This is a genomic window from Plantactinospora sp. BC1, from assembly GCF_003030345.1.
Lineage (GTDB): Bacteria > Actinomycetota > Actinomycetes > Mycobacteriales > Micromonosporaceae > Plantactinospora.
On sequence record NZ_CP028158.1, the window covers coordinates 1,435,211 to 1,492,066 of the forward strand.

General features: G+C 70.2%; 56 protein-coding genes (1 of these 56 running past the window's edge). 30 read left to right on the forward strand and 26 right to left on the reverse strand.

The features are described 5' to 3' along the window. Positions 1 to 391, forward strand: partial view of a hypothetical protein gene (locus tag C6361_RS36875; RefSeq protein WP_159079199.1) — the 3' portion only. The gene continues 2 nt to the left of window position 1, outside the view; only the last 391 of its 393 coding nucleotides appear in the window; only part of the start codon is in view: it crosses the left edge, with 1 base visible at position 1; its stop codon occupies positions 389 to 391. Then, on the forward strand, positions 388 to 1,578 hold the full coding sequence (locus tag C6361_RS06015; RefSeq protein WP_107267051.1) for an acyltransferase: 1,191 nt from the start codon (positions 388 to 390) through the stop codon (positions 1,576 to 1,578). The genes C6361_RS36875 and C6361_RS06015 overlap by 4 nt, the downstream gene beginning before the upstream one ends. Positions 1,579 to 1,646: 68 nt before the next feature. On the opposite strand, the gene C6361_RS06020 is transcribed toward C6361_RS06015, so the two are convergent. Together C6361_RS06020 and C6361_RS06025 are read right to left on the reverse strand one after the other, a co-directional pair. Further along, a complete protein-coding gene (locus C6361_RS06020) occupies positions 1,647 to 2,972 on the reverse strand; it encodes a cytochrome P450 (protein ID WP_107267052.1) in 1,326 nt (441 codons plus the stop codon). 334 nt (positions 2,973 to 3,306) lie between these two features. Further along, a complete protein-coding gene (locus C6361_RS06025) occupies positions 3,307 to 4,548 on the reverse strand; it encodes a sorbosone dehydrogenase family protein (RefSeq protein ID WP_107256181.1) in 1,242 nt (413 codons plus the stop codon). 190 nt (positions 4,549 to 4,738) lie between these two features. On the opposite strand from C6361_RS06025, the gene C6361_RS06030 reads away from it, so the two are divergent. From C6361_RS06030 to C6361_RS36880, 3 genes are read left to right on the forward strand one after another with little or no spacing between them, the layout of a single operon-like run. Then, on the forward strand, positions 4,739 to 5,260 hold the full coding sequence (locus C6361_RS06030; protein WP_234359356.1) for a GNAT family N-acetyltransferase: 522 nt from the start codon (positions 4,739 to 4,741) through the stop codon (positions 5,258 to 5,260). 33 nt (positions 5,261 to 5,293) lie between these two features. Continuing rightward, positions 5,294 to 7,444 (forward strand): acyltransferase family protein, encoded by a 2,151-nt coding sequence (locus C6361_RS06035; protein WP_159079200.1) that lies wholly within the window; start codon positions 5,294 to 5,296, stop codon positions 7,442 to 7,444. A 6-nt stretch (positions 7,445 to 7,450) separates the two neighbouring features. After that, positions 7,451 to 7,609 (forward strand): hypothetical protein, encoded by a 159-nt coding sequence (locus C6361_RS36880; protein ID WP_159079201.1) that lies wholly within the window; start codon positions 7,451 to 7,453, stop codon positions 7,607 to 7,609. 14 nt (positions 7,610 to 7,623) lie between these two features. On the opposite strand, the gene C6361_RS06040 is transcribed toward C6361_RS36880, so the two are convergent. Then, positions 7,624 to 8,586, reverse strand: a complete 963-nt coding sequence (locus tag C6361_RS06040) for a hypothetical protein (protein WP_159079202.1) — start codon at positions 8,584 to 8,586, stop codon at positions 7,624 to 7,626. Between the two features lie 8 nt (positions 8,587 to 8,594). After that, entirely contained in the window at positions 8,595 to 8,942 is a 348-nt protein-coding gene (locus tag C6361_RS06045) for a PadR family transcriptional regulator (RefSeq protein ID WP_107267055.1), read from the reverse strand. Between the two features lie 130 nt (positions 8,943 to 9,072). On the opposite strand from C6361_RS06045, the gene C6361_RS06050 reads away from it, so the two are divergent. The 6 genes from C6361_RS06050 to C6361_RS06070 all read left to right on the forward strand — a co-directional run bounded on the left by C6361_RS06050 (position 9,073) and on the right by C6361_RS06070 (position 13,292). After that, positions 9,073 to 10,074 (forward strand): RNA polymerase subunit sigma-70, encoded by a 1,002-nt coding sequence (locus C6361_RS06050; protein WP_369931361.1) that lies wholly within the window; start codon positions 9,073 to 9,075, stop codon positions 10,072 to 10,074. A gap of 5 nt (positions 10,075 to 10,079) precedes the next feature. Further along, on the forward strand, positions 10,080 to 10,376 hold the full coding sequence (locus C6361_RS37515) for a hypothetical protein (RefSeq protein WP_199853264.1): 297 nt from the start codon (positions 10,080 to 10,082) through the stop codon (positions 10,374 to 10,376). Further along, positions 10,373 to 10,828, forward strand: a complete 456-nt coding sequence (locus C6361_RS37520; RefSeq protein WP_199853265.1) for a DUF6069 family protein — start codon at positions 10,373 to 10,375, stop codon at positions 10,826 to 10,828. Before C6361_RS37515 ends, C6361_RS37520 begins: the two co-directional genes overlap by 4 nt. A gap of 502 nt (positions 10,829 to 11,330) precedes the next feature. Next, a complete protein-coding gene (locus C6361_RS06060) occupies positions 11,331 to 12,128 on the forward strand; it encodes a hypothetical protein (protein ID WP_159079203.1) in 798 nt (265 codons plus the stop codon). A 215-nt stretch (positions 12,129 to 12,343) separates the two neighbouring features. Then, positions 12,344 to 13,066: a methyltransferase gene (locus C6361_RS06065; RefSeq protein WP_107267058.1), complete on the forward strand. Its 723-nt coding sequence runs from the start codon at positions 12,344 to 12,346 to the stop codon at positions 13,064 to 13,066. Beyond that, the gene (locus C6361_RS06070; protein WP_107267059.1) at positions 13,050 to 13,292 is read left to right on the forward strand and encodes a CDGSH iron-sulfur domain-containing protein; all 243 of its coding nucleotides are present in this window, start codon (positions 13,050 to 13,052) and stop codon (positions 13,290 to 13,292) included. The genes C6361_RS06065 and C6361_RS06070 overlap by 17 nt, the downstream gene beginning before the upstream one ends. A gap of 24 nt (positions 13,293 to 13,316) precedes the next feature. Here C6361_RS06070 and C6361_RS06075 read toward each other — a convergent pair whose 3' ends face one another. Next, a complete protein-coding gene (locus C6361_RS06075; RefSeq protein WP_234359357.1) occupies positions 13,317 to 14,228 on the reverse strand; it encodes an iron-containing redox enzyme family protein in 912 nt (303 codons plus the stop codon). Positions 14,229 to 14,277: 49 nt separating this feature from the next. After that, positions 14,278 to 15,426 (reverse strand): glutamate--cysteine ligase, encoded by a 1,149-nt coding sequence (locus C6361_RS06080; RefSeq protein ID WP_107267061.1) that lies wholly within the window; start codon positions 15,424 to 15,426, stop codon positions 14,278 to 14,280. 783 nt (positions 15,427 to 16,209) lie between these two features. On the opposite strand from C6361_RS06080, the gene C6361_RS06090 reads away from it, so the two are divergent. Next, on the forward strand, positions 16,210 to 16,875 hold the full coding sequence (locus C6361_RS06090) for a response regulator transcription factor (RefSeq protein WP_107267063.1): 666 nt from the start codon (positions 16,210 to 16,212) through the stop codon (positions 16,873 to 16,875). Positions 16,876 to 17,166: 291 nt separating this feature from the next. Here the strand turns inward: C6361_RS06090 and C6361_RS06095 are convergent, their stop codons facing one another. Next, complete coding sequence (locus tag C6361_RS06095) at positions 17,167 to 18,372, reverse strand: monooxygenase (protein ID WP_234359358.1); 1,206 nt, start codon at positions 18,370 to 18,372, stop codon at positions 17,167 to 17,169. A 344-nt stretch (positions 18,373 to 18,716) separates the two neighbouring features. Here C6361_RS06095 and C6361_RS06100 point away from each other — a divergent pair, with 344 nt between their 5' ends. Next, positions 18,717 to 20,864, forward strand: coding sequence for an MMPL family transporter (locus C6361_RS06100; RefSeq protein WP_107267064.1), 2,148 nt, complete (start codon positions 18,717 to 18,719; stop codon positions 20,862 to 20,864). A gap of 207 nt (positions 20,865 to 21,071) precedes the next feature. On the opposite strand, the gene C6361_RS06105 is transcribed toward C6361_RS06100, so the two are convergent. The 7 genes from C6361_RS06105 to C6361_RS06135 form a co-directional block, all read right to left on the reverse strand. Beyond that, positions 21,072 to 22,523: a HAMP domain-containing sensor histidine kinase gene (locus tag C6361_RS06105; RefSeq protein ID WP_107267065.1), complete on the reverse strand. Its 1,452-nt coding sequence runs from the start codon at positions 22,521 to 22,523 to the stop codon at positions 21,072 to 21,074. Next, positions 22,520 to 23,194 carry a response regulator transcription factor gene (locus tag C6361_RS06110; RefSeq protein WP_304598409.1) on the reverse strand — a complete coding sequence of 225 codons (675 nt, stop codon included), beginning with the start codon at positions 23,192 to 23,194 and terminating at the stop codon, positions 22,520 to 22,522. Before C6361_RS06110 ends, C6361_RS06105 begins: the two co-directional genes overlap by 4 nt. 101 nt (positions 23,195 to 23,295) lie before the next feature. Beyond that, positions 23,296 to 23,553 carry a transposase gene (locus C6361_RS39155; protein WP_107267066.1) on the reverse strand — a complete coding sequence of 86 codons (258 nt, stop codon included), beginning with the start codon at positions 23,551 to 23,553 and terminating at the stop codon, positions 23,296 to 23,298. Between the two features lie 138 nt (positions 23,554 to 23,691). Further along, positions 23,692 to 24,171 (reverse strand): SRPBCC family protein, encoded by a 480-nt coding sequence (locus C6361_RS06120; RefSeq protein WP_107267067.1) that lies wholly within the window; start codon positions 24,169 to 24,171, stop codon positions 23,692 to 23,694. Then, a complete protein-coding gene (locus C6361_RS06125; protein ID WP_107256216.1) occupies positions 24,168 to 24,530 on the reverse strand; it encodes a metalloregulator ArsR/SmtB family transcription factor in 363 nt (120 codons plus the stop codon). The genes C6361_RS06120 and C6361_RS06125 overlap by 4 nt, the downstream gene beginning before the upstream one ends. 423 nt (positions 24,531 to 24,953) lie before the next feature. Then, the gene (locus tag C6361_RS06130) at positions 24,954 to 25,964 is read right to left on the reverse strand and encodes a hypothetical protein (protein ID WP_159079205.1); all 1,011 of its coding nucleotides are present in this window, start codon (positions 25,962 to 25,964) and stop codon (positions 24,954 to 24,956) included. A 32-nt stretch (positions 25,965 to 25,996) separates the two neighbouring features. After that, entirely contained in the window at positions 25,997 to 26,779 is a 783-nt protein-coding gene (locus C6361_RS06135) for a transposase family protein (protein WP_107267069.1), read from the reverse strand. Between the two features lie 382 nt (positions 26,780 to 27,161). Here C6361_RS06135 and C6361_RS06140 point away from each other — a divergent pair, with 382 nt between their 5' ends. The 3 genes from C6361_RS06140 to C6361_RS06150 are packed head-to-tail and all read left to right on the forward strand — an operon-like array spanning position 27,162 to position 31,187. Then, positions 27,162 to 28,148, forward strand: coding sequence for a 2-phosphosulfolactate phosphatase (locus C6361_RS06140; RefSeq protein ID WP_159079206.1), 987 nt, complete (start codon positions 27,162 to 27,164; stop codon positions 28,146 to 28,148). Between the two features lie 26 nt (positions 28,149 to 28,174). After that, entirely contained in the window at positions 28,175 to 28,735 is a 561-nt protein-coding gene (locus C6361_RS06145) for a PadR family transcriptional regulator (RefSeq protein ID WP_159079207.1), read from the forward strand. After that, entirely contained in the window at positions 28,725 to 31,187 is a 2,463-nt protein-coding gene (locus C6361_RS06150) for an excinuclease ABC subunit A (RefSeq protein WP_107267072.1), read from the forward strand. Before C6361_RS06145 ends, C6361_RS06150 begins: the two co-directional genes overlap by 11 nt. 390 nt (positions 31,188 to 31,577) lie before the next feature. Here the strand turns inward: C6361_RS06150 and C6361_RS06155 are convergent, their stop codons facing one another. From C6361_RS06155 to C6361_RS06165, 3 genes are all read right to left on the reverse strand, one after another. After that, positions 31,578 to 32,117 carry an alpha/beta hydrolase gene (locus C6361_RS06155; protein WP_107267073.1) on the reverse strand — a complete coding sequence of 180 codons (540 nt, stop codon included), beginning with the start codon at positions 32,115 to 32,117 and terminating at the stop codon, positions 31,578 to 31,580. 171 nt (positions 32,118 to 32,288) lie between these two features. Beyond that, positions 32,289 to 32,894 carry a hypothetical protein gene (locus tag C6361_RS06160; RefSeq protein ID WP_159079208.1) on the reverse strand — a complete coding sequence of 202 codons (606 nt, stop codon included), beginning with the start codon at positions 32,892 to 32,894 and terminating at the stop codon, positions 32,289 to 32,291. 199 nt (positions 32,895 to 33,093) lie between these two features. After that, positions 33,094 to 33,342 carry a zinc-ribbon domain-containing protein gene (locus tag C6361_RS06165; RefSeq protein ID WP_107256227.1) on the reverse strand — a complete coding sequence of 83 codons (249 nt, stop codon included), beginning with the start codon at positions 33,340 to 33,342 and terminating at the stop codon, positions 33,094 to 33,096. Between the two features lie 218 nt (positions 33,343 to 33,560). On the opposite strand from C6361_RS06165, the gene C6361_RS06170 reads away from it, so the two are divergent. After that, positions 33,561 to 34,094, forward strand: coding sequence for a hypothetical protein (locus C6361_RS06170; protein ID WP_369931364.1), 534 nt, complete (start codon positions 33,561 to 33,563; stop codon positions 34,092 to 34,094). A 139-nt stretch (positions 34,095 to 34,233) separates the two neighbouring features. Here the strand turns inward: C6361_RS06170 and C6361_RS06175 are convergent, their stop codons facing one another. Continuing rightward, complete coding sequence (locus C6361_RS06175; protein WP_234359360.1) at positions 34,234 to 34,599, reverse strand: hypothetical protein; 366 nt, start codon at positions 34,597 to 34,599, stop codon at positions 34,234 to 34,236. Between the two features lie 229 nt (positions 34,600 to 34,828). On the opposite strand from C6361_RS06175, the gene C6361_RS06180 reads away from it, so the two are divergent. Then, complete coding sequence (locus C6361_RS06180; protein WP_159079209.1) at positions 34,829 to 35,425, forward strand: tetratricopeptide repeat protein; 597 nt, start codon at positions 34,829 to 34,831, stop codon at positions 35,423 to 35,425. A 181-nt stretch (positions 35,426 to 35,606) separates the two neighbouring features. Here C6361_RS06180 and C6361_RS06185 read toward each other — a convergent pair whose 3' ends face one another. Then, entirely contained in the window at positions 35,607 to 36,869 is a 1,263-nt protein-coding gene (locus C6361_RS06185) for an RNA polymerase sigma factor (RefSeq protein ID WP_107267077.1), read from the reverse strand. Next, a complete protein-coding gene (locus tag C6361_RS06190) occupies positions 36,857 to 37,228 on the reverse strand; it encodes a YciI family protein (protein ID WP_107256235.1) in 372 nt (123 codons plus the stop codon). Before C6361_RS06190 ends, C6361_RS06185 begins: the two co-directional genes overlap by 13 nt. Before the next feature lie 87 nt (positions 37,229 to 37,315). Here C6361_RS06190 and C6361_RS06195 point away from each other — a divergent pair, with 87 nt between their 5' ends. Together C6361_RS06195 and C6361_RS06200 are read left to right on the forward strand one after the other, a co-directional pair. Beyond that, complete coding sequence (locus C6361_RS06195; protein WP_107267078.1) at positions 37,316 to 37,744, forward strand: nuclear transport factor 2 family protein; 429 nt, start codon at positions 37,316 to 37,318, stop codon at positions 37,742 to 37,744. 596 nt (positions 37,745 to 38,340) lie between these two features. Next, positions 38,341 to 38,832, forward strand: coding sequence for an SRPBCC family protein (locus tag C6361_RS06200; protein ID WP_107267079.1), 492 nt, complete (start codon positions 38,341 to 38,343; stop codon positions 38,830 to 38,832). Between the two features lie 98 nt (positions 38,833 to 38,930). Here the strand turns inward: C6361_RS06200 and C6361_RS06205 are convergent, their stop codons facing one another. The 4 genes from C6361_RS06205 to C6361_RS06225 form a co-directional block, all read right to left on the reverse strand. After that, on the reverse strand, positions 38,931 to 39,350 hold the full coding sequence (locus tag C6361_RS06205) for a hypothetical protein (protein WP_234359361.1): 420 nt from the start codon (positions 39,348 to 39,350) through the stop codon (positions 38,931 to 38,933). Between the two features lie 448 nt (positions 39,351 to 39,798). Then, a complete protein-coding gene (locus C6361_RS06215; RefSeq protein ID WP_107267082.1) occupies positions 39,799 to 40,302 on the reverse strand; it encodes a hypothetical protein in 504 nt (167 codons plus the stop codon). A gap of 250 nt (positions 40,303 to 40,552) precedes the next feature. Further along, positions 40,553 to 41,290 (reverse strand): uridylate kinase, encoded by a 738-nt coding sequence (locus C6361_RS06220; RefSeq protein ID WP_234359362.1) that lies wholly within the window; start codon positions 41,288 to 41,290, stop codon positions 40,553 to 40,555. Positions 41,291 to 41,414: 124 nt separating this feature from the next. Beyond that, entirely contained in the window at positions 41,415 to 42,308 is an 894-nt protein-coding gene (locus C6361_RS06225; protein ID WP_107267083.1) for a hypothetical protein, read from the reverse strand. Between the two features lie 467 nt (positions 42,309 to 42,775). On the opposite strand from C6361_RS06225, the gene C6361_RS06230 reads away from it, so the two are divergent. Then, a complete protein-coding gene (locus tag C6361_RS06230) occupies positions 42,776 to 43,135 on the forward strand; it encodes a hypothetical protein (RefSeq protein WP_159079210.1) in 360 nt (119 codons plus the stop codon). A 159-nt stretch (positions 43,136 to 43,294) separates the two neighbouring features. Here the strand turns inward: C6361_RS06230 and C6361_RS06235 are convergent, their stop codons facing one another. Both C6361_RS06235 and C6361_RS06240 read right to left on the reverse strand, forming a co-directional pair. Beyond that, complete coding sequence (locus C6361_RS06235) at positions 43,295 to 44,743, reverse strand: alkaline phosphatase PhoX (protein WP_199853267.1); 1,449 nt, start codon at positions 44,741 to 44,743, stop codon at positions 43,295 to 43,297. Positions 44,744 to 44,997: 254 nt separating this feature from the next. Next, positions 44,998 to 46,131, reverse strand: a complete 1,134-nt coding sequence (locus C6361_RS06240; RefSeq protein WP_107267086.1) for a substrate-binding domain-containing protein — start codon at positions 46,129 to 46,131, stop codon at positions 44,998 to 45,000. 438 nt (positions 46,132 to 46,569) lie between these two features. Between C6361_RS06240 and C6361_RS38075 the strand changes: the two genes are divergently transcribed. The 9 genes from C6361_RS38075 (at position 46,570) to C6361_RS06295 (ending at position 56,800) form a co-directional block, all read left to right on the forward strand. After that, complete coding sequence (locus C6361_RS38075) at positions 46,570 to 48,924, forward strand: DUF2264 domain-containing protein (protein WP_234359363.1); 2,355 nt, start codon at positions 46,570 to 46,572, stop codon at positions 48,922 to 48,924. A gap of 10 nt (positions 48,925 to 48,934) precedes the next feature. Next, positions 48,935 to 50,236: an ABC transporter substrate-binding protein gene (locus tag C6361_RS06260; RefSeq protein ID WP_107267087.1), complete on the forward strand. Its 1,302-nt coding sequence runs from the start codon at positions 48,935 to 48,937 to the stop codon at positions 50,234 to 50,236. A gap of 119 nt (positions 50,237 to 50,355) precedes the next feature. Beyond that, a complete protein-coding gene (locus C6361_RS06265; RefSeq protein WP_234359364.1) occupies positions 50,356 to 51,219 on the forward strand; it encodes a carbohydrate ABC transporter permease in 864 nt (287 codons plus the stop codon). A 5-nt stretch (positions 51,220 to 51,224) separates the two neighbouring features. Then, the gene (locus tag C6361_RS06270) at positions 51,225 to 52,115 is read left to right on the forward strand and encodes a carbohydrate ABC transporter permease (protein ID WP_107267089.1); all 891 of its coding nucleotides are present in this window, start codon (positions 51,225 to 51,227) and stop codon (positions 52,113 to 52,115) included. A gap of 5 nt (positions 52,116 to 52,120) precedes the next feature. After that, positions 52,121 to 52,798 carry a ferredoxin-NADPH reductase gene (locus tag C6361_RS06275; protein WP_107267090.1) on the forward strand — a complete coding sequence of 226 codons (678 nt, stop codon included), beginning with the start codon at positions 52,121 to 52,123 and terminating at the stop codon, positions 52,796 to 52,798. A gap of 82 nt (positions 52,799 to 52,880) precedes the next feature. Continuing rightward, positions 52,881 to 54,065: a glycoside hydrolase family 88 protein gene (locus C6361_RS06280; protein ID WP_107267091.1), complete on the forward strand. Its 1,185-nt coding sequence runs from the start codon at positions 52,881 to 52,883 to the stop codon at positions 54,063 to 54,065. A 40-nt stretch (positions 54,066 to 54,105) separates the two neighbouring features. Continuing rightward, positions 54,106 to 54,930, forward strand: a complete 825-nt coding sequence (iolB, locus tag C6361_RS06285; RefSeq protein ID WP_107270767.1) for a 5-deoxy-glucuronate isomerase — start codon at positions 54,106 to 54,108, stop codon at positions 54,928 to 54,930. Positions 54,931 to 54,932: 2 nt separating this feature from the next. Further along, entirely contained in the window at positions 54,933 to 55,697 is a 765-nt protein-coding gene (gene kduD, locus C6361_RS06290; RefSeq protein ID WP_107256266.1) for a 2-dehydro-3-deoxy-D-gluconate 5-dehydrogenase KduD, read from the forward strand. A gap of 11 nt (positions 55,698 to 55,708) precedes the next feature. Beyond that, positions 55,709 to 56,800, forward strand: a complete 1,092-nt coding sequence (locus C6361_RS06295; RefSeq protein WP_107270768.1) for a LacI family DNA-binding transcriptional regulator — start codon at positions 55,709 to 55,711, stop codon at positions 56,798 to 56,800. Positions 56,801 to 56,856 lie beyond the last annotated feature (56 nt).

Sequence of the window (56,856 nt, forward strand, 5' to 3'; positions counted from 1 at the left end):
GGATATCTCCGGTCGCTGCCAGTCATACACCGAGAGCCAGGAGGCTCGCGCAGCCAAGCCCTACCCGTACTCCATTCCCTTCGAGGGGCACGTCGCGGACGGGCTCGCGGCTGCTCGACGGCAATACGCCACTACACGACGAGCGGGAGCACAAGCTGGCGCGGGCGAGTTCGTCCCGGTGCCCAAGGTGAGTCCGGCGCGGCTGCGGGCGGCCATCGACAAGGTGAGCGACGACCCTGCCTACCACGCGAAAGCGCAGCACCACAAACGCCGGATCGCGGAGTTGGACGGCGTGCGACGCGCGGCCGACATCGCGGAGGAGGCGTTCCGGACGCGCCGGCCGGTACGCAGACAGGAGAGGTCCGAATCAACGGAGGGTGGCCGCGGATGACACAGCAGGCGGGACGTATGGCCCGGCAGCTGCCGACGCTCAACGGTTTGCGGGGGATCGCCGCGGTAACGGTCTTCTTCTCCCACACGACGTTGTTCGGCTTCTTCGCCGACGAGCGGGTCGACGACTGGTGGTACGCCGTTCTCAGCCGTACCGGATCTGCCGCGCTCGGCTTCTTCTTCATCCTCAGCGGTTTCGTCCTGACCTGGTCGGCTCCCGACCACGAGCCGAATCGCCGGTTCTGGCGCCGTCGGGCCGCCCGGATCCTGCCGAACCACCTGGTCGTCTGTGCCGTGTTCATCGTTCTTCTGGTGCTGGTACAAGGGGGCGCGCCGCTGTGGCCGACGCTGGCGAACGTCGCGCTGGTGCAGAGCTGGATTCCGAATGAGTTCATCTTCAACGGAGTCAATCCGCCGAGCTGGTCGCTGAGCTGCGAGATCTTCTTCTACGCATCGTTCCCGTGGCTGCTCGCCGGCATTCGAAGGCTCTCCGCTGCCTGGCTCTGGTCGATCGCGGGTGGCATTGTCGCCGCGATGCTTGTCGCGCCCGTCGTCTCGACGACGTTCCTACCGGACGAGCCGACGTACACCTACGCGGACGCGGCATTTCCGCAGTTCTGGTTCGTACAACAGTTCCCGTTGATGCGGATGCTGGACTTCGTCCTCGGGATCGTCATCGCCCAGCTCGTCATGCGGGGGCTGTGGTTCAGGCTGAGCCTGCCCGCCGCCGCACTTGTCACGCTGGCCTTCTACGGCGTTTCCGAGGTCGTGCCGCTGCTCTACTCGGTGGTCGCGGCGATGGTCATCCCGCTCGCGTTGCTGGTGGCTGCCGCGGCGCGGGCGGACGTCGAGGGGCACCGCTCACCGCTGCGCGGGCGGGTCGCCGGCTGGCTGGGCGACACGTCCTTCGCCTTCTACCTCATTCACATCCTGGTGTTGTATGGTGCCGCGAACATGTCTCCGAACGGCTTCGGTGTCGCCGCTGCGCTGGCCGTGATGGTCGGCGCCTACCTGGCGACGCTCGGCTTTGCATCGTTGCTTCACATCGGCGTGGAACGGCCGATGATGCGCCGGTTCGCCAGATCCCGGAAACCTGCCGCCGGCCCTCAGCCCGCCGCGGTGGCTACCGCTTCGCCTGCCATTGAGCCGATGCCCGTCGCGACGGGTGACGGGACCCGAGTCAGCTAGCGACAGCCGGACGCCGGGCCGAACCCGGTGCCCTGGCTGATCCTGTCCGGATCAGCCAGGGCATCAGTTCACCGGACGGTCAGCGTGGCCCGGACCGCGCCAGCCGGACGCAGAGTGACCATCGGTACGACCTCCAGCCGCTCGTCGCGGGTGTCCACACGGTAACGGGCGAGCAACGCGCTCAGCAGTACGGTCATCTCCAGCAGCGCGAAGTGTTCCCCGATGCAACTGCGCGGCCCACCACCGAAGGGAAAGTAGGCGTAGCGCGGCCGCTCCTGCTGCCCGAGGAACCGGTCGGGCTCGAAGCGCTCCGGGTCGGGCCAGAATTCCGGATGCCGGTGCGTGACCCAGGGCGCAACCACCACCTTGGTATTGGCCGGAATTCGGTAACCGGAGACGACGACGTCAGACTCGGCCATCCGCTCCATGCTGTACACCGGTGGGTACAGCCGCATGCCTTCCATGGCCGCAGCTCGCACCAGTTCCTCGTCGCCCGTGCCGATCCCGGCCACGACCCGTTCCTGCACCTCGGGATGCTGACCCAGCAGGTGCATGGTGAAGGCCAGCCCGGCCGAGGTCGTCTCATGCCCGGCGAGCAGGAACACGAGCATCTGATCCCGGATCTCCTCCATGGACAGCGCCTGCCCGGTCTCCGGATCCTCGGCCGCGGACAACCGGCTGAGCAGATCCTCGTTCTCCTCGCCGCCCATTCGCTGGCGGGCGGCGATGATGCGGTCGATGATCTCGTACTGGGTCGCACGTACCTGCGTGATCCGGCGGGACCGCGGAGTCGGCCAGCTCAGCGGCAGCTTGACAACCTGTAGGGCGCGCGCCAGCGCGAGGTCGCCCAGAATGGGCATGAGCTCCTGGAGACGGGGGACGACCTCGTCGATGTCGTCGCCGAACAGTGCCCGGCCGACCACCCGCATCGTGTAGCGCTGCATGACCTGGTACAGGTCCACGACGGATCCCGTGGTGACCGCCATGTCGTCGACGACGCGGGCCGCTTCCTCGGCCATCAGCTCGGTGTAGCGGGCCACCCGGCGCGGCGTGAAGAGCGGTTGCAGCGTCCGCCGCTGTCGCAACCAACGGTCTCCGTCGCTGGTCAGCAGTCCCTCACCGATGAACTCCCGAAGGATTTCATACGCGCTCGCGCGCCGGCTGAAGACCTGAGGCGTGGTGAGGACCTGACGGATGCCGTCGGGGTGGTGCACGTTCACCACGTCGACGCTGACGGCACGTGGCCCCCGAGGCAGTCCGACGTGGTAGGCCACCACGTCGCCGTACGTGTGGAAGCCGTCCAGGATCGATCCCAGCAGGTCGTGGCGGAGCGCCGGCAGCATGCCGAGGAGCGGATGTCCGGCCGGACCCGGTACGGCGATGGCCTTGGACAACTGTGTCGTCACGGTGATCCCCCGTTCAGTTGATCGACCTACGTCGACTATATTTCCACGCGCCGTACCCCTTTCCAGTCCCTGGCCCCGCAGTGCGCAGCGATGGTCATCACCATCGCTGTCGCCAGCAGTCAAGAGTTCGGCACCAGCTCGGCCTCACTGGCCGGCGTGCGCTGCACGCCCGCACCGCCTCCATGAGCGGCGGGCCGCCACGCGGTGGCATTTCACCAGGAGGAAACGCACCCGGGGGCTGTGTCGAAGTGAGCCGGGGACGGCCGCCCGAACGCGGCCGTCCCCGTGGGGTCCTGCGGATGCCGAGGGATCACCCCGGAGTTCAGCGGTTCGCCGCCCCGCCGCCAGAGGCTGGCTGGACCCGCTCGAACCGCACCCGGCTCAGCCATCCCGGCAGGTCACTGAGCACGTAGATCTCGCCGTGCACGTCGACGTCGATCGCGGTCGGCTGGATCGGGAAGTTGCCGATCGTGGCGGACTCGTAGCCGCCCGTGGGTTTGGCGCGCACGGCGAACGCGAGGGTCGAGCAGTAGTCGCTCGCGATGTAGGTGCCCCATGCCTCCGGGGTGGCGGACCCCCGGTACACCACGCCGCCGGTCACCGAGCAGCTCTCGGTCATGAAGTGCTCGTACTCGAAGACCGGGTCGGTGTACCGCACGCCCGGCCGGCATTGCTCCGGGTCGAAGACCGGGGTGCCCTCCCGGCAGGACCAGCCGAGGTTCGCCCCACGCTGCGACGGGCGGATGTGGTTGACCTCCTCGATCAGGCCCTGGCCGACGTCACCGATCCACAGCGAGTTGTCGACCGGGTCGACGGAGAACCGCCACGGGTTGCGCAGCCCGTAGACCCAGATCTCCGGCCGCGCGCCCCGGGTGCGGACGAACGGGTTGTCGGAGGGTACGCAGTAGGGCTTCGCGCCGCAGGTGCGGTTGACGTCGATCCGGACGATCTTGCCGAGCAGGGTGCCGAGGTCCTGACCGGACTTGAACGGGTCGTTCGCGTGGCCGCCGTCGCCGAGGGACCAGTAGAGGTAGCCTTCGCGGCCGAACGCGACCTGTCCGCCGTTGTGGTTGCCGTACTCGGCGTGCTCCTGGGTGAGCAGCACCTGCACCCGCTCAGGAGCGCCGATGGGCACGCGCGCCAGGGTCAGCGCGCCGGCCGGCAGGCTCGTGTAGGCGACGTAGAGGATCCCGGTCCGCGCGAAGTTCGGCGCGGGCGTGATGCCGAGGAGGCCGCGCTCGTTGTCCGAGGTGTCGATCCGGGCGGTCAGGTCGAGCACCGGCTCAGCCGCCAAGCCGGTGTCGGGGTGGTAGGCACGGACGGTGCCGTTCTTCTCCGCGATCAGCAACCGGCCGTCCGGCAGCCCGGTGAGCGCGATCGGACGTTGCAGACCGGAGGCCACCTGTTCGGACACCACGGTCAGCTCGGTGAGTGGCACCGCGCGGGTGTGGGGTGCGCCGGCCGTGGCGGTGCTGGCCGCCGACGCCGGCGGCAACAGGAACGCATAGAGGGCCAGAACGAGCAACCCGGCCAGCACGGCCGGGCGACGACGCCGTCGCGACATGTTTCAGCTCCTCGAGCAAGTGGAGTGGAGGACGCGATCTGGGAGCGTTCCCACCGTACATCGACTTCTGGCAATATCCAAATCGTCGTCTCGCCGCCTCTCCGGGCAGAGCATGGAGTCCCCGGGGGCGGGCGGGGCGCCGGTGTCGGGCTCGCCTAGGCTCCGCCGGGTGATCGTGCGGAGGGCCAGCGTGGCGGACGTGGCGGTGCTCGCGGAACTGCGCGGCATCGACGGGGACAGGCTCGGCGGGTACGCCGAATGGGTTGCCGCCCACGCGGAGACCCACCTGCCGTTCGTCGCGGAGATCGACGGGTACGTGGTCGGCGCGGCCTGGCTCCTCGTCGCGGAACGGGTGCCGAGCAACGAGTCGCCGGAGCGGTGGTACGGCGACATCCAGTCGGTCGAGGTGCGTGCGGAGTACCGCAACCGCGGCGTCGGCGCCGCGCTGATGGCCGCGATCCTGACCGAGGCCCGCACGCGGGGGCTGCTGCACGTGACCGTCCACTCCGGACGCCGCGCGGTCGACTTCTACCTGCGCAACGGCTTCAACCAGCACCGCCAATGCTGCTCTGGGAGCCGAGCGTCTCGTGATCACCTCAGCTTGGCTCCGGGGTGGTCCATGGGCCGCCGCCGACACTGCCGTGACCTCGACCCCGGAAGAACTCCGGCTGATTGTTCCGTAAAGGCCCGTTCGCCCCATTCCGGATGGTAGAACTATCCAGATCTTGAGGGTTTGGAGGGTGCCGTGGCGGTTCATGCCGCTCTGCCGGCCGCCGCGACTCGCCCGCCCGCCGGGCACCCGAGTCGCAACGGCGGATTCCGGCGGGACATCGAAGGGCTGCGGGCGGTCGCGGTACTGCTCGTCGTGCTCTACCACGCCCGGGTACCCCTCGTCGGTGGCGGCTACGTCGGCGTCGACGTCTTCTACGTCATCTCCGGTTTCGTCGTCACCACCGTGTTGTTACGCGAGTTCGCCACCAGCGGCTCCATCTCCCTCCCGGCCTTCTACGCCCGGCGCGCCCGGCGGCTGCTGCCCGCCGCCGTGCTCACCCTCCTCGTCACACTGGTCGCCTCCTGGCTGTGGCTGCCGCTCCAGACGCAGTGGATCGCCAAACAGGCGGCCGCGAGCGCCACCTACAGCCTCAACTTTCTCCTCGCCATGAACAACGTGGACTATCTCGACGCGATGCGGCGGGAGTCTCCCCTGGAGCACTTCTGGTCGCTGGCGGTGGAGGAACAGTTCTACCTCGTCTGGCCGCTCCTGCTCATCGCGCTCTTCGCCTGGCGCCTCGGCCGGCGGGGCAACCGCGGTCGGGGCACCGGTCGCCCCGGCAACGGCCTGCCGCTGCTGATCGGTGTCGGCGCGGTCGCCGTACTCTCCTTCGCCTTCGGGGCCTGGCTCACGATCCACTCACCTGGTTACGCGTACTTCGTCACCCCGGCCCGAGCCTGGGAACTCGCGGTCGGCGCCCTCGTCGCCCTCACCGCTGGCGCCCTGGCCGGAATTCCCGGCCGGGTGGCCGCCGTCATGACCTGGGCGGGGCTGGCGGCCGTCGCGGCAGCCGCGCTGCTCTTCGACGCCTCGACCCAGTTCCCCGGGTACGCGGCGCTGCTGCCGGTGACCGGTGTGGCGCTGGTGATCGCCGGAGGCTGCTCGGCGCCGGGCGGAGGAGCCGCCGGGCTCCTCTCGACGGGGGTGCTCCAGTGGATCGGACGACTCTCGTACTCGTGGTACCTCTGGCACTGGCCCTTCCTGATCCTCGGGCCGGCCATCATCGGCGGCGCCGGCTCGCTCGGGCAGAACCTCGGACTCGCCGCCGCCGCGCTGGCCGCCGCCGCCATCACCTACGCCCTCGTCGAGAACCCGATCCGCCGCCTTCCCCGACTGGAGTCCAAGCCTCGGCGGACGCTGGGGCTCGCCGTGGCGTCGTCCGGGCTCGTCCTCGCCGTGGCGCTACCGATGCTGCTGCTGCGGCCGACGGTGGTGGGGCCAGGGGCACCGGTCGACACCGCGGCGACGCTGTCGTCCGCCAGCTCCGCCGAGGAGGAACTCGTCCGGCTGGTCGCCGCCAGCGCCGAGGCCACCGCGGTACCAGCCAACCTCTCCCCCGCCCTGCCCGACGTCACGGCGGACACCCCCACGGTGTTCCGGGACGGCTGCGTCGTACTGAAGATCACCGACACCGCACCGGCGCGCCCGTGTGTCTACGGCGACCCGGCGGCGCGGCAGACCGTCGTACTCTTCGGCGACTCGCACGCGGGAAGCTGGTTCCCCGCCCTGGACGAGATCGCGCACGCCCGCGGGTGGCGCCTCGTGGTGATGGTCAAGGGATTCTGCAGCGCGGCCTCGGTACGGTTCCGTCTCGACTCCATCGACCGTCCGTTCGACGAGTGTGTCGAGTGGCGCCGGAACATGCTGGAGTGGATCGCCGACCTGCGGCCGGCGCTGGTGGTCACCTCCTCCACCGACTTCACCTTCGGCGAACCGGTCGACGCCTTCACCGACCGGGACCAGGTCTGGACCGACGGCTGGATCCGCACCCTGGAGGAGCTCGGATCCCATGCCGGCGAGGTTGTGCTGATCAACGACACACCCTGGTTGCCGGCGACGGTTCTGGACTGCCTCGCCCGGCACCTGACCGACGCGCGCCGCTGCCACGCACCGGTACGGGACGCGCAACTGGAGCCGCGACGACGCGCGATGATCGCCGCCGCCGCGACGCAGCGCGGAGTCACCGTCATCGACCCGACGCCGTGGTTCTGCACGGCGTCGGTCTGCCCGGCCCTGATCGGCAACGTCGTCACACTCCGGGACGGCAACCACATGCCGGCCGCCTACTCCCGGCTGCTGTGGCGGGTCCTGGACGAACGGATCGGCCCGCGCCTCGGGATGTGAACCCTGGTGCGCCCGCGTCGTCGCCGGCACGCCACCGGGATCGGCGTGCGGGGCGGGGTGGCGCCGAGCCCGGGTCAGCTCGTACGCGGTGGGCGGTGGCGGGCCGTCGTCCAGCTCCTCAACGCGATCCGCCGGGTCGGAAGGCTGCGGTCGGCGCTCGTCTGAGCCGGAGCTGGCGTTCAGCCCGTCACGGGATCGTCGGGTGACAGCGACCGCGCCTCGGGGTTGTGGCGACGGTCGAGGTGGCTGAGGCCGGCCACGGTGGCGGCGATCGCGGTGATGAGGATGGCCAGTGGTAGCGGCTGGCGGTTGAAGTGCTGCATCGCCGTGTTGGAGAGCAGCGGGTCGGGAATGAGCCATCCGGCGACGAAGCCGGTGAGTCCGACGCCGATGATGACGGCGGGGCGGTGGCGGCGGACTGCCACCGCGGCTGCCGCGGCGATGGCGGCGGCGGCGAGGATGCCGAGGATCGTCGGGACGGCCTCGGGAACGTACACGCCGTGGCGTCCCCATTCCCCGGTGCCTTTCCAGGCGAGGATCCCGAGCGGGACGAGGGCCCACCAGAACAGGCGCGGCCGGGGTACTCTCCACCGCTCGCGGTCGGCGATCACGAGCAGGACGAGGATCAGGACCGGTACGGCGTGCCCGAAGAGCTGTTGGCCGGGGTTGATGCCCATGCCGGCCCCGCCGAGCAGGCCGATGACGAACCAACCGACGGTGGCCGTCAGGATGATTGCCTGCAGGGTGAGGGCGGTCCGGGTCGCGCCGCACAGCCAGGCGATCAGCGGTGCGAGGGGCAGCAGGCCGATAGCGACTATCTCCGGCCAGCTGGAGATGACGGCCGGCATGTCGGTGGCGAGGACGGCACCGGTGAACAGGTCCAGGGTGTCACCGGCGGGCTGGGTGCCGGCGGCGACGAGCAGGGCGCTGAGTCCGGTGCCGAGGGCGGCGGCGGTGACGGGCGTGGTGAGGCGCAGCCGGATGGCCAGGGCGATGATGTTCAGGGTCTCGTGCCGGCTCGGGTGTTGGCGGCCGTGATCGAGGTCCAGCAGCAGCCCGAGCAGTTCCTCGCCACGGGCGGCGCGGTGCGAGGCCGGCAGCAGGCGCAGCAGCCGTCGATATCGTCGTTCCAGAGGGCTCATGTTCGGGTTCATCCGACGGTCCCGAGGTTCGGGGCGTTGCGGGCGGCCCGCTTGTTGAGGCGTTCCTCGGCGAGCCGGACCGCGCTGGCCATCCGCCGGCTCTCGGCGCGGAGGGCCTCCGCCCCCGCTTCGGTCAGTCTGTAGAAGCGGCGTAGCCGGCCCTTCTCCACCTCGTCGTGGTCGGGGGCGATGAGCCCCTGGGTGACCAGGCGGTCGAGGGCCCCGTAGAGGGTGCCAGCCCGTAACCGGATCCTGCCGCCGGTCATCTCGTCGACCTCCGTCACGACGGCGTAGCCGTGACGGGGCTGGTCGGCGAGGGCGGAGAGGATCAGGAACGTCTGTTCGCTGATATCCATGCACTATATATATCGCCTCACGATATATATAGCAAGGATGTCGCTCAGCGCGCGTGCCCAGCCCGAGTGATGAGTTGTCGGGCCCGTACCCGTCACACCTACGACGAGACACGACAAGCGGAAGGATGACGTGATGAGTGCGGACACGCGGCTGGAGGAGCTGGGCGTGAGCGGGCTGGGCGAGATCGACGAACCGGCGTTCGCGGGGCTGGCGGAGCGGCACCGGCGGGAGCTGCACGTGCACTGCTATCGGATGCTCGGGTCGTTCGAGGACGCCGAGGACACCGTGCAGGAGACGTTCCTGCGCGCCTGGCGGCGGCGGGAGACCTTCGAGGGGCGGTCGACGTTCCGGGCCTGGCTGTACCGGATCGCCACCAACGCCTGCCTGGACCTGCTCGCCAAGTGCCGCCCGGAGCCGGCGACCGGCGGCGAGGTGCTGTGGCTACAGCCCTACCCGGACCGGCTGCTCGACGAGCTGCCCGCGGCCGACGCGGACGAGCCGGAGACCCTTGCCGTCGCGCGCGAGACGATCGAACTGGCGTACCTGGTGGCGGTCCAGCACCTCGCGCCCCGCCCACGGGCCGTGCTGATCCTGCGGGACGTGCTCGGCTGGCCGGCGAAGGACGTCGCGGAGCTCCTCGGGGACTCCGTCAACTCCGTGAACAGCGCCTTGCAGCGGGCCCGCGCCGGCATGCGGGAGCACCTGCCCGCCGAGCGGCAGGACTGGACCGGCGGCGAGGAGGACGCCGGCACCCGCGAGCTGGTACGCCGCTTCACCGAGGCCAGCGTGGCCACGGACATCGGCCGGCTCGCCGCGATGCTGCGCGAGGACGTCCGCTGCTCGATGCCGCCCACCCCGGGCCTGTACGTCGGCCGCGACGCGGTGTTGAACAACTGGGTCGAGGACGGCTTCGAGGGCATGACGGGTCTGCGCGCCGTCCCCACCTCGGTGAACCGGCAGCCGGCCGTCGCCTTCTACCACTGGCGGGAGCGGGATGGCGCGTACCTGCCGCTGACGATCGACGTCCTGCGCGTCACCGGCGGGGCGATCACCGAGATCATCACCTTCCACGACGACCAGTTCCCGCGGCTCGGGCTGCCGGAGCGCCTGCCGGCGGACGGCACGGAGTAGTCGCCGTGTGGACGCTCGCGCTGCGCGGCGGCGCGCGTGTCCCGGTGGTCGCGGCGCAGTGGGACGACGCCTTCGTCGTCGTCATCTGCGGACGGGTGCAACTGGAGCTGCGCGACGGCGAGCCCGGGCCGGTCCTCGGACCGGACGCCGGGTTCTGGCTCCGCGGCACCGGCGTCCGCGCCCTGCGCAACCCCGGCCGTCGCACGGCGAGGTTGTGCGTCGTCACCCCCAGGGACAGGACCGTCACGTGCCAGTCGACACACCCCGTACGCCACCTACCGGATGATGGAGGAACGACATGAACAGCATGGATGACACCCGCGTCGTCACAGCCCCGGCATCGGGCCGGGTCAGCCACACGCACCGACTCCGCAGGCTCGCCGGCACCGGCCTCGTTGCCACGCTCGCGGCGGTGGTGGCCACCACCCTCGCCGCCGCGCTCGCCGGGGCCGCTGGCGTCGACTTCGAGATCCCCGAGGGTGGCGAGACGATCCCGCTCTCCGGGTTCGCCGTGGTGACCGGCTTCTTCTCGGTGGTGGGCATCGGCATTGCCGCCGCTCTGCTGCGGTGGAGCGCTCGCCCCGCCGAGCGGTTCGTCTGGACGGCGGTGTCGCTGACCGCGATCTCGATGGTTCCGCCCTTCCTCGCCGGCGCGAACACCGCCACCACCGCCGCCCTCCTCGGGCTACACCTCGTCCCTGCGGCGGTGATGATCCCCAGCCTGGCGCGGGCCCTCCGCACGCTGGCCGACTGACGAACGGGAAAGGGCGGGACGCACGGGCGTGCGCCCGATCCGCAGGTATCCGACGGCGGCGTGCTGCCCGCCGGTGGGGGCGGGCTCCATCGGGTACCCGTGGAAGGACGCGCCGAGGGAGGGGGCCGCGCGGAGACGCGGTCCTCTCCCCCGGCGTCGCGACCCGGCTGGAGGGCCGGAGTTCCTCGCGGTCGTACCCGCTTGACCGGCCCTGGTACCCAGGATGGCGCGAGCCGACCCCGCCGGAAAAATTGCGGGTACCGCCGTGCACCGGTCGCCCTGCTCACGGCGCACAGCGCGCCATCGTCCGGCGGCGGGTGCCCAGCGGCCGCGCCAACGGTCCGGGCCGGATCCGTCGGCCGTGTGCCCAACGACCGGCACCGCCCGGTACGGCTGCGAAGTCGGTCGCCGGAACGGGGCGGTCGTCGAGTGCACCGGTCCAAGGAGGCATCGCTGTCCGAGCAACCCAGCAAGGCGGAAGCGCAGAGAGACGAGGTCCTTCATGAAACGAACGACAGTTGTCGCCGCCGTCGTCGCCGTCACGCTGCTCAGCTGGCCGGGCACCGCGCTGGCGGCGCCGCCCGACAACGACGACTTCGACAACGCGATTCCGGTCAGCGGGGCCCTACCGTTCACCGACACCGTTTCCAGTGCGGAGGCGACAACGGCAGCGGACGACCCGGAGCCGTGTGCGAACGGCGTCGTCTCCTCCGTCTGGTACCGGTTCACCCCGACCCGGAGCGGCCTCTACGTGGCCACCGGCACGGCGCAGCCGTACGGCGCCTTCCTGAGCGTCTTCACCGGCACCCGTGGCGCCCTGACGCCGGTCGTCTGCGGCTCCAACCGGGGCGCCTGGTCCGCCGAGGCCGGGACGACGTACCACCTGATGGTGAGCGCCTTTCCCTGGTCGCCCCCGGGTGGTGACTTCACCTTCGAGCTGGACGGGCCGGCGGTGCTCGGCGTCACCCTCGACCCGAGCGGCTGGGTCGATCCGCGTACCGGGTTCGCCCGGCTCTCCGGCACCGTGACGTGTCGCGCCACCCACTACACCCGGGTGGAAGGCGAACTGCTCCAGCGGGTCGGCGGGCGCAGCGTCTCCGACATCTTCGGTCTGGACGCGCCCACCTGTGACGGGACGGTCAGACGGTGGGCGGCCGAGGCGAGGGGTCCGGAGAGGTTCGTGAGCGGCCGCGCCACCGTGTGGGTGCAGGTCTACGCCTGCCCCGACAACGCCACCTGCCTCTCCGACCTGGTCGAGGGCGACGTCACCCTCTTCAACCGCCGGTACGGCCCTGGCTGATCCTGCGCACGGGCCGCCCCGGTGTGGCAGGGCCGAACATGGTGGTTCCGGTCGTCGGCGCCACCAGGTCGGCCCTGTCCGCGCCCCACGTCGTGCCTGCGCTGCCGGCGGCGACGGCCGGCTCGTGGGTTTGGCGTACCGGGATCAGGGAACGTTGGCGGGCACGTTGTCTGATCTTGGGGGGCAGCGGGCACGTGACTGCTCTTGGGGGGCACATGACGGTATCCACGGTCACCGGACGGCCAGCCGGGGTTGACCTCGACTTCCCGCTGCTGCGGCTCCCCGGGGTGTACCGCCCGCAGGCCGACACCGCACTGCTGGCGGAGACGGCGGCTGCCGCGCCGATCCCACCCGGCGCGCGGGTTCTGGACATGTACACGGGTAGCGGAGCCCTGGCGGTGGTGGCGGCCCGACTCGGTGCGGGCGAGGTGACGGCGGTGGATGTCTCCCTGCGGGCCGTCATGTCCGTACGCTTCAACGCCTGGGCGCGTGGGCTACCGGTACGGGCACGGCGCGGCTCGCTCCTGGGGCCGGTCTCTGCCACGTCGGGCCGGGCGTCGACGGAGGGTCCGTACGACGTGGTCCTCGCCAACCCGCCCTACGTGCCCTCGCCCTCGGCGGCGGCGCCGACCGGGCGCGACCGGGCCTGGGACGCCGGACCGCACGGGCGTGCCCTGCTGGACCTGTTCTGTACGGCGGCACCGGGGCTGTTGTCCGCCACGGGCTTCGCGCTGCTGGTGCACTCGCACGTCTCCGGGGTGGAGCGGTCGCTCCAGATGTTGCGTGCGGGTGGCCTACGGACGTCGGTCGTGGCGCGGCGGCGGGTGCCGTTCGGCCCGGTCATGCGGGCTCGTGCCGGCTATCTGGAAGATGCCGGTCTGATCCGGCGTGGGCAGCGGCACGAGGACCTGGTGGTGATCCGTGCCGAGCACACCTGAGCCGCGTCGGGTGGTCGTGGTGCCCGGCGGGCCGGTACTGGTCGAGGGGCCCGTGGAGTTGGTTCTGCCGGACGGCACCACAGTCTGCTCGCAACGGTTCATGGTGGCGGTATGTGTGTGTCGCCGCAGCAAGCGCTACCCGTTGTGCGACACCAGCCACCGCCGCCGGGTGCGGGTGGACACCGAGAACCAGACGGTGGACGCCGACAATCAGTCGTCCGAGTAGCGCCGGGACGCCGACAACCGGGCGTCAGAGTAGCGCGGACCGGCCGGCCCGCCAGCTTCCGAGCAGGTGCTCACCGAGCCGGTCCTCCAGCAGCGTGGTCGCCTGGATGCCGAACACCACGTCCGCCGCGAGCTCCGGTTTGCGGTCGAGCAGGTCGCCGAGGACGTCGCGCCGCATGACCTGCTCGTGTACGGCGTCGGCCTCGATGTGTTCGGTGTAGAAGAGCCGGCAGGCGGGGTCGGCGCCGACCCTGGCCAGCGCCTCGTCCATCCGCTGGGCGCTGGGACCGGTGGTGATCTCGGCGGCGGTGAAGTGACCGGCCAGCGCGCCCCGCCACCGTCGGTGCAGCCCGAACAGCGACATCATGTTCACGGTGGCGAGGGCACACGCCGGTGCCTGGTTCAGGTAGGCCAGGTAGTCGGGCGAGAGGTCGGCGGCGGCGAGCAGGTCGGCGAAGAGGCGGGAATGCATCCGTTCGGCCCGGCCGGCGCCGAACTCGTCGTACTCGACCGCGACGAGGGCCGCCTTGGCCCGCCCCTCCAGGCGAGGGATGACCCAGGCGTGCGGCTCGGCCTCCTTGTGGTGGTAGATGGAGCGCACGACGAAGTACTCGCGCAGCTGCCACCATTCGCCCTTGTCCCGCAGGAAGTGGCTGACACCGGCGCCGGGCACCGGTTCGACGAGCAGCGGTTCCAGGGCGGCGGTCACGTCGGACCCGCCCTCGACCTGCTCGGCCAACGCGGCCAGGAAGACCGCCTCCAGCTCGGCGCGCAGTCGCAGCAGGTCGGGATCCCATTCCCATTCCGGGTCGACATCGGCGAAACCACGGTAGTGCAACTCGTAGCAGAGGTGCAGCGCGAGCTGGAGGTCGTCGCCGAACGGGTCGGCGCCGTTCACCACGGGGCTGGGCGCGACCCCGTCGGTCAGGGCACGCACGACGGCCGTCGAAAGCGGGCCGCGGGTGGCGGGAAGCGTGAGAGCGTGGCTAGCCATGAGGTTCCTCCGAGGCTTGGGCCGCTTCGGAATACCCAGGAGCGTCGGATTCATCCCGCAGCGTCAGATCGGTCACCACTGCCGGCAGGCCGCCCGTCCCGGCGACGCGACGCTGGCGCTCGGCACCCGTGCCGTCGGACCGCAGCCGGTCGAGCTGTGCGTGTACCTCCGGCAGGTCTCCGGTCTCCGTGAGCGCGTCCCGCACATGGCCGAGCAGCGCGGTCACCAGTTCGGTGGCCGGCACCCGCCGCGACCGTTCGAGATCGACGCCGGGACCGGCCAGCCCGTAGCGGGCGGCGCTCCACACCGCGGCGGCGGCCATCTGCGCCGGCACCGGCGCGGCCTCCCGTCCGCGACGAAGGTCGTCGAGCGCGACCCGAACCAGCGCCCGGCCCAGCATCGCGTGCAGGACCGCCTCCGGCACGGTGGCCGCGGTGTCGGCGACCCGAATCTCCACGGTGGGCAGCTTGGGCGACGGGCGGGCGAACCAGAACGTCTGCGCCTCGTCAGCCAACGCGCCGCACTCCACGAGCCGGCCCACCTCCGCCCGGAAGGCGGCGTGATCCCGGAAGTACGGCGCCAGTCCGGAGCCGGGGAAGCGCGACTGCTGGACGATTCGCCAGCTGCCGTAGCCGGTGTCCCGGCCCTGGTAGAAGGGCGAGTTGACCGAGAGCGCCAGGAGGGTCGGCAGCCAGCGGGCGAGGTGGTTCACCACGGCGACCGCCGTGTCCGGGTCGGGCACCCCGACGTGTACGTGGCAGCCACACGCCTCGTAATCGCGGGTCACCTCACCGTACATGTCGTCGATGGCGACGAAGCGGGCCAGGGTCGATGGCACCCGGCCACCGGACTCCAGTACCGGAGAGGCGCTGGCCACCGCGACCGCTCCGTGGTCGCGGGCGGCGGCGGCCACCACCCGGCGACCCGCAGTAAGATGCGCGCGCAGCTCGGCGGCGGTCACACATACACCGGTGGCCGCCTCGACCTGGGTGTCTCGCAGCTCCCGCTGAACGGTCGCCCCGGCCGGCAGGTCGGCAGCCGAGGCGCAGGCGACGACCTTCTCCGCGACCGGCAGGGTCGCCCCGCACGCCGGGTCGACGAGCAGGAACTCCTCCTCGACACCCATGGTCAGCGCGCTCATAACGCGGCGTGGTACCCATCGGATTTCCTGGACAAACGTTCGGTACGACCGGCCGGCGGGTAGCTGACCGGCCATCCTTCGGGCTCGCCAACGTCCGGGTGCCCCCGGCGGCGGCCGCAGGAGCCGCTGGGCACGGGTTCGCCCCGTCCGGTCTCGTCTCGTCCTGCGGTTCTGCCGTCCTGCGGTCCTGCCGTCCTGTGGTCCTGCCGTCCCTCGGTCCTGCCGTGCTGCGGTCCTGTGGTGGCGTCACCTGCTCGCCGACCTACCGCCCTGGCGGACGGTGTACCGGTATTTCAGCCGGTGGGAAGAGGCTGGCGTCACCGAGCAACTGCTCGCCTCGTTGCGGATCAGGGCCCGGGTTCGGCAAGGACGGAGCCCGGATCCGTCGGCCGGGATTGTCGACTCCCGGTCCGTCAAGGGGCCGACACGGTGGGCCGGGACAGTCGCGGCTACGACGCCGGCAAGAAGATCAATGACCGCAGGCGATTCGTCGTCACCGACGCTCTGGGTCTGCGGCCGACTCCTGCCAGGCTCGGGTCGACATCGTCGTGCACGACAGCGGCCCGCCCGACGACGAACCCGCGCCGGCGGCCAACCGGGCTGAGCGCCGTTCTTAACAATCGTCTCAGGTTCGCTCGGTACGAAGTAGGCATCGCCGGGCGACGCCGGTCTCGGCCTCGCCGGCACGGCCGATCGCGCCACGATCTATGGCGGCACGGTCGGCGCCGGCCCCGCACGGGACGGCGGCTGGACCGTACACGCAACCCTGAAAGGCAGCCTTTCATGATCTCTGTGCTCGTGGCGGACGCCCTGCCGCTGCAGCGCTTCGGGTTCCGCATGCTGCTGGAGAGCACCCCCGACACCGAGATCGTCGGCGAGGCCGAGAACGGCGCCGAGGCCGTTCGGCGGACCACCGAGCTGCATCCCGACGTGGTGCTGATGGACATCCGCATGCCGGGCGTCGACGGGATCGAGGCCACCCGGCGCATCGTCGCCGCCGGTGGACGTTCACGGGTCCTGGTGCTGACGACGTTCGACGTGGACCGGTACGCGCTCGCCGCGCTGCGGGCCGGGGCGAGCGGTTTCCTGCTCAAGGACGCCCGCCCGGAGGAGCTGCTCGCCGGCATCCGGGCCGTCGCCGCCGGAGACGCGGTGATCGCGCCGCCGCTGACCCGGCGGCTGCTCGACGCGTTCGCCGACCGGCTCGACGACGACCTCTGCGGGCCGGTGTGGGAGGACCCCCGGCTGGACTCCCTGACCGACCGGGAACGCGAGATCCTCGTCGCCATCGGCCATGGCCTGACCAACGGCGAGATCGCGCAACGGTTCACGCTGTCGGAGTCGACAGTGAAGACCCACGTCGGGCGGGTCCTCGCCAAGATCGGCGCACGGGACCGGATCCAGGCCGTCATCCTCGCCTACGACCTGAGACTCACCCGGCCGATCTAGCGCTTGATCTCGCGCGTCCGGCAGAGCGCAACCGTAGGTCCGTCAGAGCGCGACCGTAGTTCCGTCAGAGCGCGACCGTAGTTCCGAGCCGCACCGCTCCGGGCCGATCCGCTCCGCGTGATCTACCGCTCCGCTTCCGGGGCCGGGTGCGGCCGCCCACGTCACCGCCCGCCCGTCCGACCGCCACGACGCCCGCACGCGTGTGAGCTCGGTGCGGGACGTGTGTGAGCTCAGAGCTGTTTCTTCAGCTTTGTTGACCTCAGAGTGAGCTCACACACGTTCGACGCTTCGTCAGGACTTGCGGGGGGAGACCGTCATGATGCCGATGCACATCTCGTCGCTGGTGCCGTCGCCCCACACCACGTAGCGCGGCGGCAGCTTGCTCAGCTGCGGCAGCCGCTTGCGCAGCCCCGCGTCGTGCCTACACGTCACCCGCAGCGTGTCCTCCGGACCGATCTCCACCGGCGACGGCAGCGTCATCAGCCGCTGGTTGTCGAAGTCGAACTGCGGCACGTCCAGCACGACCTTGGCGTTTGGCGTGCCCGGGTTGAGTTCTACCTTTATGGCCCGCCCGAGCAGGTGCATGTGGCCGAAACCGGCGAAGAGTGTCGTCGGCGCCGGCACCTTGTGGTCGCAGGTCTGGGTGTCACCAGGCTTCGGCGCGCTCTGGCCGCACTCCTCCAGCTGATCGTCCGCCATGTCGCCGACCTCCGGCCCGAACCGCCTCGTCACGTCCGCGATCGAGGCCGCCCGGTCACAGAGCGGCCCCGACTCGTCGGCGGCGCAGGGCAGGTCGATCGGCGCGTCGAGCGACCACGTGACGAGTTCCCGGGTCTGTGGCGTGCCGTCCGTCAGCCGCAGCCGCACCGCCGAACGGTCCGACCCGGCCGGCTTGCCATCGGTCGCGAGCAGGTTGTAGTGGATCTGGAGGATGACCAGGCTGCCCGGCTCCAGTTTGTAGCCGGCGTCGTGGGTGAGCAGCGTCTCCGTGGCACCCGGCGCCCAGGTGTCCACCCACGCTGCGTCCCCATCTTCTACCTCGGCACCGTCCACGCCGGTCCCGCCGAAGCACTGCCAGCCGAGGCCGGGGGTCTTCGCGTCCTGCTCGCGCACCGCGGCAGCGCCGCCCGGCGGCACCGCGTACACGATGGCGTGGTGCGCGATGGCGACGTTCTCCGGCATGAATTGAGTGCCGGTCAGGTACTGCGCCTTGGTCAGGCCCGGATCGATCACCTGGCACCGGTACTCGTCCGTGCCGCCGCCCTCCGGCGGCGCGGGCGTGTAGGCCTCGGCCATCTTCAGGTCGACGAACCGCTCGCCGGCGCGCAGCGGCTGCGGTGGAGCCGACGACCCGCCCGCGTGCGCGCTGTGCGAGCCGGCCGCAGCGGGCGCCGCAGTGTTGTCGGCGTCCGACCCGCAGGCGGCGACAGCGAACGCCGTCGCCAGCGCCGTGGTTGCCGCCCCGAACCTCCACAGTGGGCTATCAGGTTTCGTCATGGCTTGAACGCTAGGCCCGATTCCGTCCTGTTTCGTCGTACCGCAGTCGTCATCTTCGGGCGGGAGGTGGCACCACGGTACTGCTCTCCGGAGCGCCGTTCGACACCCGCACGAAAATCAAGGCCCGTCGCAACTGGGCCCGAATTCACGCCCACGAAAGTGCGTCGGCGATGGACGGCCCGGCCGACGACGTCGCCGAAGTGACTGCGGCCCAGGTCCGCGACGTCATCTGGGCACCTGGGTCGGCCAACCGGCCTGAGTGCCGTTTTAACGGTCGCCTCAGGTTCGCTCGGTACGAAGTCGGCACCAGATAAGCGATGTAACCCGTATGTAGGAGGCTAGTGATGGCAGTCAACGCAGCGCCGTCCGGGGAAGCGTCGGCCGGTCGGTTGGCAGGGCGGTGGGTGCCGTGGTTGGTGATCGGGTTGTGGGTGGCGCTGGCGGCGGTCATGGTGCCGCTGAGCGGGAAGTTGAGCTCGGTCACCACCGACAGAGCCGTGGACACGCTGCCGGCCAGTGCCGAGTCCACCAAGGTGGCGGCGCTGGAGGACAGTCTGCCCGGCGGTGAGGACAACACGTTCGTTTTCGTGTACCACCGCGCCGACGGGATGACCGACGCCGACCGCGCGACGGTCGAGCGCCACTACAACACCCTTGTCAAGCGGTACCCGCCGACGGCGACGGCGGCGGCCGGCGAGGACGACGAGGACTCACCGACGAGACTCTCCTCCGACGGCAAGGCGATGATGTTCGCCCTCGATGTGGACACGACCTACGGCGGACCGGAGGCCATCGTCGGCCCGTTGCGTGAGGCCGCGAAGGACCGCCCCGCCGGCCTGGAACTCGACGTCACCGGCCCGGCCGCGGTCGACGGCGACATGGACGCCGTCTTCGACGGCATCGACCTGCAGGTGTTCCTCACCACCGTCGTCGTCGTCACGCTCCTGCTCATTCTTACCTACCGCAGCCCGGTGTTGTGGTTGATCCCGCTGCTGGTCGTGGGCGCGGCCGCGCTGACTGCGATGGCGACCGTCTACCTGCTCGTCAAGGGCTTCGGCATCGTGGTCAACGACCAGAACTCGGCGCTGCTGACGATCCTGGTGTTCGGCGTCGGCACGGACTACGCGCTGTTGCTCATCGCCCGGTACCGGGAGGCACTGCACCACCACGAGAACGTCCGGGTTGCGATGGTCCACGCGCTACGCGGCGCGGCGCCGGCCATCGTCGCATCCGCGGCCACCGTGGTCGCCGGCCTGCTCTGCCTGCTCGTCGCGGACTTGAACAGCACCAGCGGGTTGGGCCCGATCGGTGCGGCCGGCATCCTGTGCGCGCTGATCGCCATGCTGACGCTGTTCCCGGCGGTACTCGTGGTGCTCGGTAGGCGGATCTTCTGGCCGGCCATCCCCCGGTTCAGCACGTCAGTGGAGGAGAAGCCGGGGCTGTGGGGACGGCTCGGCACCGCCATCAGCCGCCGCCGGTGGGTGGCCACGCTCAGCTCGCTCGGAATTATGGGTGTTCTCGCCATCGGGCTGGCGGGCAACACCGGCGCCCTGCGGGAGCAGGACCAGTTCCTGTCCCCGCCGGAATCGGTCACCGGCTTCACCGTTCTCCGCCAGCACTTCCCGGAGCTCGGCGGCCAGCCGATGACGATCTTTACGCGGCCGGCGTACCAGGAGCAGGTGCTCGACATCGTCGAGGGCACCCGCGGTGTGGCAGAGGCCATCCCGGGCCAGACCAGCGGTGGCTGGGCCGACATCTCCGTGTTCCCGACGGACGCGCCGGACTCCACCGCGGAGTACGACACGATCAACCGGGTGCGCGCCGCCGTGCACGCGGTGAGCGGGGCGGAGGCGATCGTCGGCGGGCCGAGCGCGGAGAACCTCGACACCGAGATAACCACCAGCCGCGACGAGAAGCTGGTGATCCCGCTGGTGCTCACCGTCGTCTTGATCGTCCTCGGGCTGCTGCTCCGAGCGATCGTGGCCCCGCTGGTCCTGATGGCAACCGTGATCGTCTCATTCGCCGCAGCCTTCGGCGGCAGCGTGTTCGTCTTCGACACGATCCTCGGGTTCAAGGGCATCGACTATTCGGTGCCGCTGCTGGCATTCCTGTTCCTGGTGGCGCTCGGCGTCGACTACAACATCTTCCTGGCCAGCCGGGCCCGGGAGGAGACCGTACGTCTCGGCACCAGAGACGGCATGCTCAAAGCCCTCTCGGCCACCGGTGGCGTCATCACCTCGGCGGGCCTGGTCCTGGCGGCCACGTTCGCGGTCCTCGCCACACTTCCGCTGGTGATGCTGATCGAGGTCGGGTTCCTGGTCGCCTTCGGCGTGCTGCTCGACGCCCTGCTGGTGCGGTCGGTCCTGGTGCCCGCCCTCACCCTGCTGATCGGCCGGCGGATGTGGTGGCCGAGCCGGCTGTCCCGACCGGTGCAGCCGCCGGACGGTCAACGGCCGCTCGTGGACGACGAGGAGCTCGCGCTGCAACGCTGAGCGCGGCGGCACGGACGAGATCCGGGACGGGGACCGAGACCCGTCCCGGATCTTTTCCTGGGTCCGGCACTCGCCGCCCTTTGGTCCTGCGCCGTGCGGCCGGGGCTGGGGTCGGCGCATCGCGGTCTCCTGCCCCGACGGTGAACCGCGCGGGGCCGATGCCCGAGGGCCGCCGTCCCTTGTCCTGCGCCACGCCGCCGGGGCAGGTCAGCGCAGCGCGGTGTCCTCCCCGGCGGTGAGCCGCGCGATCGGGGCGGGCGGGGCCGCGGCCGGAAGGTCGACCCGAAGCAGCGCGCCACCGCGTGCGGACCGGGCGACGGCGACCCGGCCGCCGTGGGCGTCGACGACCCGCTGCACGATCGACAGCCCCAGACCGGATCCCGGCAACGCCCGGGCGCTGTCGGCACGGTAGAACCGGTCGAACACCCGCGGCACGTCGGCGGCGTCGATGCCCGGCCCGGCGTCGTCGACGTCGAGCACCGCCGACGCGCCCTCGGCGCGGAGCCGGACCTGGACCGGCTGGCCCGCGGGAGACCACTTGCCGGCGTTGTCGAGGAGGTTGAGCACCGCCCGCTGGAGCGCAGCGGGCCGCCCGCTCACCCACACGGAGGTCACGTCGAGCGCGACCTCGATGTCGGGCACGCGGGAACGCGCCCGGGTCGCGGCGGCCACCACCACGTCGGCGAGGTCGAGCAGCTCCGCGCTCTCGTCGCTGACGTCACCGCGCGCCAGGTCGGTCAGCTCGGCGGCAAGGGTGCTCAACTCGGCCACCTGGGCGCCGAGATCGTCGAGCAGCCGGGTCCGGCTCTCCGCCGGCAGGGCGCTGTCCAGGGTGCCGCGCCGATCGAGCCGGATCAGCAGCTCGACGTTGAGGCGCAGGCTGGTGAGCGGGGTCTTGAGCTCGTGGGCGGCGTCCTCGGCGAGCAGCCGCTGGGCCCGCCGGGAGTCCCGGAGCGCGGCGAGCATGTCGTTGATCGACTGGATCAGCCGCCGGATCTCCCCACCGCCCTCATCCGGGATGTCGGCGTCGAGCTCCCGGGTGTGCGCGACACGTACCGCGGCGGCGGTCAGCCGGTCGATCGGTGCCAGCCCGGCCCGCGCCACGGTCCGCCCGACCAGGGCGCCCCCGGCCACGCAGAGCAGCCCGATCAGCAGCATGCCAAACCCGAACTGGTTGATCGGGCTGTCGTCGGTGACGCGGGCCACCTGGACCGCGCCGTCGCCCGCCCGCAGCGTGTAGACGACGTAGCCCTCGTCGTCGCTGTCGTTCGACTCCATCAGGTCGGCCAACGCGCCCTGCGCCACGCGCCCGGCGTCCTCGCTGACCGGAGGCAGCGCGGGTTGGCCGACCGGCGTCCGGGTCGAGCCGTCGGGCAGGATGACCCGCACCAGCCGACCGGATCCGGGATACGGCGGTAGCTGGACCTGCGCCAAACCGGCGCGCTCCGCGTCCGTCGCCAGGACCCGGGAGTCGGCGCGCAGCTGATCCTCCGCGCTGTCCTGCAGCTCCCAGTCCAGTAGCTCGCTGGCCACCTGGAAGGCCACGAACACGCTGACCGCGATGGCCGTCGCCGCGATCACCGTCAACCTGGTCCGCAGGGACCGCCGGCGCCACCATCGGGTCAGCCGGCGAGGCTGCCAGCCGGCGGGCCTGCTCACGGAGGAGTCTCCCGCAACGTGTACCCCAAGCCGCGCAGCGTGTAGATCAATCGCGGCTCACCCTCGGCCTCCATCTTGCGGCGCAGGTAGCTCACATACACCTGGAGGTTGTTGGCGGTGGTGCTCATGTCGAAGCCCCAGATCGCCTCGAACAGCGCGTCACGGGTCAACACCCGGGTCGCGTTGCGCATCAGGACCTGCAGCAGGGAGAACTCGGTCCGGGTCAGGTGCAGCGGCCGCCCACCCCGCCACGCCTCGAACCTGTCGGGATCCAGCCGGACGTCGGCGAACGTCAGGAGTTGCGACTCGTCGTCGCCCGGCGCGCGGCGGCGCAGCAGAGCCCGGACCCGGGCCAGCAACTCCTCGGTGGCGAACGGCTTGGGCAGATAGTCGTCGGCGCCCGCGTCCAGCCCCGCGACCCGGTCGGAGACCTGATCCCGGGCGGTCAGCATGAGCACCGGCAGATCCCGACCCGCCGCCCGCAACCGCCGGCAGGTCTCCAACCCGCCGAGGCGGGGCATCATCACGTCGAGGATCAGCAGATCCGGCGCGTCACCACCGACCCCGTCGAGCACGGCGAGACCGTTGGCGACGGTGCTGGTGTCGTAACCCTCGACCTGGAGCACCCGCTCCAGCGACTCACGGATGGCCGCCTCGTCATCCGCGATCATGATTCGCACGCCGGCCCGCCCCTCTCCAGTCGATGCTTTTCCGCTCATCCTGCCCGATCAACCTGAGGCCAGGATTAGAACGTGTTCGAGAGGGGTGGTGATCAGGTCCGGTTGAATGTTCGGCAGGTCCGCCAGCGGGCCGGTTCGCCGCGGGTGATCCGGCGGGCCATGCCCACGATCGCCGCCCACCGGATGATCGCCTCGGACACTTCGGGCACTCGTTCGTAGTCACGAGCGAGCCGGCGGCAGGCGGTCAGCGAGGCCAGGGTCCGCTCGACGACCCAGCGGCGCGGATTCACGGCGAAGCCGCGCCGGTCGGCCAGTCTGCGGACGATCTCAAGTCGGACAGCAAACGCCAGCGGCGCCCCGGGTCACCGCAGCGTTCGCCGAACTCACCCGAGCGACCTGAATCCCGGCAGGGGTCCGAGGTTCGGGGTCTCTACCGACTCCGGAACGCGACTTCGCCCGGCCCCGGGGGCGGGCTGGGTGCGGTTCGTTCACCGCTGCGCTTCGAAGTGCTCTTTCATCGCCGGGTAGTAGTCATCGAAGTTCGGCGCCGGCCGGCCGTCGTGCGAGGCTACCAACGCGTCCAGGTAGTACTCCCAGCCCGGGCCGACCTCGCCGACGCCCTCGGTCTCGGTCAGGTGCTGCGTGAACCGCAGCTCGGTCACGCCCGCATTTTCGGCCAGCACCATGTCCAGATGCCAACTGCCGTGCTCGTCCACGGCGGAAACGGCCAGCCGACGTTGCGGCTCGCACGCGTCGATGGTCATGTCCATCCAGGGTTTGCCCTCCTCGTGCACCAGCTGGACCTTTATCGTGCGTCCCGGCGCCGCCTCGCCCTGCCACGGGCCGAACCAGCGTTCCGTACGCGCCGAGTCAGTGAGGCTCGCCCAGACGTCAGCCAACGGAGCGCGGAACGTACGGGTCAGCACGAGGTCCTGGCCGAACAGCCGGCCGGTGGGTGTCGGGCTCATGCGATCTCCTTCTGGGATGGGTGTCGCCCGGCGGCGGTGTGCCGCTCGCGGCGGGTGCGGTAGACCTCGGTCTCCAGCGCGTCGAGGCGGTGTTGCCAGCCGGACGGGCGCATCAGCCGTCCCAGCCATCCGGTCAGTTCGTCGAGCGGCGCGGTGACCAGCGTGTAGACGCGCCGACGTCCCTCCGCCGTATCGCGCACCAGGCCCGCCTCGCGCAACACGCGCAGGTGACGGCTGACCGCCGGCCTGCTGATGACGAACCGGTCGGCGATCTGCCCGGCCGAGAGCGGTTCGTCGCGCAGCATCAGCAGGATCTCCCGCCGTACCGGATCGGCGATCGCCGCCGCCACCTCGTCCACGCCGAAAGCGTAACCAACAGGTTACGCTTTACGCAACGGTGCATTCGCTGACCGGCTCACCGAGTCATGCTCGGATGCACTGACCTGCCGCGGTTCGGGGCGCCATCGGGCTTGACGAGCGACCTCGTCAAGCGACACCTGGACCTGCCGAACTACGGGCTCTGGATCGGGCCGGAAGCCCGACAACCCGGAGCGGGCGCCAGGTACACACGTCGGCGCGGCTCTCGACCGCCGACTCAGCTACCGGCCACCCGGCCGGGTCTGGAACCAAAGGATCACGGTCGCGGCGAGGAACGCAGACACAAAGAACGCGCACGGGCACAGCAGGAACAACGCCCATCCTTGAGCCTTTTCCAACCTGGTTGCGCTGGTCACGGCAGGGTTGGAGTGTCCCGGCGTTGACGACGGGCTTGAAGGGTGACCTCACCCAAGCGGGTCAACGACTCCGGTCAGGAGGTTAGCGCGATGAGAGTCGGCTGTTCTCGGGCGAACCTTGGTTTCCTGTTGGTCACTGTCCAGCCATTGCGGGCCGGCGGGTCGGTCGGTTGGGGCGTGGTCGGCGAGGTCGGCCTCGAAAATGTGGCGGGCGGTTCGTACGGTGAGGTGGCTTCCGCGGGTGCCGACCAGGTGGAACTTCTCCAGCGGGAGGCCGGTGGGATCGGTGAGGACGACTGGGTCGTGTCCAACGATGGTGTCGTCGAGTAGGCGGCATTCGGTCAGGCGGTACGGGTTTCCGTATTCGCCGATGAAGACGGCCTCGTCGTCGTAGACCAGTACGGCTCTCGCGCCGCGGACTGGGCCCGGTCGGAAGGGCCGGACCTCGGTGTCGGTGATCCGGACGAGTGGGAATCCGGTGTAGTAGCAGGCCCAGGTGGTACGGGCGTCGACGTTGAGGGCGTAGCAGTCGGCGATGTGGTCGAATCCCGGTGGCGGCCAGTACGACCACAGCCGCCGGCCGTACTCGTCGAAGCGTGCGACGCCGGCGGCGCTGAGCGGGTCGCCGCCGTAGACGCCCTCGTCGAAGTAGCCGACCCAGATGGTGCCCGGCTCGTCGACGGCGAGGTGGCTGATGCCGTCGCCGAGCCGGAACGACCGTACGGGCTGGCCGGAGGTGTCGAAGACCTGCGCGTTGTCGTGAGCGGTTTCATGTCGCTGGCGGATGCAACGGGGCTGGACCAGCAGGAACTCTCCGCCGGGCAGCAGGTCCACCCGGGATGGCGCTATCGTCACGCCGCTCAACGACACTTGGCGCCAGCCGTGCCCGGCGTCGTGGAGGTGGATTCGCACCCGCACGTCCCGCAGCCGGTTGCGTCGACCACAGTATTCCGAAACGGCGATCAATCGGCCCGCGACGGTTGCGTTCAGCGCGACGAGGTCTTCCCCTGCGCTCAATGGTGGGAGTTCGGCTGTCCGGCGGCCATGCAGCGTACGCATCACGATCTTGTATCACCCGTAAGGGGCGCTTTTCATCCTCCATGACGGTCGGTTTCGATCGTATGGAGGACGAGGATGGCCTGCACGGTCGCGGTGGCGCGGCGTGGGCAGCAGCGTAGCTTGGTCAGGATCTTCCAGGTCTTCAAGGTGGCGACGGCTCGTTCACCAAGGGCGCGGATACGGGCGTGGGCCTTGTTCACCGCCTTCTGACGGTGTGACAGCTTGGGCCGGTAACGATGACGCTTGAAGGGGGTGCGGACACAACCGCCGGCCCCTTGGTACGCCTTGTCCGCGAAGGTCATCACGTTCGCGCCGTTCAACGCCGCCACGATGCCGTGGGTGCCGGCGGCGGTCAGGTCGTGTGCCGAGCCGGGCAGCGCCGCCGACGCCCAGACGAGGCGTCCGGCCGGATCGGCGATGACCTGCACGTTCATCCCATGCCGCCGGTGCTTCCCGGAGTAGTACGGCTTCTGGTCGTGTACGCGGTCGATCGGAATCAGGGTGCCGTCGAGGATGGCGTAGGCCAGCAGCCGGATCCTGCTCATCGCCTGGTGCAGGTCGTCGGCGGTCGCGACAAGCAGAGTGATCACCTCGCGGACATAGCGCCAGGCGGTGACTACCCCGACTTCGAACCCGGCGGCCAGACAGGTGAAGGTGTCGCCGTTGCGCAAGTGGGCGAGGACGAGCAGCGCCTGACGGCCGGGGTCGAGTCGGCGCCACCGGGATCGTCGCTGGTGGCGATGGCTACGGACCAGGTCGGCGATGTGGTTCAGCGATCGGGTGCACAGCGGGATCGAGGCAGGGTAAGACAGCAACGAGGCTCCCGATAGGGGCATCTTTCTTGGTCGATTGCTTGTCTTACCGGGAGCCTCACCTCACCCAGCTACCCGCCTCCTCTACGCCGCTGACCTGCACCATCAGGTTGGAAATGGCTCCTTCCACGGTGCACAGCCTAGGCTCACCGCACGCACGCCGAGCCCGGCAACCTGCGCACAGTCACGGCAGTCCTCGCTCAGGTCGGCTCTGGCGAACATCCCCATCTGCCGCAGAATCGGCGATGGGCTGCGTACGGGTCACAGAGCGCGGCGGCGTACGGCTCGCTCGTAGCGTCCGATGATGCCGATGGCCATGCGGCCCGGTCGCGCCCGGAGAAATGTTCTTGCAGGTCGGATTTTGTACCGTGGACAATCGCGTGCTGTGTCGATCGTAGGTATGGAGGCAGAGGTCCCGCCCAACACCGTCGTCATCGTCATCGACGTCATCCGTGCCTTCACGACCGCCGCGATCGCCTTCGAGCGTGGCGCAACGGAAATAGTCTGCGCGCCCTCGGCCGAGGTGGGCCGAAATCTGCGGCTACTGCACCCGGATCACCTTCTCGTCGGCGAAATCAACGGGCTCAAGCCAGCGGACTTCGACTTCGGGAACTCGCCGTTCGAGATGTCGATGGCGCAGTTGGACGGCCGGCGGTTGATTCAGACGACGTCGAACGGTACGCGCGGGCTCGTCCGGTACCCGGATCCAGCGGTGCTGCTCGCGGTGTCGGCACTCAACGTCGGCGCCACCGCCCGGTGGATCAGGACGAACCACGCCGAGACCGCGTGCACTCTTGTCTGCACCGGGCGGACCGCTGAGGACCAGGCCTGCGCGCGATATCTGAGCGGCCTTCTGCAGGGGTCGAGGCCGAGGCGGACAGATTTGATCGCGGGCATCATGGAGGGCGCCGCCGAACACGTCCGTGCGTATGCACGGCAATCCGCACCCGAACGGGTTGACCTGTCCAAGGATCTTCCCATCTGCTGCGACGTCGACCGATCCGAGTTCGCCATGGTGGGCGAGGTCCGTCGGGGCCCACGTCGCGCTAACGAGGGTGCCACGCTGAACGCCGCATCCTTGCCTGCCGACATCAGGCCAGGATGGTCGGACGGACCGAGCGGGCTCACTCTACGGCCGCCGACCGATGGCGCGCTCCCCAAACCGGCGCGCCGGGCACCGGCGCACGTCACTCTCCGTACGCCGCAGGTTCAACCTGTCGGACCCACGCTCGTACCCAGACAAGCCCCGCTCGTGCGCGACCTCGGTCTCTGCGCGGCGGTCCCTCGTCCAGACGCGACGGGGACGTCATCACCAGGAACGCGGATCGGGCTGGTCGGTTCCGGCGAGTGGAGCGGTCAGATCTGGCGCTAGCTAGATGGATTCGTGATACTAGAATCGTGAATCTATCCAGGCTCATGGTGTTGGGCCTGCTCGACAGCCAGGGCGCGTTGCACGGACACCAGATCAAGCTCATCGCCCGTGACACCGAGGTGGCGCAGTGGGGCGGCATCGGGATCGGCGCCCTGTACCGCGAGCTGCGGGTGCTGGGCGACGAGGGGCTGGTTCGGGCGGTGGCCGTCGAGCAGGTCGGACGACGCCCGGTACGCACGGTGTACGAGATCACCGACGCCGGCCGGCGGGAGCTGCGCGGGCTGCGCGAGAGGGCTATCTGCGAGCTGCGGTTCGGGCCCGATCCGCTCGCCGTCGCGCTGCTCTTCGGTCGGGTGGGCGACCCGGCCGAGCTGGCCGGCTACCTGGCTCGGCGTCGGGAGGTGCTCGCCGCCACGATCGCCGACCTCGATGCTGAACGCGGCGAACATCTCGCGCAGGGTCGGATCGGCGCGCTGGACTCGGCGCTGTTCCTCCGCCAGGTGAGGCTGCTGGAGGCAGAGATGCGCTGGCTCGACGAGTTCCGCCTGATCCTCACCTCGAAGGAGGAGCAGCGGGATGATCGGTGAGAGTTGGATCGAGGCCGTCGGCGTACGCACCCACAACCTGCGCGGCATCGATGTGCGTCTGCCGCACCATGCGATCGTCGCCGTCACGGGCGTCAGCGGCAGTGGGAAGAGTTCGCTGGTCCTCGACACGCTGCACGCCGAGGCCCGACTGCGGTACGTGGAGGGGTTCGACCCGTACGTGCGGAAGTTCCTCACCCCGCGCAACCGTCCCCAGGTCGACCGCATCCGTGGACTCACCGCCACGCTCGCGGTCGACCAGCGCAACGCCAACAGCAATCCGAACTCCACGCTCGGCACCCTGACCGGGCTGGAGGCGTACCTCGGTCTGGTTTTCGCCCGACTCGGGCCGCTGGCGTCGGGCAACGACTGGACCGGGCCGTTGCACCCGGCGCAGTTCGACCCGTACAGCCGGGAGGGGATCTGCCCGGGGTGCATCGGCACCCGCGAAATCGTCCGGGCCGATCCGGACCTCATCGTGTCTCGACCCGACCGCGCCCTCCTCGATGGCGGTTCGCCGTGGTTCGGCCAGGGGCGGTCGAGTGAGGAACTCGCGCTCCGCTCACTCGCCAAGCACCACGGCACCGAGCTGGAGCGGCCGTGGCGGGAGCAGCCGGAGGAGTTCCGGCGCGCGGTGCTCTACGGCACCGGCGGTGCGCAGATCGATGTCGTGTACACCGGCAGCAACCGGAGGAAGGGCACCGAGCTGACGTACCGGACCAGGCGCGCGCTCGACGGGGCCGTCGCGGAGATCGAGCGGGCGTACGCGGCGGCCGGCCCGGAGGCCAAGCCGATCTACCTGCCGTTCCTGGACCGGCGGGAGTGCCAGACGTGCGCCGGCACCGGCCTCGGCGAGATCGCGCGAACGGTGACCCTCGGCGGGAGGACCTTCCGGGACGTCACGGACGACCGGGTGTACGGGGTCCGGGAGTGGATCCGGGCGGTCGACACGGGGCTCAACGAGGCCCAGCGCAGCGTCGGTCAGGTCCTGGTCCCCGAGCTGCACGATCGGCTCGACCTACTGATCCGGCTCGGGCTGGGACACCTGGAACTCTCCCGAGGCGCGCCGACGCTCTCCGGTGGCGAGCTGCAACGAGCCCGGCTGTCGGCGCAGATCAGCACCGCCCTGACCGGCCTGACGTACGTCTTCGACGAGCCCGGGGCCGGGTTGCACCCGGTGGAGAAGGACCACCTCTTCCAGATCCTGGTCGAGCTGCGCGACGCCGGCAACACGGTCCTGCTCGTGGAGCACGACCCCGACCTGATCGCACGCGCCGACTGGATCGTCGACATCGGCCCCGGCGGCGGCCGCGACGGCGGGCAACTGGTGGCCAGCGGCCCGCCGGCCGAGATCGCGCACCACCAGCGATCGGTGACCGGCCGGTACCTGCGGGAGCCGGACTACCGGCTACGCCGCACACAACGACCACCCGGCCACGGCGACGGCGACGGCCACGGCCACGGCCACGGATGGCTGGTGCTGCACGACGCCGTCGCGCACAACGTCTCGGCCGCCGAGGTCCGGATTCCGCTGCACCGGCTCACCTGCCTGACCGGGATCAGCGGCAGCGGCAAGAGCAGCCTGCTGCACCGGATCATCGCCGACTCCGTCGCCGCCGTACTCGCCGGAGAACCGCCGACCGCGGTCAGCAGCATCACGGGTCTCGACGCGCTGCGCTGGGTCACCGTCGCCGACCAGCGGCCAATCGGCCGCACCCCGCGATCCAACCCCGCGACATACACCAAGGCGTTCGACCTGATCCGACCACTCTTCGCCGGCACCGACGCGGCCCGCAGCGCCGGGCTCAGCGCCTCGGCATTCTCCTTCAACTCCCCCGGCGGCCGGTGCGAAACCTGCCAAGGACTCGGCCGGGTCAAGCTGGACATGCAGTTCCTCGGTGACACCTACCTCACCTGCCCGCAGTGTGACGGCCGCCGCTACGGCCCCGATGTTCTCGCCGTCCGCTACCGTGGTCTGGCCATCGACGAGGTGCTCACCACCACCGTGGCCGACGCCGCCACCCTCTTCGACGAACCGCCGCCGCTTGCCGCACTTCTCCAGGCCATGGTCGACGTCGGCCTCGGCTACCTCACGCTCGGCGAGAGCGGTACCGCCCTCTCCGGCGGCGAGGCCCAGCGGTTGAAGCTGAGCAGAGCGATCGTCCGCGGCGGCGGACGCGATCCGGGCCTGGTCATCCTCGACGAGCCGGTCACCGGCCTCCACCCCGCCGACACCCAGCGGCTGATCGGCGCCCTCGACCTCCTGCTGGACCGTGGGCACACGGTGGTCATCGCCGAGCACAACCCCCATGCTGCCGCCAGCGCCGACTGGATCATCGACCTCGGTCCCGGGGCCGGCGCCGCCGGCGGCCGGATCATCAACGAAGGCCCACCCGCACTGGTCGCGCGCGGCACGGGCCCCACCGCGCCACACCTACTGCGCCTCACCACATGATCGACACCCACCGGCACGAGCAGGTCGTCGGACCCGAACAATCCCGCCGGGACTGCGGGCACGCTTCTGCCGCCGGCCGCGCACAACGCGCCGGAAATCGCGGTACGTCGGCGGCTCGGCGCGCCGCCGAACATGCGGGGTGGCGGCCGGCGGGCTGGGCCGACGAGCGCTCGCCCAACCGAACGTTCGACGATCAGCAAGGCGCGGCCCGACAGTCAGCCGGCCGTAGCGGGCCCACCATCTCACGCGTTGACCGCTCCTCGACCTCGCGCAGTAGGTGTTCTCGGGATCTGTCGCCGGTACGGCAGAGGCGAGCGATCTGCGGCGGCCGAATCAGTAAGGCTTTCTATCCTGGCCTCGGCAGCTGGGCAGTTGAGTGAGCGGTGCCGGCTACGAGAGCCGGGCCAGGAATTCTTCGATCGCGGTACCGACGTCGCCGAGGGCTTGCGCGTAGTTCCGAAGCGGTCCGGGTGGCCGCAAGCCGTGATCGCCGCCGATGATGGTGACGACACTCTTGCCCGTTGCCGCGGCGATGTCAGGTAGCCAACTGGGGTCGCCGGTTCCTCCGACAAGAAGTGTGGGCGCGGGGTTTCGGCCGATCGCCTCGGCGATGACCTCGATGTGCAGGAGCGGCGTCAGCCAGATCGCTGGGAGTTGCCGCTCGGCCGCGAGCATGGCGGCATAGGTGCCGAGCGACTTCGCGATGATCACGGGCTGCGCGGCGGGTGCCGCGCTGGCCAACCGGTGTAGTGCCGCAGAGACGTGCGCCCGAACGAATGGTTCCGGCCCGATGTCGAGCAGGCCGTCCGGAACGGTCCAGGTCACCGTCTCCGCTGGTACGTCGCGGTCGGAGAGCCCCTCCCTGGCAAGGTCAAGCAGGGGTGCCTGCGCACCGTAGCCGAGTCCGGGGACGACCACTCCAGCTAGCATTCGATGACTGTAGCGACCGAAACCCAGCGCTCCACTGTCATGCCGTCTGGCGGGTGCCGGTACCAACAGTGGCTGCGGTATGACCATCTCCCGTTCCCGGTGCTGCCTCCCCCGATCGCGTTCCAGGGTCGCAACACGAACCGCTCTGTCTCCCGTCCATGTTACAGAGCCTCAGTTCAGCAGGCGCTGGGCCCAGTAGACCTGCTGATCCGGTCCCACGCTGATCAGGGCGACCAGCAGGTCGCTGACTGCAGCGGGCGCGGCGGCGACGGCCTGCTCGGGTGGCGTTCCCGGACGCTGCGGGTGCAGCACGAAGACGAAGGTCACCGGTGACGCGTCGACCGACGACACCATGACGGCACTGCCGGCGGTCACGAACCCGCCGTCGACCTTGCGCATACCGATGCCCTGTAGCCAGGGATAGCGCTCCTCGGCCCGGCCCAGGGCCTCGTCCGAGCCGGCGCCCACCTCGTCCGGCCGCGCCGACGTCACGGTGATGAAGCCAGGCATGCGGCGGGTGCCCTTGTCCAGCACCACGATCCGGAACGAACCGTCAACCTGAGGATCGGGCGGACGTTCCCAAGCCACCCGGCCGAGAAAGATCTGGTCGCCATCGCCGGCCCGCTCCGTGTTGCCCTGGCTGAACGCGGCGTCCGCGGTGGCCTGGTCGACCACATTCAGCGTCGCGGTCGCGGCCAACACCTCCGGCCCGTACGGCGGCAGGCTGCGCCACCACCGCCAACCAGCCAGGCCGCCTACCCCGACGAGCAGCACCACCACACCCATGATCAGACCTGCCCGCTGCCTCATGCCTGGCAGTACAGCACGCCATCACCACCATCGATCGGTGCGACGGCAGGGTCGCGCCGTCGCGGTGCAGCGACCTGCCGAGCCCCGGGACGGGAGCCGTCACGCTCCCTGGCCGACTCCCCCGTGCCTGGCGCTGGCTGACCGGGGTTGGCCGCCGCGCATCCGGTCAGTGCGACGCTCCGGCGAGCAACCGGCGTGCCTCGCCCGCTCCGATGTCGGTACGCGCGCCGCAGAGCGGGTTGGTGCAGTAGAGCACGTGTTTCGTCCGGACCCGGAACAGCGGTACGAAGAAGAGGCTGAACCGGGTGACCTCGCGCACCAGCAGCATGCTGCCGGACTGCCCGCAGACCCGGCAGGCCATCGGGACCAGTCCCAGCCGCTCCGACTTGGTGCGCAGACCGAAGATCAGAAACATGCCGTACCCCTGTTCGCCTGGATCGCGTCCCGTGCGGGTTCGCCGGGCTCTTCCACGGTGATACCCCGATGACAGCCGGCTCAGCCCTGGACGGCGGTCCAGGTGGCTCGGAGCCCGGAGCAACAGCGCCGACACACGGTAATGCCGATGAGCGTGCACCGAGCAGGCATACGTTCACCGTCAGCTACCGGTCGGGTGGCTGCTAGCCTCGCTGCCCTATGACACGACGATTCGGTGACCGAGCGACGTTCGCAGTGGAAGTAGGCGAGATGAAGTCGCCAGCGCTCCGCGTCGTTAACCTGTGGGCGGCCGACAAATGGCTGACCACTGACGACGACGTCACCTACGTCCCGTCTATCTCTTGGTACATGCGGTTGGATGCGCAGCGGGTGCGCCAACGCGACATCAGGCCTTGCCCCTTCCCTGGCCTTGCGCCGGAGGAGATCTTCCGGTTGCTACACGGGGACGAGACCGACTTCCGGGAGCAGTTCTGGTTCATGCGGTGGGGCCAGTCCGTCGACAACGTGTCGGCGTACGCCTACCTGGACGACGACCTGGTGATCATCTTCCGGTTCTGGCGTGCGAGGCATCCCTTCCCAGAGGACTTGGGCAAAGTCTTCGTCGCCAGGATCCCACCTGACGAGTTCGCGGCCATCGTCGAAGAAGCAGCCAATCTGCTGGACGCCGGCTCGTCGGCAGAAGATCCAACGAGCGGTCCTCGCCAAACCAGCGAACCCGAACAAGAACACTAGGGATATGTGGATCGAGGTGAAGGCATCCGGATCTACCGCAGACATCCCGTTGCCGACAAGACACTCGCGTCACTGGCCAGACCGTTGCGTCACGAAACTTCGCCGCGCGGTCGATCCGGACAACAAGCATCTGGTGTGGCTACCAGTCGCGCCACTCGTCGGTGAGTCCGCTGCGCTCGCGTCCCCGGCGAGCGGCCAGTGCGTCCACATCGACGCCCGCGGCCGTCATGACGACGTCGATGTACTCGCAGAGTTCCTCCCGGGTAATGGTGTCGATGTGGCCTCCGAGTTTTTCGTCGACACCGTTGAGGGCGAGCACGGCCCGTTCGACTGCGGCCCAGACGGCCGGGTCGGCTGGGGTGGTTCCAAGCTCGGCGACGTCTCGTTCATACGCCGCCAGGGCCGCGTCAACGCCAGCGACGAACTCCGTCGGCCATGCGGTCGCCGCATACGCCTCATTACGAGGCAGCGTCCCGGCGCCGACCGCCTCCTCCTGTTCGGCCACTTCGCGCCGCCATCGGTCGGTCAATCGCTCGGTGACAGACGACACAGTAGGTGAAGGGCCTACACCTACCGCGGCGCTCGTAGGGTGACCGTCGATGCTCGGCCGGTCGGTTCGTGGCGGTCAGGACGGGTTCTCCCAAGAGGAGCCAACTCGGCTCTGGGGCTTCCGGAGATCAACCAGCGTCGCGGGCACCACGCCTACGATGAGACGGTCGTCGAAGGAGGTGCGGGTGGGTTTGTTCTCGCGCAAGAGCAGAGCCATTCACTCGGACGTCGAGCAGTCGCGGGCGACGTACCAGCGCGCTCTGGCGCTGTTCGATCAGAGGCGCTGGTCGGAGGCAGCCGACGGGTTCGCCGAGGCAGCCGGCGCCGATCCGGGCTCGTCGAGCTGCCGACTGTTCCTCGGGGTCTCGCTAACCAACGCCGGTCGGTGGGAGGAGGCACTCGAGCCGCTGCGCGCGTGCCTCGATCTGCGACCGGAGTACTTCGAGGCGCACAACGCACTCGGCATGGCCCTCGGCAAGCTCGGCCGCTTCGCGGAGGCCGACGAGCACATCGTGCACGCCGCGCGCCTCGGCCACCCGCAAGCGGCGATCACCATGCGGCGGCGGGGTATCGACTACTGCCGCGAGTGCCACCGGCCCGTGCACCGGACGGAGCCGGCGAGCGTTGACGTCAACGTGATCTCACCCAAGGTCGGCATGCAGTGCACGGCCTGCGACGAGGTGTTCTGCGTTCCCTGCCTGATCGGCGACGCCGACTCGGCGTTCAACGTGCCGTGCCTTCGATGCGGCGGCGAACTCACCCTGATGGAGCTGGACCGCTGAACCTAGCGGGCATAGCCGCAGCAGCCACTGTCGCGCCGACGTGCCGAGAACGTCAACGGCCGCGTGTATCGTCCAGACGAACCACCCGCCGGATCGCCCGGCACATGTTCCGGCATCCGCTTCTGCCGCAGACAACGCGCGGTTGATACGGCAGCCGCCGTTCGTGATCAATGAACTCATTTCAACGTGGCCAGGGCGGCGACACCTGACGCCGGCCAACGGCCCGGATGCCTCGGTCCGATGCCAGCTGCGCGGCCCGCGTCTCCAGATAGCGCTGCTCGGGCCGGCTCAGGGTGAGTCGCGCCGCCAGCCGGTAATGCTCCTGCGCCCCGGCCCGGTCGCCGGCCAGCTCCAGCAGGTGGGCCCGTACCGCCGCGGTCCGGTGGTGCCGGGCCATCAGCGGATCCTCGGCGATCTGGTCCAGAGCGGCGAGCCCGGCTTCCGGGCCGTCGACCATGGCACGCGCCACGATCCGGTTCAGCGTGACCATCGGGCTCGGGGCGAGTGCGTGCAGCATCCCGTACAGGGCGAGGATCTGCGGCCAGTCGGTGTCCTCGGCGCGCGCCGCGTCGTCGTGCACCGCCGCGATCGCAGCCTGCAGCTGGAACGGACCGATCGGGGCCCGGGCCAGCGTGTGGGTGATGATCGCGACGCCTTCGGCGATCGCGTCCGCGTCCCAGCGGCGCCGGTCCTGCTCGGCGAGCGGGACCAGGGCGCCGTCCGGCCTGGTACGCGAGGGCCGGCGTGCGTCGGTGAGCAGCATCAACGCGAGCAGCCCGGCCACCTCCCCGTCGTCCGGCAGCCGCCGGTGCAGCTGCCGGGTCAGCCGGATCGCCTCCCGGGTCAGCTCCACCCGGTTCAACGCGTCGCCGGAGCTGGCCGTGTAGCCCTCGTTGAACGTCAGGTAGAGCACGTGGCGGACCGCAGTGAGACGCTCGCCGAGCTCGCCCGGCGCGGGCATCTCAAACTGGCTGCCGGTGTCGCGGATCCGTTGCTTGGCCCGGCTGATCCGCTGGCTTACGGTGGCCTCCGGCAACAGCAGCGCCCGGGCGATCTCCGCGGTGGTGAGCCCGCCGACCGCCCGCAGGGTGAGCGTGACCTGCGCCGGCACGCTCAGTGCGGGATGGCAGCAGAGCAGCAGCAACGCCAGCTCGTCGTCGCCGCGGACCTGCGGCACGGGCTCGAGCCGGACCGCCTCCTCGCGGCGGCGGCGGGCCGTCTCGTTGCGGAGCAGCTCCACCCGCCGACGGCTCGCCACGGCGATCAGCCAGTTCCGCGGATGCTCCGGGACGCCGGACTGCTGCCACTGCCGGACGGCCGCGATCAGCGCCTCCTGCACCGCGTCCTCGCAGGCCTCGAAATCGCCGTAGCGGCGCACGACGGCGGCCAGGACCTGCGGCGCGCAGTCGCGTAGCAGGTCCGGAAGCCCGGTCACAGCTCCCATGTGCTCATATCGAGGATCGGGCGCACCTCGACCCGGGTGTACGCGGCGTCCGGCGCCTTCGCCGCCCAGGCGACCGCCTCGTCGAGATCCGCGACGTCGATCAGGTAAAAGCCGGCCAGGTGCTCCTTGACCTCGGCGTACGGGCCATCGGAGGTGATCGTCCTACCGTCGCGCACCGAGACCTGGGTGGCCAGGGCCGGGTCGCCCAGCCCTTCGCTGACCACCAGCACGCCGGCCTCGCGCATCTCCTCGGTCAGTCGCAGGTGACCGAGGCCGAAGTCGGTCCGCTGCTGATCGGTCAGCGTCTCCCAGACGGCCAGCGACTGCGGGTTCGACTGGATCAGGAGCAGGTATTTCATGGCTTCTCTCCTTTTCTCTCGTCTGGATGTCGAAACCGGCCGGCCCGGCTTCGACATCCCGGGCGAGAGAGAAAGGTAGGACCTGTCATGGACGAGATCCGGGAAGTCATCGAGGGCAAGGCCGCGCTGCTGCAGAAGGGTGATGCCAAGGCCATCCTGTCGTACTACACTCCCAGCTTTGTCGAGTACACCCTCGCCCCGCCGCTGCGCCAGCCCGGCGACGGCCGGAACCCGGCCGCGCTGGAGGCATGGATAGCCACCTTCGAGGCGCCGCCGCGCCGCGAGGTCACCCAGTTGGAAATCACCACGGACGGCGACGTGGCGTTCGCGACCAGCCTCGACTGCCTGACCGCTGTGCCTCGCGGCTCGACTGAGAGCTTCAGCCTGTGGTTCCGAGTGACGCTCGGGTTGCGCCGCATCGACGGGCGCTGGCTGGTGACGCACGAGCACGAGTCGGTGCCGTTCGAGATGGACGGCTCGTTCCGCGCCTCGATCGGGCTGACCCCCACCAACTGAGGTCGACAGGGGCGCCGGGCCTGCCGCCGACATCCGTCGGCGGCAGGCCTCGGCCGGAGGCTGGCCTCAGGCTGCCTGGGCTTCGCCGCAGCGGACGCTTCGCGTTATCTTCCTTCGATACCGGCCGCGAGCGTCCAGGTGTCGGCGTACGGGTTCCGGGTGCAGAGCCAGGTACGCCAGCACGCACAAGCAACCATCGACGTCAGCAGTGCCTACGGGTGGCCGACAGAGAAGGAATCGGCCGAGGCGTGCGCTCACCAACTACGCGACGTAACGATGAAGGCGGTCCGGTGACGTGCGGATCTGCCGATGAGCGCGCACCGTTGCCTGCCGGCTCAGGTCACATGGCCGGCACCGCGGTGAACATCGATGGCAGAGCACGTGGACGAGACACGGACCGGCAGGGTGGCCGTCCCGACCGCGTTGCAGCGTCGTGCTCGTGCAGCGGGTCGGCGGAACGGCGGGACGCGCCATACGGATGCGGAGATCACGCACTCGGCCAAGCCCGGGCCAACGAAGCGCCAGATTAGCATGGACTAATATAAGGCGAAGCTGTTAGTGTGCGCCGGTTCACTCGAGGACTGGAGCGCTCCGTCATGAAGTACACCGTCTCGATCGAGATCGACCTGCCCCGGGAGAGAGTGGCCCAGCTGCTCGCCGACCCGGAACACCTGCCAAAGTGGCTGCACGGCCTGGTGCTGCACGAGCCGCTGAGTGGGGTACACGGGCAGGTCGGTACCACGTCGCGAGTCATCATGCAGATGGGGCAGCAGAAGATCGAGTGCACAGAGACCATCACGCGCCGGGAACCGGTGGACCTGCAGGGTATCCCGAGTGAGAGCGTCGTTCATTTCGACCGCGAAATCGTCGGCAAGGGCATGTGGAGCGCCGTGCGTGACCGCCTGATTCAAGCCGGCCCGGAGACGACGCTGTGGGAGAGCGAGAGCGAGTACCGGTTCAGCGGCTTGCTGATGCGGCTGATTGGACTCCTCACGCCCGCCGCCTTCCGCAAGCAGTCGCAACAGCACATGCAGGACTTCAAGGCGTTCGCCGAGCAGGGAAAGGACGTCCGCGAAGCGAAGCGCTGATCAGACGCGAACAATCTGCCGCAATCCGCGTCCGCACAACGGCGCCACCGCCCTGCCGGCTCGTGCAGAACCTGGGTTGTGCGGCTTGGGCCTGTCGCTCAGGGTTGCCCGGTTCCCGGATGGGGGCGTGAGCAGCGCCCCGTCCCGCCGTAGAGATGCACGCGATGGTCGGCAATGCGGTCCGGTTGGTCGCGCACGAAGCGGTCGTCGGCCACCTGGCCGTAGCTGACGTGCACCAGCCAATCCTCGTAGTACCAGCTCGGGTTGCATGCGCAGCCGGTGAACCGGAAGTTGGCCCGGTAGCGGCCAACCTGCCCCGGTGCCAGTACGAACAGGCGCGTCGACGCGTACGGGCGCGGATAGGCCACCGAACCGGGTAGCCGGTCGACGGTCACCGTCGCCTCGTCACGACCTAGCCAAAGGCCAATGGCTCGGGCCTGCTCAACGCCTCCGGCCAGCACCTCGTCATGGCGTTCGTAGTTGACCGCCTCGTCAGCCAGGACCTCGTGAATGACCACGTCGGTCTCCGGCAGTGACCCAGGCAGGACCATCGCCTGGTCAAGGCCGCGACGGGCAACCGCGGCCGGCGCACCACGTGCCGCAGCCGTCCACCGCACACGAACACGCTGAATGACGACCACACCCAAGCTTCGCTCAGCCCGCATCCCACCCGCCAGCCAGTATTCGCACAAGCCATGAACCGAACGCTGCGTAGCGTTGCGATGAGTCTGGTAGGTCTGGCCAGCGCAGGTAAGCGATGTCCTGGAGTCGTCGGAGTGTCATGATCTGCAGGAACGGTACGTTCGCCACCCGTACCGTCTCCGCACCCACCGGCTGTGCCCACAACCCCTCGGTGTCGTACGGCAGGCACCCCTCCCGCGGCACGAACCGAAACCAGACCTTGACCAGACCCTCATCGACCGGCGCTGGTTTGTTGGGCGCTACCGTCGTCCCGCCGCGCTCACCTCAGAGGTAGTCGAAGTATCGGATGAACCACGTCGGCGGGTACAACGGATAGGCATCGCGTAACGCGTCGCTGGTTCCGTCGTACTCCGAGGACAGCACGTCCTCCAGCAGCGGCACATAGTTCAGCGCTGCCAGCACCTCCAGCACCGCCCCGCGATCGGTCTCAGCGATCAGGTACAGAGTCTCGGCATCGTCGTAAATGCCCGGTCCCTCCGCGCCCACCAACGCCAGCCCACCAAAGTTGCTCACCCGAACGAAGATCGCCACGCCGTTCTCCGTCGCCGACGCCGGCACCACCAACTGCCCCAGGTAGCTCGCGTCCTGAACCTGACGACCCGCCTCCGCCTCGCAGGCGCACCCGAACCGCTCTTCCAACCCGGCCACCAGCGACCGGAAGCGCCGCTGCTCAGCCCCGTAATCGAACACGGCCGGGTACTCGAGGCATACCGGATCGTCCAGCCGCCGCAGCAACGAAACGACCTCGGCTCGATCGGGCAAGGTCACCAGGCCAACCCTACTGCCCGGAGACCGTGCTGCCGAAAAGCCGGCGTCCGTGGTCCGGGGCCAGAGCCAACGTCTGCCACCAGCGTCTTTACGTCGTGGAGGACGTTGGCATTGACAGGCGAGTTGACCCGGGCGTACTCCGCTGCGGGGTCAGCCGTGCAGCCGAGGCTAGCTGCCCGAAGGAGGCGCTGTCGCCCTGATCTGCCTCCGCCTCTGCCTCTGCCTGTACGCCTGGACCCCGACGCACCGATCACGCTGGGTCGAGGCCAGCCCCGGTATGGTTTTCCTTGCGGACAAGCCGAATTGACTGTAGTCGGTGTGTCCGGGTCTCCCAGCCCGGCTGCTGAGGCTCGTCGTTGTGCACGATGATGTCGACGTGATCGGTCGGGCGAACCGTAGCGAAGTACAACTGTTGGGCGGGGATGTAACGCTCGCGCCAGCGCCGCTCGACTTCGGCCCGAGATAAGACCCGCCGCTCCCGGATCACGGCACGGTCGACGGTCTTCTCTAGCGCGGTCGACACGAAGATGCGCAGATCCCACCGATCGATCAGTTCCGGGCGCATGAGGAAGACGCCGTCGAAGACCAGTACGGCGTCGGCGGGGGCGGTCGTGACCGGCGGGGACAGCACAGCATCCGCTGTGCGGTCGTAGACCGCGGATTGGAAGCGCCGATCTCCGCCCGGACCGAGCGGATCGAGCAGTACCTGGTTCAGCGCCTCGTAGTCGTGGGTGTCGAGGTAGCAGCCTTCCGCCGAGTACTCGCCACGCGGGTAGCGCACTGCCCGGGGGAAGAGGAAATCGTCGATCGTCGCGCGGATGACGTGGCGGCCCAGTGTGCCCAGGACAACGGCCAGTTCGTCGGCGAGCGTGGTCTTGCCTGCGCCGGGCGGTCCGTCGACGGCAACCCGCGTCGGGTGCGCGACTGTGACGGCCCCGACCGCCTCGGCCAGACGGCGGAGCACCTCGTCGCGGGTGCCTTGGTCCATGTCCTGCCCCGTCCCAGTCCCGCGAAGGTTGCTCACGTCGACCCGACCCTATGCCCACCAGGCTAATCGTCGTTCGGGTAACCCACACCCGAACGAGCGGGACAGCCAAGACCAGCGATCCAGATCAGCCGACACCCGGTGCCGGCCCGTCGACCGCAGGGCCTCGCTCGGCCCTGTCGGACACCGTGAGAAGAACGACGACCAGGATCAGCAGCCCGGCAACGGCGCCGAAGTGGTTCTGCTGCGCCAGTACCCACGGCGGTTCCGGCGGCGGGAACTCCGGCGTCACCGCAAAGGAGAAGACCGCCTTCCACGACCCCCACGCGAACAGGAACCCGGAAGCCAGCCACGACAGCAGCAGGGGCGCCCGGCCGGTGTGGCGGGTCAGCGTCCACGCGCCCCACGCGGCGACCAACGCCCACACACCGCTGTTCAGGGTGAGCAGGTGCCACTGCCCGTCGCGGCTGTCGAGCGTCGCCCCGTTCAGGCCGATCGTCCCGCCGAACCCCCAGAACAGTTGCGGCAGGCCGAGGAGAACGCAGAGCGCCGCTGCCAAGCGGGCCACGGTCACCCGTACGCCATGCCGCGCAGAAAGACTCCTGCCGGAGAACGCCTCCGGCCACCGCCGCAAGGCGTAGACCGGAGCGGCGATCGCCATACCGAGCGCGAACCCGGCGAACGACACCGCCAGCAGACCGACCTCCCAGCCAGTCATCGGTGCTTCCGTAGCGGTCTCGCCGGTGTTCGTGTTCACCAGCGCGAGAATCGGGATGAGCGGGGTCATCGGCACCAGGAGGCCCATCCCGATCCAGCCCGGGAGCAGCATCAGCCAGGCTGGCACCCGCGCGCCCCATCGCTGCGCCAGCGCGAGGCCCAGCAGTATGGCCAGCCCGGACATCGCCACCGTCAGCCCGTTGACGGCCGCCCAATCCAGGTGGCTCCATGCACCCTCGTGCAGTCCGCCGCCGCGCAGCCCGTCGATCGTCCAGAAGATCTTCATGACGAAGTACGGCGCCATCGCGAACGCCGCGCCGTACGCTGCTATCCGCCCGACACTCGACCAGTAGCCCCCCGGCGTCGTGCCCGGGGCGTGGGCGACCCTCGACGCCGCGGGTGACCGCGACCCTTCTGCTCCGCCGGTCACCGGCAGTGCCGGCCCGGCACCGTCAAGCCGTTCCTCTCTCCGCATGCCGCCCACGCTAGGTTCGGGCCCGCCAGCCGGCCTCCCCCGCGAACGGGAGCGGCCTCCCGTTCGGTGGTGACCCGCTGACCGGCCTGAACTTGACCAGCTGCGGCCGTTTCGGCGGTAGACGAGCAGCCGGTCGGCGCAGCTCGGTTCCGGCTACGCCGCAGGTCTCGGGAGTGAGGTCGGCGGGCAGGCCGCACACCGCCGACGCGACTGCCTGCTCCGCCGTTGCGTTTCGTCGAGAGACTGTCGCATGTAGCCCGGGGTCATCCGGGCGTTCGCGGGCGGAGGCGACACGGGTGCAGCTCTGGATATTCGTCGCGCCGGGCGAGACGTCCGACATAGTCGAGCTTGCCGAGGAAACCATGGCGCTGGGCGACCGGTTGCTGGAGCGCGCAGCCGACGGTGTCGCCTCGGTGCGCCACGGTGACGTACCGGCCGACGGGGGGCCCGTGGACGCGTTCGCCATGGGCGCGCTGCTGGTCGACCTGGTCCCGGCGGCGCTGCCTGTCGTGATCGGGCTGCTGCGGGAGTGGCTGGTCGGCCGGCCGGTGCCCTCCGTCCGGGTCGTGATCGACGGTGACGTCCTGAAGGTGGGCCGGGCGTCGCGCGAGCAGCAACGCCGGACGGAGGCGTTCCTACGGCGCCACGGTGGCTGAGGACGCCGCGCCGCGCAGGCCCTTCGCCCGGGTGACCGGAGCCGGCCGGCCACCCGCCAGCGCCGTCCATGGCCGAGCCCGCGTCTCACCGTGGATCGAAGGCGTGACGCGAGTGGGGTCAGGCTGACCGCCTGACCCCACCGATCGGTTCGGCTCCGGTCAGCCGAGGTACCTCTCCCACGGGCCGGTGATGGCCAGGGTCAGGCCGGGATCCTGCATGTTGACGAAGAGCACCTTCCCGTCGGCGGTGAAGGTCGGCCCGCAGAACTCCGAGTCGTTGAGTTGGTTGCGGGCGATCGCGTACGTCGGGCCGCCCGGAATCGCGCTGAGCACGTGGGAGGCGCCCGAGCCGTCCTCGGCGAGCACGAGGCTTCCCCACGGAGTGACGGTCACGTTGTCCGGCCCGTCGAAGGTGAGTCCGTCGTACCTGACCGGCGTTCCCTCCTCCGACGCGGTCTGGTGTGGGAAGTACGTCACCAGCTGGATCGTCTGGGCCCGGTAGTCGTAGAACCAGACCATGCCGTCGTGCGGCGCGGCGTCCGCCGGAAGGTCACCGTCCTCCCAGGCGTAGGAGTTGACCACGTACACACCCTCGTCGGTGCCCCACACGCCCTCGAACTTGCGTCCCCGGGTGACCTCGCCATCGGTGAACTGCTCGCGTACCGGCGTGGTCCGGGCGTCGCGCTCGGGCACCTCGACCCAGCGTACGGGGAAGGGGCGGCCGAGCTGGGCGGAGGTCAGGTAGGCGACGTCCGGCAGCACCGAGCCGTCGTCCATGATGATCTGCATCGCGGCGAGTACGCCGGCGTCCGGGGCGAGCCGGGTGAGCACACCGGGACCGAGCTTGACGCCGCGCGGGGCGGTCCAGCGGTAGAAGAGGCCGTTGGGCCCGTCGGCGTCCTCGGAGAGGTAGATCCTGGTCCGGTCCTTGTCGATCGCCAGGGCCTCGTGGGCGTACCGGCCGAGGCACCTGATCGGCCGTGGGTCCGCGCTGCCGTCGGCCCGGACCTCGAAGACGTACCCGTGGTCCTTCTGGAATGCGCCGGACCGGCCGTCCTCCTCCCAGGCGTCCCCGGCGCGGTCCTCGGTCTCCTCGCAGGTCAACCAGGTACCCCACGGGGTGGGCCCGCCCGCGCAGTTGGCGACGGTCCCGGAGAGTGCGACGAATTCGCCGAGGTTGCGACCCGAGCGGTCGGTCCTGATCACGGTGCAACCACCGGCGTCGACGGCGCCGGGATCGTAGACAGTGCCCTTGACGTGCGGTACGCCGAACTCGGCGCCCGGATCGATCTCGTGGTTCTGGATCAGGGTGTAGCGGCCCCGGCCGGCGTCGTAGACGGCCATGCCGTCGTGGTCGGCCGGGGTGAGTCCCTGGCCGCCGTCGAGCCGGGTGACACCGGTCCGGGTGACCACGGCGTAGCTGAAACCCTCGGGCAGGGCCAGGATTCCGTCGGGATCGTCCACGAGCGGCGGGAAGGGCACGTGACCGGCCCCGACCGGCGGGCGGGGCCGGCTCGGGTGAGCCTGGGCCAGGGACGGCAGGCCACCGGCGACGGCAAGGCCGACGCCGACGCCGCCAGCGAGGAAGGTACGACGAGAGGGACGCACGTGGGTTGGCTCCTGTTCAAGACAAGTACGACGACTTGCCAACCAACTCCTGCGGGCCGACAATGACGCGTCATCCATACGATGGATCGATGACATCGTGGTGAAGGATCAGGGTTCTTCACGCATCGCCCAGACGACGACGTATCACCCACCGACCGCGCGGCCGGGTCGATCCAGGCACCCGACGCTCGCCCGCGGCGCGACGGGGTGGCCCGCTTCGTACCGGGCCGGTGGCTCGGGCGTCAGCGTCAGCGTCAGCGCGGTGCGGCGGTGGACTCCCGGACGCGCAGGGACGGGCTGATCACGACCCGGTGGGTGGGGCGGGCGGGATCCGCGAGGCGGTCGGCGACCAGCCGTACGGCGGCACGGCCGATCGAGCGGCGCGGCGGCCGCACCGCGGTCAGCGGCGGGCTGAAGAGGCCGGCGACCTCGTCGTCGTACGCGACGATCGAGAGGTCGCCGGGCACCGACAGCTGTCGCTCCTCGCAGTGCTGCACGAGGGCGATCGCCTCCGCGTCGGCGTGCACCAGCAGCGCGGTCGTGCCGGTCGCCAGGCAGCGGTCGAGGACCTCGTGGAGCAGGGCGTCCCGCTCCGGCGAGCGCGAGTCGGGCAGCACGACCTCGACGGTCGACGCCGGGTCCAGCCCGCACTCGTGCACGGCCTCCAGCCATCCCCGGCGTACGTGCGGGCGGGTGGGGCTGTCGGCGTCCAGCACCACGCCGATCCTGCGGTGGCCGAGGGAGGCGAGATGCCGCACCGCCATGGCGGCACCCAGCGCGTGGTCGGTGACCACCGACTCCATCACCGCATGGTGGGCGCCGACCGTGGCCGTACGCTCCAGCAGCACGGCCGGGACGCCCTCGTGGGCCAGCCAGTCGATGGTCCGCTCCGCGGTCGAGGTGTCCATCCTCGGCGCGATGACCAGCCCGTCGACGCCCATCCGGTCAACGAGACGTTCGAGCTGGGGTTTGTCGTCGTCGGTGTCGTACGAGGAGCCGCGCAACACCAGCCGCATGTCGAGCTCCCGGGCGGCCTCCTCGGCACCCCGGGCCACGTCGGGCCAGTAGTAGTCCAGCGACGGCACGAGCATGCCGAGGGTACGTCCACCGAGGGAGTTCCGGCCGACGGGCGGTGCCTCCTCCGGCGCCGGGGCCTCGTCCGGCGTGATGAGTGCGACCCCACCGTGTACCCGCCGTACCAGCCCCTCGGCGGCGAGTTGGGCGATGTCGCGCCGGATGGTGATGGCGGCGGCGCCGAGCGCCTCGGAGAGGTCGGAGATCCGCATGGCTCCGTCGCGTTGCAGCGCCGCCAGCAACTGCTGACGGCGGGCGACCTGTAGGGGCGCCCGGTTCTCCACGGAGCTGGTGCCACTGCCGTCCAGGGTCATCTGTTACCTCCAGGGAACACGTCATACCACCGCACGGCCGGCGGGGCGGTCTCCGGACCATGGTTCCTCGGATGGACAGGACGGTCATGAACGGTTCTGATCGTATCAGAGCGGTTATGACACCACGGCTGGCGTCGACCCTGATCACCCAGCCGGCCCCGGGCCCAACGGGGTCCGCGCGGACGGCGGGTCGACGCGCTCCGTCCCTGCTGAGGAGAGGCTCCACCAGCCGCGACGACTGATTCCGGCCCAGCGCAGCCACACAACATCCGTGCGCTCTTGTGTTCATTAATGTTCATCTCGGTTTGATAACGTCATTGACTTGCTCGGTTGTGAGCGTTTTACTTCGGAAACCCGGCCGTTGCCTGTACGTCACATCTGCGGTCGACGCCCAGTCGCCACTTGCCACGGAGGCGGATCGATGCGACAGGACCCCGGATGATCCCCGACAGCACCGGCCAGACGGCAGCGCGGCGGCGCCCGGCCGCCGGGACGACCGCGAGCTGGGGCCGCGACGACTGGCTGGCCCTCGCCGACCGGATGCTCGCCGCCGCCCGGCCGTTCACCTCCGCCAATCAGGCTCTCGTCAGCTTTCCCGGCCCGGAGGGCGGTTACGGCCGGGCCGTCGACGGCCTGGAGGGCTTCGCCCGTACGTTCCTGCTGGCTGGTTTCCGCATCGCCGGTGCCCGGGGAGCAGGCGTCGACGACCTCGTCGACCGGTACTCGACGGGCATCGCCGCCGGCACCGATCCGGCCTCGCCGGAGCGCTGGGTACGGCTGGACGAGCACCCGCAGGCGAAGGTGGAAGCCGCCTCCATCGCGCTGATCCTGGACATGACCCGCCCGTGGATCTGGGACCGGCTGCCGTGCACGGTGCGGGAGCGGGTGGTGGACTACCTGGCCCCGGCGGTCGGCGACCACACCTACCCGCGGATCAACTGGGTCTGGTTCCGGCTGGTCGTGCAGACGTTCCTGCGCTCGGTGGGCGGGCCGCACGCGCTCGACGAGATGGCCGAGGACCTGGCCACCCACGACAGCTTCGCCCGCGCCGACGGCTGGATGTCCGACGGGCCGGAGCGCGCCTACGACCACTACGTGGGGTGGGCCCTGCACCTGTATCCGACGCTGTGGGCCCGGATGGCCGGCGCGGCGGACCTGGCCGCCGAGCGCCGCGAGCGGGATGTCGCCGGCCTCGACCGGTTCCTGCGGGACGCGGTCGCCCTGGTGGGCGCCGACGGGTCGCCACTGATCCAGGGGCGAAGCCTGATCTACCGGTTCGCCGCCGCAGCACCGTTCTGGGTCGGCACGATCGCCGGCGTACCCTCGGTCAGCCTCGGCAGGTTGCGCCGCGCCGCCACCGGCGTCGTGCGGCACTTCGTCGACCACGGCGTCCCGGACGACCGGGGCCTGCTCACCCTCGGCTGGCACCGGCCGTGGCCGAGGCTGGCCCAGTCGTACTCCGGCCCCGGCTCGCCGTACTGGGCCAGCAAGGGGCTGCTCGGCATCGCGCTGCCGGCCGACCATCCGGTGTGGACGGAGCCCGAGCAGCCACTCCCGGTCGAGGAGCACGACACGGTACGCACCATCCGCGCACCGGGCTGGCTGGTCTCGGCGACCCGCGCCGACGGGATCGTCCGGGTGGTCAACCACGGCACCGACCACGCGCTGGACGGCGCCACGGTCGGCGACTCCCCGCTCTACGCCCGGCTCGGTTACTCCACCGCGACCAGCCCGATCCTCGCCGAGAGCGGCTGGGTCGATCCGCTCGACCAGTCCGTCGCCCTCGTCGACGGCGCGGGACGGGCCACCCACCGCGCCGGCATGCGCCTACTGACCCTGCGACTCCACCCCGACGGCGACGACGCCGGCAACGGCAACGCCGGCAACGACGCCGGCAACGGCGACGACGGCAACGGCGACGACGGCGACGACGGCGACGACGGCAACGGCGACGACGGCAACGGCAACGGCGACGACGGCAACGGCGACGACGGCAACGGCAACGGCGACGACGGCAACGGCGACGACGGCAACGGCGACGACGGCAACGGCGGCGACGGCAACAGCAACCGCAACGACGGCAACGGCGATGGCAACGGTGGCGGCGTCGGCGTGGCCGGGTCGCGTGCGCTCGCCCACTGGGTCGACCCGGAGCCGGGCCAGCGCGACCACGGCGGCGGGCGTACGGGCCGGTTCCGTCCGGCCGGGCAGCTCACCGTGTACTCGCTGGTCCGCGGCCCCTGGGAGCTACGCCTGACCCGCGTCGACGGCCTCGCCGACGGCGTCGAGGCGGCTGCGCTGCGGCTGCGGATCGGCGGCTGGGCCGTTGCCGGTGCTCCGACCGCCGACTGCGGCGGCGGGGTGGCGACCGTGACCGGCGCCGGCCTGACCAGCCGGTTGGCGGCGGTCCGTGGCGACGGAACGGCCGGCGCCACCGCCGTCCCGGAGGCCGGCGCCACCACCGTTCCGGACGGTGGGCCGCTGGCCGGCGGACTGGTCGTGCCCTGGCTGGACCATCCCGTCCGGCCCGGCGAATGGATCGCCACCCTCGTCGAGCTGTCCGGGGAGTCGGCGGCCACCGCTTTCGACCGGCCGTGTCGGGCCGGGCTGGACGAGGACGCCGACGGCCTGCACGTGCTGGTCGACTGGCCGGACGGCGCCGGCACGGAGATCCGGCTGGACACGGGGCAGCGCGGACACCCGCCCGGCGACCGGCCCGGACCCGGGGCAGTGGCCAGGTCCGTCGTCAGGCGACCTGCTAGCAGTGCGGGCCCGCTCGGGCCCCTGACCTAAGGAGAAAGGGATGAAGCGCGCGATACCGGCCGTCATCGGCGCCGCCACGGCGCTGACCCTCGTCCTCGCCGGTTGCGGCGGCGAGGACGAGCCAGCCGACCCCAACGCCCCGGTGACGATCACCCTCGCGGGATGGAGCCTCTCCTCCACCCCGGAGTTCAAGACCCTCGCCGACGGATTCATGGCGACGCACCCCAACGTGACGGTGGAACTCAAAGAGTACGACGCCGCCAACTACGACACCCAGATGACCGCCGACCTCGCCGCGGGCACCGCGCCCGACGTCTACGTGCTGAAGAATCTCAAGAACTTCTACACGTACCAGAGCGGCGGGCAACTGCTCGACGTCTCCGACACCGCCAAGGACCTCGGCTCGGTGCCGGCGCTGGCGCCGTACCAGGTGGACGGCAAGGCGTACGCCGTGCCGTACCGGCAGGACTCGTGGGTGCTGTTCTACAACAAGGAACTGTTCGGCAAGGCGAAGGTCGCCCCGCCGGACGGTAGCTGGACCTGGGACGACTACACCGCCGCCGCCAAGCAGCTGACCACCGGGTTGAGGGCCGCCGGCTCGAAGGCGACCGGCGCCTACCAGCACATCTTCCAGTCGACCGTGCAGGGCTTCGCGCTCGCCCAGACCCCGAACGCGGACCTGCTCTCCGGCGACTTCGGCTACCTGAGGCCGTACTACGAGCGGTCGCTGGAGCTACAGGCCGTCGGCGCGCAGCCGACGTTCGGCACCGCGAAGACCAACAAGCTCACCTACCAGGCCCAGTTCGGCAAGCAGCAGGCGGCGATGATGCCGATGGGCACCTGGTACGTGGCCGCCCTGCTCAACCAGCGCAAGAGCGGCGACGCCGACAGGTTCGAGTGGGGCATCGCCCCGGCGCCACAGTTCGACACATCCACCACCGGCACCGCCGCCACGCCGGTCACCTTCGGCGACCCGACCGGGATGGGCATCAATCCGAGGATCGGCAAGTCGAAGGTCGCCGCCGCCAAGGCGTTCCTCGGGTACGTCGCCGGTCAGGACGCCGGCAAGGCACTGGCCGGGATCGGCATCACCCCGGCCCAGGTCACCGATGCCGTCACCGCCGCACTGTTCGGGCTGGACGGGGTTCCGCAGGACGACCTGTCGAAGTTCGCGTACGCCACGCACACCATCAAGCCGGAGAACCCGGTGTCGAAGCACACCGCCGGCGTGCAGAACGTCCTCGACGAGACGCATTCGGTGATCCTCTCCAACAGCAAGGGCGTGGAGGCGGCGCTGAACGAGGCGCAGAACCGCGCCAAGAACGAGGTCATCAAGCAGTGACCCCCGTGGCGGGTCCGGCGCGTACCGTGCCACACGCCGGACCCGCCTCCGAGCCGAACGCTTCCCGGAGAGTCTCAATGGCTACGATGCCGCAGACGCGGCCCAGACGCAGGGGATCGGTGTGGCGTAACACGCTCGCCGGCTGGTCGTTCATCCTGCCGAACTTCGCCGGCTTCGCCCTGCTCACCCTCGTACCCGTCGTGGTGCTGTTCTATCTGGCCTTCACGAACTGGAACGTCTTCGGGGTGGCCGAGTGGACCGGTACCGCCAACTTCCGGCGGATGTGGGGCGACGCGAGCTTCTGGACCGCGCTGCGCAACACCGTCTACTACACGGTGTTCCACATCCCGCTCACCATGGCGGCATCGCTCGGACTGGCGCTGCTGCTCAACCGCAAGCTGCGTGGCGTGCGGTTCTTCCGTACCGTCGCCTTTCTCCCCTACATCACCTCGATCGTCGCGATCGCGGTGGTCTGGAACCAGCTCTTCAGCCCCGAGTACGGCCCGGTCAACGCCTTCCTGGGCGCCGTCGGGATCGGTCACCCGCCGGGCTGGACCACCTCGGCCGACTGGTCGATGCCGGCGGTCATCATCGTCGGCACCTGGCGCTACATGGGCTACTACATGCTGCTCTTCCTGGCCGGCCTACAGACCATTCCGACCCAGCTCTACGAGGCCGCCCAGCTCGACGGCGCCACACCCTGGCAACGGTTCGTCAACGTGACCATCCCCGGGCTGCGCCACACCACCTTCTTCGTCACCGTGATGCTCACCATCGAAAGCTTCAAGGTCTTCGACCTCATCCTCGTGATGACCGACGGCGGCCCCGGACAGTCCACATTGGTGCTTTCGCAGTACATCTACCAGAAGGGCTTCGAGGAGAACCAGTTCGGTTACGCCTCGGCGGTCTCCATCGTGCTGTTCGCGATCTGCTTCGGCATCACGGTCATCCAGTTCATGGTCAACAAGCGGAGGAACAGTTGACGACCGTGACCGACCTCCCCGCGCCCGCCCCGGCCGTCACCGTACCCGTCGGCGGCAGGCCCGCCCGCCGACGCGTCCCGGCACGTCGCTGGCGGATCGCCGGGTACGCCGCCCTCGCGCTCGCGGCGGGCGGCCTGCTGCTGCCGTTCTACTGGATGGTGGTCGCCTCGCTGAAGACCAACAACGACGTGTTCACCATCCCGATCCAGTGGCTTCCCGATCCGGTGGTCTGGCACAACTATCTCGACATCTGGCAGCGCTCGGACGTGACGACGTGGCTGAGGAACACCCTGCTGCTCTCGGTCGTCGTCACCTTCCTACAGGTCTTCACCGGCAGCTTCGCCGCCTACGGCTTCGCCCGGATCCGCTTCCCCGGCCGCAACCTGCTCTTCCTCGCCTATCTCGGCACCTTCGCCGTGCCCTGGCAGTCCTACATGATTCCGCAGTTCATCCTGATGTCGAAACTCCAGCTGTCGAACACGCTGTGGTCGATCGTCGCGCTCCAGGCGTTCGGCGCGTTCGGTGTGTTCCTGATGAAGCAGTACTACGAGACGATCCCCGAGGAGTTGAGCGAGTCGGCCCGGGTCGACGGGCTGACGGAGTTCGGCATCTACCGGCGGATCATGCTGCCGCTTTCCCGGCCGGCGCTGGCCAGCCTGACCCTGCTCACCTTCGTCACCACCTGGAACGACTATCTCGGCCCGCTGATCTACCTGCGCAGCCCCGAGCTGCGCACCATCCAACTTGGACTGCGCACCTTCATCGACGAGTACAACGCGGAGTACGCACTGATCATGACGGGTTCGGTGCTCTCCGTACTCCCCGTCGCGGTCATCTTCCTGCTCGGCCAGCGGTACTTCGTCGAGGGCATCGCCACCACCGGACTGAAGGGCTGAGCGGCATGCGTTCGCGCCACAACACCATCTCGGCCGTCTTCGACGGCGTCTGGCTGGCGCTCGTCAGCAACCTGCTGCTGGTGGCCGGCTGCCTGCCGCTGGTCGTGCTCGCCCTGACCACGGAGGCGGCGCGGGCCTGGCCGCTCTACGCACTGGTGGCACCCACCTGCGCGCCCGCGCTCTGCGGGGTCTTCGCGCTGATGTCCGCCTACTCCGACGGCACCGGCACCGGCGTGCTGCGAACGTTCGGTCGCGCCTGGCGGGCCAGCGCCCGTCCGGCGACGTGTTGGGCCGCGGTCGCCACGGCCATCCTGGTCGTGCTCGGCGTCGACGCGTACGCGGTGTGGGGTCACCGGGCCGGGGCGCTGACGCTGCCGATCCTGGCCGTGCTCACCGTACTCACCGCCGCCACCGGGCTGCTGGGGCTGGTGGCGATCGCCGCGCGACCCGCCGCGCGGCTTCGCGACGTGGCCCGCGCCTGCGGTTACCTCGCGGTGCGCCGCTGGTATCTCAGCGCCGCGTCGCTGCTGGTCCTCGCACTGCTGACGCAGCTCTTCGTGGCCCGGCCCGCGATCGCGCTCGGCGTGGCGGCCGCACCGCTGCTCTACGTCGTCTGGGCCAACAGCCGGTTCAGCCTGCGTCCCGCGCTCGACCCGCCGACGACGGCGCCGCAGATCACCTGAGCAGACGCACGTCGACGGCCCCGGCGCTCGGACCGGGACACCGGCGGCACCGGCCCCGGACCCACGAGGAGGAAGAGCATCCATGACGGCGACCGACGTCCGTCCCGGCCCCGACGCCGAAGCGATGGCGGCCGCGGTGGCCGCCGCGATACGTACCCTCGACGCGAACATCGACAGCTTCGCCGACCGGTATCCCGCGGACACCACCGTCGACAACCGCTACCCGCTGCGGCCGCCGACCGCCGGCCAGCCCTCCGGCGCCAACGTCGGCTGGACCACCAGTTTCTGGCCCGGAATGCTCTGGCTGGCCCATGACCTCACCGGCGACGACCGCTACCAGCGGGCCGCCATGTCGCACGTGCGGAGTTTCGCCACCAGGGTCGCCCGGGGCATCGACCTGGACACCCACGACCTCGGGTTCCTCTACACCCTCTCCTGCGTCATCCCGGCCCGCCGTACCGGTGACCCGCGCGCCCGGGCCGCCGCCCTGGCCGCCGCCGACCACCTGATGACCCGGGTCCTCGAACCGGCCGGGATCATCCAGGCCTGGGGCGACCTGGACGACCCCCGCCAGCGCGGCCGCACCATCATCGACAGCCTGATGAACACTCCGCTGCTCTTCTGGGCCAGCCAGACCACCGGCGACGGCCGCTACGCCAGCGCGGCCCGCCGGCACAGCGCGCAGTTGCGCCGGCACATCCTGCGCCCGGATGGCACCACCTTCCACACCTTCTACTGGGACCCGGAGACCGGGGCGGCACTGCGCGGCGAGACCGAACAGGGCCACGCCGACCACTCCTGCTGGGCCCGTGGCCAGGCCTGGGGCATCTACGGATTCAGCCTCAACCACCGGTACACCGGGGAGTCGGGCCTGCTCGCCGCCGCCCGGACCTGCGCCGACCGCTTCCTCGCCCGGCTACCGGCCGACCACGTCGCCTACTGGGACCTGGAGTTCGGTGACGGCAGCCGCCAGGATCGCGACAGCTCGGCCGCCGCTATCGCCGCCTGCGGCCTGGTCGAACTCGCCGACAACCTCACCGACGCGGACGTCGCACACCGGTACCGGTCGGCCGCCGGCCGGATCCTGCGCTCCCTCGCCGACGGCTACGCCACCGACGGCGGTCCGGCCTCGAACGCGCTGATCCTGCACGGCGTCTACGACAAGCCCAAGGGGATCGGCGTCGACGAGGGCAACCTCTGGGGCGACTACTTCTATCTGGAGGCCCTCACCCGCGCCACCACCCCCGACTGGACCAGCCCCTGGTAACCGCCGCCGCCCCGACCAGCCCGCACCCCGGAAGGTGATCATGGATTACCGTTACCACTGCACCATCCCCGCCGCCGACGGCCGGAACACGCTGCCCTTCAACCCCTGCCGCCTGCTGGACTTCAGCCTGCTGCGGCTGCCGGCCGGCGGCTCCTGGACCGGCGACCCCGACGGCCGGGAGATCCTCGCGGTCGTCCTCGGCGGCACCGCGAGCTTCACCGTCGGCGAACACCGCTTCGCGGACGTCGGCCGGCGTCCGGACGTCTTCTCCGGCAAGCCGCACTCCGTCTACATCCCGGCCGGCGCCACCGTCACCGTCGAGGCCGTCACCGACGTGGAGATCGCCCTGCCCAGCGCGCCCAGCGACCTGGCCACCGATCCCTACGTCATCGCACCGGAGCAGGTCGCGAGCGGCCGGTGGGGCGCGGCCAACTTCGGCCGTACCTACCACCAGATCCTCACCGAGATCTCCCAGCCGGAGCTGCCCGCCCGCCGGCTCATCGTCGGGGAGACCTACACGCCCTCCGGCAACTGGAGTACCTATCCGCCGCACCGGCACAGGGTCGACAACCTGCCGGCGGAGGCCGCGCACGAGGAGATGTACTACTACCGCGTCGACCCGGCCGGCGGGTTCGGCATCAGCCGGGTCTACACCGACGAGGGTTACGAGGAGAACGTCACCATCCGCGAGCACGTGATGCAGATGATGCCGGAGGGCTACCACACCGTGGTCAGCGCGCCCGGCTACACCACCTATTTCCTGTGGTTCCTCGCCGGCACCCAGCGTACCCAGGGTGCCCGTGAGGACGCCGACCTGGCCTGGGTGGGCCAGACCGTACCGACCCTGCGCAGCATGGGCCTGTAGCGATGGTCCTGGACACCTTCCGGCTCGGCGGCCGCGTCGCCCTCGTCACCGGTGGGAACCGCGGCATCGGCCGGGCCATCGCGACGGCACTGGCCCAGGCCGGCGCCGACATCGCCCTGCTGGGCCGCACCGAGCCCGCCGACACCGTCACGGCGGTCGAGCGACTGGGGCGACGGGTGCTGGTCGTACCCGCCGACCTGTCCACGGCCGGGCCGGCCGCGCTCGCCGACGCGGTCGAGGCGGTGGTCGCCGGACTCGGCCGCCTCGACGTGCTGGTCAACAACGCCGGCATCATCCGCCGCGCCGCCGCGCTCGAACACCCGCCCGAGGACTGGGACGCGGTGCTCCGGGTGGACCTCGACGCGGTGTTCCAGCTGTGCCAGGCGGCCGGGCGGGTCATGCTCGGCCAGGGGTACGGGAAAATCGTCAACGTGGCGTCGATGCTCTCCTACCAGGGCGGCATCCGGGTCCCGTCGTACACCGCCGCCAAGCACGCCGTCGTCGGCCTCACCCGGGCCCTGGCCAACGAGTGGGCCGCCGGCGGAGTCAACGTCAACGCGATCGCCCCCGGCTACATCGCCACGGACAACACCGCGCCGCTGCGCGCCGACCCGGACCGGGAACGCGCCATCCGGGAACGCATCCCGGCCGGGCGCTGGGGCGCGCCCGAGGACCTCGCGGGCGCCGTGGTCTTCCTCGCCTCCGACGCCGCCCGGTACGTGCACGGCGCCGTCCTTCCGGTGGACGGAGGCTGGCTCGCCCGATAGGAGTGCGGATCGTGGAGTCAGATCGACTGTTCAGCGCGCAGCGGCAGGAGCGGCTGCTCGCGGAGCTTCGCGGGAGTGGTGCGGTACGGGTCCGCGACCTCGCCCGCGAGCTGGGGGTCAGCGAGCTGACGATCCGCCGCGACATCACCGCCCTCGCCGAGCGCGGCCTGGTGGCCAAGGTGCACGGCGGTGCGACGCTGCCGTCGGGCAACAACACCCTCAGCCAGCCCCGACGGGCCGCCGTCCGCTTCACCATCGGCATGGTGGTGCCCTCGCTCGACTTCTACTGGCCGCCGATCGTGGCGGGTGCCCGCGCCGCCGCGGCGGCGCTCGGCGTCACGGTGCAACTGCGCGGTTCGAGTTACGACCCGGACGAGGACCGCCGCCAGATCGGCCGCCTCGTCGAGGCCCGGCAGGTCCAGGGCCTGCTGCTCGCACCGAGCCTGGACGGCGACGACGCCGACGAGATTCTCGAATGGATCGGCCAGCTACCGGTGCCTACCGTCCTGGTCGAACGTCAACCGCGCCGGTGGACACCCGGTACCCGCCAGATCGAATGGGTACGCAGCGACCACTCCCTGGGCCTGGAGATCGCCGTCTACCACCTTCGGCAGCAGGGGCATCGACGAATCGGTCTGGTCCTCGCGCAGGGCAGTCCGACCTCGGAGCACCTGGGGCGCGCCTGGCGGACCGCCGCCACCGATCCCAGAGCCTCCGGCGCCCTCGTGTTGCAGGAGACGGTCACGGCGCCCGGGGAGCGGGACGTCATCGTCCGGATCCTCCGGCAGTGCAGGCTCGCCAGGATCACCGCGTTGATCGTCCACAGCGATCCGCACGCCATCGCCGTCGCCCAGTTCTGCGCCGAGCTGGGCATCGCCATCCCCGGTGACCTGGCGATCGTCTCCTACGACGACGAGATCGCCCACCTCGCCGATCCGGCGATCACCGCCGTCCGGCCGCCCAAGAGCCACGTCGGGCGGCTCGCCGTCGAGCTCATCGTGTCGCGTCTGCTCGACGGCGAGCGGCGCCCTCCACACCGCGTACTCCTCGCGCCCGAACTGGTCGTCCGCGGATCGTCGCTGCCACTGTCACCACTTCACTAGCGGGGCTGGCGAATGACGTGGGTGGCTGTGGTTCCGGCAGGGTGGCGGAGTCGGAT

Excerpts from the sequence above, each read along its gene's own strand:
- C6361_RS06015 (WP_107267051.1), top strand. The coding sequence starts at position 388 with ATGACACAGCAGGCGGGACGTATGGCCCGGCAGCTGCCGACGCTCAAC.
- C6361_RS06025 (WP_107256181.1), bottom strand. The coding sequence starts at position 4,548 with ATGTCGCGACGGCGTCGTCGCCCGGCCGTGCTGGCCGGGTTGCTCGTT.
- C6361_RS06040 (WP_159079202.1), bottom strand. The coding sequence starts at position 8,586 with ATGAGCCCTCTGGAACGACGATATCGACGGCTGCTGCGCCTGCTGCCG.
- C6361_RS06045 (WP_107267055.1), bottom strand. The coding sequence starts at position 8,942 with ATGGATATCAGCGAACAGACGTTCCTGATCCTCTCCGCCCTCGCCGAC.
- C6361_RS37520 (WP_199853265.1), top strand. The coding sequence starts at position 10,373 with ATGAACAGCATGGATGACACCCGCGTCGTCACAGCCCCGGCATCGGGC.
- C6361_RS06060 (WP_159079203.1), top strand. The coding sequence starts at position 11,331 with ATGAAACGAACGACAGTTGTCGCCGCCGTCGTCGCCGTCACGCTGCTC.
- C6361_RS06065 (WP_107267058.1), top strand. The coding sequence starts at position 12,344 with ATGACGGTATCCACGGTCACCGGACGGCCAGCCGGGGTTGACCTCGAC.
- C6361_RS06080 (WP_107267061.1), bottom strand. The coding sequence starts at position 15,426 with ATGAGCGCGCTGACCATGGGTGTCGAGGAGGAGTTCCTGCTCGTCGAC.
- C6361_RS06090 (WP_107267063.1), top strand. The coding sequence starts at position 16,210 with ATGATCTCTGTGCTCGTGGCGGACGCCCTGCCGCTGCAGCGCTTCGGG.
- C6361_RS06095 (WP_234359358.1), bottom strand. The coding sequence starts at position 18,372 with ATGACGAAACCTGATAGCCCACTGTGGAGGTTCGGGGCGGCAACCACG.
- C6361_RS06100 (WP_107267064.1), top strand. The coding sequence starts at position 18,717 with ATGGCAGTCAACGCAGCGCCGTCCGGGGAAGCGTCGGCCGGTCGGTTG.
- C6361_RS06110 (WP_304598409.1), bottom strand. The coding sequence starts at position 23,194 with ATGATCGCGGATGACGAGGCGGCCATCCGTGAGTCGCTGGAGCGGGTG.
- C6361_RS06120 (WP_107267067.1), bottom strand. The coding sequence starts at position 24,171 with ATGAGCCCGACACCCACCGGCCGGCTGTTCGGCCAGGACCTCGTGCTG.
- C6361_RS06130 (WP_159079205.1), bottom strand. The coding sequence starts at position 25,964 with ATGCGTACGCTGCATGGCCGCCGGACAGCCGAACTCCCACCATTGAGC.
- C6361_RS06150 (WP_107267072.1), top strand. The coding sequence starts at position 28,725 with ATGATCGGTGAGAGTTGGATCGAGGCCGTCGGCGTACGCACCCACAAC.
- C6361_RS06155 (WP_107267073.1), bottom strand. The coding sequence starts at position 32,117 with ATGCTAGCTGGAGTGGTCGTCCCCGGACTCGGCTACGGTGCGCAGGCA.
- C6361_RS06165 (WP_107256227.1), bottom strand. The coding sequence starts at position 33,342 with ATGTTTCTGATCTTCGGTCTGCGCACCAAGTCGGAGCGGCTGGGACTG.
- C6361_RS06170 (WP_369931364.1), top strand. The coding sequence starts at position 33,561 with ATGACACGACGATTCGGTGACCGAGCGACGTTCGCAGTGGAAGTAGGC.
- C6361_RS06185 (WP_107267077.1), bottom strand. The coding sequence starts at position 36,869 with ATGGGAGCTGTGACCGGGCTTCCGGACCTGCTACGCGACTGCGCGCCG.
- C6361_RS06190 (WP_107256235.1), bottom strand. The coding sequence starts at position 37,228 with ATGAAATACCTGCTCCTGATCCAGTCGAACCCGCAGTCGCTGGCCGTC.
- C6361_RS06195 (WP_107267078.1), top strand. The coding sequence starts at position 37,316 with ATGGACGAGATCCGGGAAGTCATCGAGGGCAAGGCCGCGCTGCTGCAG.
- C6361_RS06200 (WP_107267079.1), top strand. The coding sequence starts at position 38,341 with ATGAAGTACACCGTCTCGATCGAGATCGACCTGCCCCGGGAGAGAGTG.
- C6361_RS06220 (WP_234359362.1), bottom strand. The coding sequence starts at position 41,290 with ATGGACCAAGGCACCCGCGACGAGGTGCTCCGCCGTCTGGCCGAGGCG.
- C6361_RS06225 (WP_107267083.1), bottom strand. The coding sequence starts at position 42,308 with ATGGCGCCGTACTTCGTCATGAAGATCTTCTGGACGATCGACGGGCTG.
- C6361_RS06240 (WP_107267086.1), bottom strand. The coding sequence starts at position 46,131 with ATGACCCTGGACGGCAGTGGCACCAGCTCCGTGGAGAACCGGGCGCCC.
- C6361_RS38075 (WP_234359363.1), top strand. The coding sequence starts at position 46,570 with ATGATCCCCGACAGCACCGGCCAGACGGCAGCGCGGCGGCGCCCGGCC.
- C6361_RS06260 (WP_107267087.1), top strand. The coding sequence starts at position 48,935 with ATGAAGCGCGCGATACCGGCCGTCATCGGCGCCGCCACGGCGCTGACC.
- C6361_RS06275 (WP_107267090.1), top strand. The coding sequence starts at position 52,121 with ATGCGTTCGCGCCACAACACCATCTCGGCCGTCTTCGACGGCGTCTGG.
- C6361_RS06280 (WP_107267091.1), top strand. The coding sequence starts at position 52,881 with ATGACGGCGACCGACGTCCGTCCCGGCCCCGACGCCGAAGCGATGGCG.
- iolB (WP_107270767.1), top strand. The coding sequence starts at position 54,106 with ATGGATTACCGTTACCACTGCACCATCCCCGCCGCCGACGGCCGGAAC.
- kduD (WP_107256266.1), top strand. The coding sequence starts at position 54,933 with ATGGTCCTGGACACCTTCCGGCTCGGCGGCCGCGTCGCCCTCGTCACC.